The 53,170-nt window shown below is 59.0% G+C and carries 55 protein-coding genes, 1 tRNA gene and 1 pseudogene (1 of these 57 running past the window's edge); 46 read left to right on the top strand and 11 right to left on the bottom strand.

The window, feature by feature from the left end; genetic code table 11:
- The first annotated feature begins 979 nt into the window (after positions 1–979).
- The 7 genes and pseudogenes from Q0936_RS07940 to Q0936_RS07910 all read left to right on the top strand — a co-directional run bounded on the left by Q0936_RS07940 (position 980) and on the right by Q0936_RS07910 (position 8,611).
- Positions 980–2,701 (top strand): ATP-binding protein, encoded by a 1,722-nt coding sequence (locus Q0936_RS07940; protein ID WP_299145257.1) that lies wholly within the window; start codon positions 980–982, stop codon positions 2,699–2,701.
- A 389-nt stretch (positions 2,702–3,090) separates the two neighbouring features.
- Positions 3,091–4,424: pseudogene (locus Q0936_RS07935) on the top strand (IS1182 family transposase).
- Positions 4,425–4,700: 276 nt separating this feature from the next.
- Positions 4,701–5,921, top strand: coding sequence for a hypothetical protein (locus tag Q0936_RS07930; RefSeq protein ID WP_299145259.1), 1,221 nt, complete (start codon positions 4,701–4,703; stop codon positions 5,919–5,921).
- Positions 5,922–6,737, top strand: a complete 816-nt coding sequence (locus Q0936_RS07925) for a hypothetical protein (RefSeq protein WP_299145261.1) — start codon at positions 5,922–5,924, stop codon at positions 6,735–6,737.
- Positions 6,738–6,821: 84 nt separating this feature from the next.
- The gene (locus tag Q0936_RS07920) at positions 6,822–7,022 is read left to right on the top strand and encodes a helix-turn-helix domain-containing protein (protein ID WP_299145263.1); all 201 of its coding nucleotides are present in this window, start codon (positions 6,822–6,824) and stop codon (positions 7,020–7,022) included.
- 6 nt (positions 7,023–7,028) lie between these two features.
- Positions 7,029–7,493: a helix-turn-helix domain-containing protein gene (locus tag Q0936_RS07915; protein ID WP_299145265.1), complete on the top strand. Its 465-nt coding sequence runs from the start codon at positions 7,029–7,031 to the stop codon at positions 7,491–7,493.
- Between the two features lie 95 nt (positions 7,494–7,588).
- Positions 7,589–8,611 carry a tyrosine-type recombinase/integrase gene (locus tag Q0936_RS07910; protein ID WP_299297832.1) on the top strand — a complete coding sequence of 341 codons (1,023 nt, stop codon included), beginning with the start codon at positions 7,589–7,591 and terminating at the stop codon, positions 8,609–8,611.
- Positions 8,612–8,716: 105 nt separating this feature from the next.
- On the opposite strand, the gene Q0936_RS07905 is transcribed toward Q0936_RS07910, so the two are convergent.
- A tRNA-Ser gene (locus Q0936_RS07905) sits at positions 8,717–8,806 on the bottom strand.
- A gap of 91 nt (positions 8,807–8,897) precedes the next feature.
- Between Q0936_RS07905 and Q0936_RS07900 the strand changes: the two genes are divergently transcribed.
- The 10 genes from Q0936_RS07900 (at position 8,898) to Q0936_RS07855 (ending at position 17,042) form a co-directional block, all read left to right on the top strand.
- Entirely contained in the window at positions 8,898–9,803 is a 906-nt protein-coding gene (locus Q0936_RS07900) for a DUF2059 domain-containing protein (protein WP_299297830.1), read from the top strand.
- The gene (locus Q0936_RS07895; RefSeq protein WP_299297828.1) at positions 9,803–10,576 is read left to right on the top strand and encodes a DUF2059 domain-containing protein; all 774 of its coding nucleotides are present in this window, start codon (positions 9,803–9,805) and stop codon (positions 10,574–10,576) included. Before Q0936_RS07900 ends, Q0936_RS07895 begins: the two co-directional genes overlap by 1 nt.
- A gap of 191 nt (positions 10,577–10,767) precedes the next feature.
- Positions 10,768–11,466: a 50S ribosomal protein L21 gene (locus Q0936_RS07890; RefSeq protein ID WP_299297826.1), complete on the top strand. Its 699-nt coding sequence runs from the start codon at positions 10,768–10,770 to the stop codon at positions 11,464–11,466.
- A gap of 12 nt (positions 11,467–11,478) precedes the next feature.
- Positions 11,479–11,748, top strand: a complete 270-nt coding sequence (rpmA, locus tag Q0936_RS07885) for a 50S ribosomal protein L27 (RefSeq protein WP_299145275.1) — start codon at positions 11,479–11,481, stop codon at positions 11,746–11,748.
- A 79-nt stretch (positions 11,749–11,827) separates the two neighbouring features.
- Positions 11,828–12,379 carry a GNAT family protein gene (locus Q0936_RS07880; protein ID WP_299145277.1) on the top strand — a complete coding sequence of 184 codons (552 nt, stop codon included), beginning with the start codon at positions 11,828–11,830 and terminating at the stop codon, positions 12,377–12,379.
- Positions 12,376–12,978 (top strand): LysE family translocator, encoded by a 603-nt coding sequence (locus Q0936_RS07875; RefSeq protein ID WP_299297824.1) that lies wholly within the window; start codon positions 12,376–12,378, stop codon positions 12,976–12,978. The genes Q0936_RS07880 and Q0936_RS07875 overlap by 4 nt, the downstream gene beginning before the upstream one ends.
- Positions 12,979–12,980: 2 nt before the next feature.
- Positions 12,981–13,517, top strand: a complete 537-nt coding sequence (locus tag Q0936_RS07870; RefSeq protein WP_299297823.1) for a GNAT family N-acetyltransferase — start codon at positions 12,981–12,983, stop codon at positions 13,515–13,517.
- Positions 13,518–13,593: 76 nt separating this feature from the next.
- On the top strand, positions 13,594–14,628 hold the full coding sequence (gene obgE, locus Q0936_RS07865) for a GTPase ObgE (protein WP_299145282.1): 1,035 nt from the start codon (positions 13,594–13,596) through the stop codon (positions 14,626–14,628).
- Complete coding sequence (proB, locus tag Q0936_RS07860; RefSeq protein ID WP_299297821.1) at positions 14,616–15,722, top strand: glutamate 5-kinase; 1,107 nt, start codon at positions 14,616–14,618, stop codon at positions 15,720–15,722. The genes obgE and proB overlap by 13 nt, the downstream gene beginning before the upstream one ends.
- 54 nt (positions 15,723–15,776) lie before the next feature.
- Positions 15,777–17,042 carry a glutamate-5-semialdehyde dehydrogenase gene (locus Q0936_RS07855; RefSeq protein WP_299297819.1) on the top strand — a complete coding sequence of 422 codons (1,266 nt, stop codon included), beginning with the start codon at positions 15,777–15,779 and terminating at the stop codon, positions 17,040–17,042.
- On the opposite strand, the gene Q0936_RS07850 is transcribed toward Q0936_RS07855, so the two are convergent.
- Positions 17,039–17,632 carry a histidine phosphotransferase family protein gene (locus Q0936_RS07850; protein WP_299145289.1) on the bottom strand — a complete coding sequence of 198 codons (594 nt, stop codon included), beginning with the start codon at positions 17,630–17,632 and terminating at the stop codon, positions 17,039–17,041. The two genes, Q0936_RS07855 and Q0936_RS07850, sit on opposite strands and share 4 nt — an antisense overlap.
- A 38-nt stretch (positions 17,633–17,670) precedes the next feature.
- Between Q0936_RS07850 and Q0936_RS07845 the strand changes: the two genes are divergently transcribed.
- The 6 genes from Q0936_RS07845 to pip all read left to right on the top strand — a co-directional run bounded on the left by Q0936_RS07845 (position 17,671) and on the right by pip (position 22,568).
- Positions 17,671–17,853 (top strand): DUF3553 domain-containing protein, encoded by a 183-nt coding sequence (locus Q0936_RS07845; protein WP_299145292.1) that lies wholly within the window; start codon positions 17,671–17,673, stop codon positions 17,851–17,853.
- A 102-nt stretch (positions 17,854–17,955) separates the two neighbouring features.
- Complete coding sequence (locus Q0936_RS07840; RefSeq protein ID WP_299297817.1) at positions 17,956–18,711, top strand: GNAT family N-acyltransferase; 756 nt, start codon at positions 17,956–17,958, stop codon at positions 18,709–18,711.
- Positions 18,708–19,541 (top strand): lysophospholipid acyltransferase family protein, encoded by an 834-nt coding sequence (locus tag Q0936_RS07835; RefSeq protein WP_299297815.1) that lies wholly within the window; start codon positions 18,708–18,710, stop codon positions 19,539–19,541. Before Q0936_RS07840 ends, Q0936_RS07835 begins: the two co-directional genes overlap by 4 nt.
- A 289-nt stretch (positions 19,542–19,830) precedes the next feature.
- Entirely contained in the window at positions 19,831–20,631 is an 801-nt protein-coding gene (gene rpsB / locus Q0936_RS07830) for a 30S ribosomal protein S2 (RefSeq protein WP_299145300.1), read from the top strand.
- Between the two features lie 72 nt (positions 20,632–20,703).
- Positions 20,704–21,579, top strand: a complete 876-nt coding sequence (tsf, locus tag Q0936_RS07825) for a translation elongation factor Ts (RefSeq protein ID WP_299297813.1) — start codon at positions 20,704–20,706, stop codon at positions 21,577–21,579.
- Between the two features lie 74 nt (positions 21,580–21,653).
- On the top strand, positions 21,654–22,568 hold the full coding sequence (gene pip / locus Q0936_RS07820; RefSeq protein WP_299297811.1) for a prolyl aminopeptidase: 915 nt from the start codon (positions 21,654–21,656) through the stop codon (positions 22,566–22,568).
- Between the two features lie 881 nt (positions 22,569–23,449).
- On the opposite strand, the gene Q0936_RS07815 is transcribed toward pip, so the two are convergent.
- The 4 genes from Q0936_RS07815 to Q0936_RS07800 form a co-directional block, all read right to left on the bottom strand.
- Complete coding sequence (locus Q0936_RS07815) at positions 23,450–24,199, bottom strand: LuxR family transcriptional regulator (RefSeq protein WP_299145309.1); 750 nt, start codon at positions 24,197–24,199, stop codon at positions 23,450–23,452.
- Positions 24,196–24,639, bottom strand: coding sequence for a type II 3-dehydroquinate dehydratase (gene aroQ / locus Q0936_RS07810; protein WP_299297809.1), 444 nt, complete (start codon positions 24,637–24,639; stop codon positions 24,196–24,198). Before aroQ ends, Q0936_RS07815 begins: the two co-directional genes overlap by 4 nt.
- Positions 24,640–24,710: 71 nt before the next feature.
- Positions 24,711–25,172 carry a MaoC family dehydratase gene (locus tag Q0936_RS07805; protein WP_299297807.1) on the bottom strand — a complete coding sequence of 154 codons (462 nt, stop codon included), beginning with the start codon at positions 25,170–25,172 and terminating at the stop codon, positions 24,711–24,713.
- On the bottom strand, positions 25,169–26,173 hold the full coding sequence (locus Q0936_RS07800; RefSeq protein ID WP_299297805.1) for an NADP-dependent oxidoreductase: 1,005 nt from the start codon (positions 26,171–26,173) through the stop codon (positions 25,169–25,171). The genes Q0936_RS07805 and Q0936_RS07800 overlap by 4 nt, the downstream gene beginning before the upstream one ends.
- Positions 26,174–26,200: 27 nt before the next feature.
- On the opposite strand from Q0936_RS07800, the gene Q0936_RS07795 reads away from it, so the two are divergent.
- Positions 26,201–26,863, top strand: coding sequence for a histidine phosphatase family protein (locus Q0936_RS07795; RefSeq protein WP_299297803.1), 663 nt, complete (start codon positions 26,201–26,203; stop codon positions 26,861–26,863).
- Here Q0936_RS07795 and Q0936_RS07790 read toward each other — a convergent pair.
- Positions 26,860–27,855, bottom strand: a complete 996-nt coding sequence (locus Q0936_RS07790; protein WP_299297801.1) for an NADPH:quinone oxidoreductase family protein — start codon at positions 27,853–27,855, stop codon at positions 26,860–26,862. The genes Q0936_RS07795 and Q0936_RS07790 overlap by 4 nt on opposite strands.
- A gap of 138 nt (positions 27,856–27,993) precedes the next feature.
- Here Q0936_RS07790 and Q0936_RS07785 point away from each other — a divergent pair, with 138 nt between their 5' ends.
- The 10 genes from Q0936_RS07785 to Q0936_RS07740 all read left to right on the top strand — a co-directional run bounded on the left by Q0936_RS07785 (position 27,994) and on the right by Q0936_RS07740 (position 38,304).
- A complete protein-coding gene (locus Q0936_RS07785; RefSeq protein ID WP_299297799.1) occupies positions 27,994–28,818 on the top strand; it encodes an SDR family NAD(P)-dependent oxidoreductase in 825 nt (274 codons plus the stop codon).
- Positions 28,815–29,699: an SDR family NAD(P)-dependent oxidoreductase gene (locus Q0936_RS07780; protein WP_299297797.1), complete on the top strand. Its 885-nt coding sequence runs from the start codon at positions 28,815–28,817 to the stop codon at positions 29,697–29,699. The genes Q0936_RS07785 and Q0936_RS07780 overlap by 4 nt, the downstream gene beginning before the upstream one ends.
- Positions 29,700–29,743: 44 nt before the next feature.
- Positions 29,744–30,940, top strand: coding sequence for an acetyl-CoA C-acyltransferase (locus Q0936_RS07775; RefSeq protein ID WP_299297795.1), 1,197 nt, complete (start codon positions 29,744–29,746; stop codon positions 30,938–30,940).
- A gap of 48 nt (positions 30,941–30,988) precedes the next feature.
- The gene (locus Q0936_RS07770; protein WP_299297793.1) at positions 30,989–31,990 is read left to right on the top strand and encodes a nitronate monooxygenase family protein; all 1,002 of its coding nucleotides are present in this window, start codon (positions 30,989–30,991) and stop codon (positions 31,988–31,990) included.
- Position 31,991: 1 nt separating this feature from the next.
- Positions 31,992–33,020 carry a phosphotransferase family protein gene (locus Q0936_RS07765; protein ID WP_299297791.1) on the top strand — a complete coding sequence of 343 codons (1,029 nt, stop codon included), beginning with the start codon at positions 31,992–31,994 and terminating at the stop codon, positions 33,018–33,020.
- Positions 33,021–33,202: 182 nt separating this feature from the next.
- Positions 33,203–34,447 carry a branched-chain amino acid ABC transporter substrate-binding protein gene (locus Q0936_RS07760; protein ID WP_299297789.1) on the top strand — a complete coding sequence of 415 codons (1,245 nt, stop codon included), beginning with the start codon at positions 33,203–33,205 and terminating at the stop codon, positions 34,445–34,447.
- Between the two features lie 150 nt (positions 34,448–34,597).
- On the top strand, positions 34,598–35,554 hold the full coding sequence (locus Q0936_RS07755) for a branched-chain amino acid ABC transporter permease (protein WP_299297787.1): 957 nt from the start codon (positions 34,598–34,600) through the stop codon (positions 35,552–35,554).
- Complete coding sequence (locus Q0936_RS07750) at positions 35,551–36,849, top strand: branched-chain amino acid ABC transporter permease (protein WP_299297785.1); 1,299 nt, start codon at positions 35,551–35,553, stop codon at positions 36,847–36,849. The genes Q0936_RS07755 and Q0936_RS07750 overlap by 4 nt, the downstream gene beginning before the upstream one ends.
- Positions 36,846–37,601: an ABC transporter ATP-binding protein gene (locus Q0936_RS07745; protein WP_299145343.1), complete on the top strand. Its 756-nt coding sequence runs from the start codon at positions 36,846–36,848 to the stop codon at positions 37,599–37,601. The genes Q0936_RS07750 and Q0936_RS07745 overlap by 4 nt, the downstream gene beginning before the upstream one ends.
- 1 nt (position 37,602) lies before the next feature.
- Positions 37,603–38,304: an ABC transporter ATP-binding protein gene (locus Q0936_RS07740; protein WP_299297783.1), complete on the top strand. Its 702-nt coding sequence runs from the start codon at positions 37,603–37,605 to the stop codon at positions 38,302–38,304.
- A gap of 6 nt (positions 38,305–38,310) precedes the next feature.
- Here Q0936_RS07740 and Q0936_RS07735 read toward each other — a convergent pair whose 3' ends face one another.
- A complete protein-coding gene (locus Q0936_RS07735) occupies positions 38,311–38,919 on the bottom strand; it encodes a glutathione S-transferase family protein (protein WP_299297781.1) in 609 nt (202 codons plus the stop codon).
- A gap of 103 nt (positions 38,920–39,022) precedes the next feature.
- Here Q0936_RS07735 and Q0936_RS07730 point away from each other — a divergent pair, with 103 nt between their 5' ends.
- Entirely contained in the window at positions 39,023–40,231 is a 1,209-nt protein-coding gene (locus Q0936_RS07730) for a serine hydrolase domain-containing protein (protein WP_299297779.1), read from the top strand.
- 35 nt (positions 40,232–40,266) lie between these two features.
- The gene (locus Q0936_RS07725; RefSeq protein WP_299145350.1) at positions 40,267–41,136 is read left to right on the top strand and encodes an acyl-CoA thioesterase II; all 870 of its coding nucleotides are present in this window, start codon (positions 40,267–40,269) and stop codon (positions 41,134–41,136) included.
- Positions 41,137–41,140: 4 nt separating this feature from the next.
- Here Q0936_RS07725 and Q0936_RS07720 read toward each other — a convergent pair whose 3' ends face one another.
- Positions 41,141–41,908 (bottom strand): SDR family oxidoreductase, encoded by a 768-nt coding sequence (locus Q0936_RS07720; RefSeq protein WP_299297778.1) that lies wholly within the window; start codon positions 41,906–41,908, stop codon positions 41,141–41,143.
- A 146-nt stretch (positions 41,909–42,054) separates the two neighbouring features.
- Here Q0936_RS07720 and Q0936_RS07715 point away from each other — a divergent pair, with 146 nt between their 5' ends.
- A complete protein-coding gene (locus Q0936_RS07715; RefSeq protein ID WP_299297777.1) occupies positions 42,055–42,894 on the top strand; it encodes a tryptophan 2,3-dioxygenase family protein in 840 nt (279 codons plus the stop codon).
- A 1-nt stretch (position 42,895) separates the two neighbouring features.
- Complete coding sequence (kynU, locus tag Q0936_RS07710) at positions 42,896–44,089, top strand: kynureninase (RefSeq protein WP_299297776.1); 1,194 nt, start codon at positions 42,896–42,898, stop codon at positions 44,087–44,089.
- Positions 44,090–44,100: 11 nt separating this feature from the next.
- Here the strand turns inward: kynU and Q0936_RS07705 are convergent, their stop codons facing one another.
- Complete coding sequence (locus Q0936_RS07705; RefSeq protein ID WP_299297775.1) at positions 44,101–45,129, bottom strand: L-idonate 5-dehydrogenase; 1,029 nt, start codon at positions 45,127–45,129, stop codon at positions 44,101–44,103.
- 194 nt (positions 45,130–45,323) lie between these two features.
- Between Q0936_RS07705 and Q0936_RS07700 the strand changes: the two genes are divergently transcribed.
- Genes Q0936_RS07700 through Q0936_RS07680 form a run of 5 tightly spaced genes read left to right on the top strand, consistent with a single transcriptional unit; the run spans position 45,324 to position 48,812 of the window.
- Positions 45,324–46,088: an SDR family oxidoreductase gene (locus Q0936_RS07700; protein WP_299297774.1), complete on the top strand. Its 765-nt coding sequence runs from the start codon at positions 45,324–45,326 to the stop codon at positions 46,086–46,088.
- A complete protein-coding gene (locus tag Q0936_RS07695) occupies positions 46,088–46,588 on the top strand; it encodes a gluconokinase (RefSeq protein ID WP_299297773.1) in 501 nt (166 codons plus the stop codon). Before Q0936_RS07700 ends, Q0936_RS07695 begins: the two co-directional genes overlap by 1 nt.
- Complete coding sequence (locus Q0936_RS07690; RefSeq protein WP_299297772.1) at positions 46,585–47,472, top strand: NAD(P)-dependent oxidoreductase; 888 nt, start codon at positions 46,585–46,587, stop codon at positions 47,470–47,472. The genes Q0936_RS07695 and Q0936_RS07690 overlap by 4 nt, the downstream gene beginning before the upstream one ends.
- A complete protein-coding gene (locus Q0936_RS07685) occupies positions 47,469–47,801 on the top strand; it encodes a hypothetical protein (protein WP_299145366.1) in 333 nt (110 codons plus the stop codon). The genes Q0936_RS07690 and Q0936_RS07685 overlap by 4 nt, the downstream gene beginning before the upstream one ends.
- Positions 47,802–47,807: 6 nt before the next feature.
- Entirely contained in the window at positions 47,808–48,812 is a 1,005-nt protein-coding gene (locus tag Q0936_RS07680; protein WP_299297771.1) for a substrate-binding domain-containing protein, read from the top strand.
- A 266-nt stretch (positions 48,813–49,078) separates the two neighbouring features.
- On the opposite strand, the gene Q0936_RS07675 is transcribed toward Q0936_RS07680, so the two are convergent.
- Positions 49,079–50,068 carry a LacI family DNA-binding transcriptional regulator gene (locus tag Q0936_RS07675; RefSeq protein ID WP_299297834.1) on the bottom strand — a complete coding sequence of 330 codons (990 nt, stop codon included), beginning with the start codon at positions 50,066–50,068 and terminating at the stop codon, positions 49,079–49,081.
- A 168-nt stretch (positions 50,069–50,236) separates the two neighbouring features.
- Between Q0936_RS07675 and Q0936_RS07670 the strand changes: the two genes are divergently transcribed.
- The 3 genes in view from Q0936_RS07670 to Q0936_RS07660 are tightly spaced (at most 28 nt apart) and all read left to right on the top strand, a layout consistent with a single transcriptional unit that may run on beyond the window.
- Positions 50,237–51,763, top strand: coding sequence for a sugar ABC transporter ATP-binding protein (locus Q0936_RS07670; protein WP_299377982.1), 1,527 nt, complete (start codon positions 50,237–50,239; stop codon positions 51,761–51,763).
- Entirely contained in the window at positions 51,750–52,772 is a 1,023-nt protein-coding gene (locus tag Q0936_RS07665; protein ID WP_299145376.1) for an ABC transporter permease, read from the top strand. Before Q0936_RS07670 ends, Q0936_RS07665 begins: the two co-directional genes overlap by 14 nt.
- A gap of 28 nt (positions 52,773–52,800) precedes the next feature.
- Positions 52,801–53,170, top strand: the start of a protein-coding gene (locus Q0936_RS07660; protein WP_299294425.1) for a substrate-binding domain-containing protein. It continues 671 nt past the right edge of the window; 370 of the gene's 1,041 nt are visible here — the first part of the coding sequence; its start codon is at positions 52,801–52,803; its stop codon lies off the right edge, out of view.

Here is a 53,170-nt window from a genome sequence, read left to right as displayed (position 1 = left end):
GACCAACTGCTCATGCACCGTTGCTACCCCACTGAATCCAAACAGGGAATCCCTCACGCGATTTGTGCAACAAAGCCTAAAGCACTTGGATGTGATCAGTCGAAAGCGACACCCATGTCCGCTCCGTGCTGGCAGCATTGAAAATCCCTTCGCCGCGCTACGTACTGCTGCGGCTTGGCGAGAAGGCACAGCGCCTGTGAGGTCGCGCGATTTTACGTCGGTGCGCGGCCTCACTACTTCGCATCCTCCCTTCCTGCCGACCTGACCAAAATTCGTTTCGGGCTGGGCTCCGCCAAATTAGCGTAGTGGGCAGCCTCGGATTGTGAATGCGCAGTGGAACAACTATATTGAACACATAGGCAAAGGGCCCGCATCCGTTGAAACACTCGCTTCCAAAGCGTCGAGATCCATACCAGATGGCAGAGGAGGCTTTGGCTTCGGGTTGGCAGAGCGTGGATACCATCCCATTGAAGGGCGAGGGTGAGTTCTTGGTGCTTACCCTGTCCGGCCTGGTCAGGCTTGCCAGAAACCGAAGAAACTACCGGAAGTTCCGAAAAGCCGATGGTTACGGTCCAAAGCGTCTTACTGTCTACGCGGTCGAAAGCGGAAACTATCTTGGCGCTATTGCGTGGAAATGGTTGGAAGGATAGCTGTCTGTGTTGCGGCGGAACGACGAGTTAGACGGAACTTCATTGCCGCGGTAATCCCCCCATTTTTTTGGGGGGGCATCAGTAGAATCTAAGCTGCTTTCAATTTCTGTATCGGTGTTAAGCCACCCAGCCCCATGTTTGGTGGTTCATTGTTGTATGTCCAGAGCCAACCTAAGGTCTGCTTTTTCGCCTAATACTGGAGTTGCTCAGGATGAAGCTATCGCAAAAGTTGAATTTCGTGGTCTAAAACAGATTTTTCTGGACGGCAGAAACAACTACCTGATTTACTTGCGGAAAGTTTGAGCATCGCAAGGTTCGTGTAGCTTGGATTGGAAAAGAAAGCTTCTAGATACGCCCAAATTTCGTCGATTGCCAATGCTGAGCCAATCGGAAGCCTGCTGTTTTACACTCACCTTGGGTTGCTTTTGTTCGCTGCACTCGGCGCCTATTTTTTGTTCGGTCACCTAGAGTTCGTAGCAGCATATTCTGTGTACGCGATCTTGCTCACAGCCGAAAAAAAATGTGCGCGCGCCGCGGCGAACACGGGCAAAACATCCTTGTATCCGACAGTCTTGTCGCTCCTTTTTTTGAGAGCTGTCGCGTTTAACGTTATAGTTCTTCTGGTTTGGCGCTTAGATGGCGACGTTTTTAAAATGGCGGCGCTTGCCCTATTGGTTACTGCGACAATAAACATAATGGTGTTTCACGCGACCTACCGCCCAGTCATGGCTTGTGTTGTTGCACCGATTGCTTCGTCCTTTGCGGCTATCGCTACTTTAATCATCATGGAAGAAAGCTGGACAACAGCATCCGTAGGCGCCGTTGCTGTCGTGGTATGCGTAGTTCCATATTTTGGGTTGGCACTGTCTGCTGCACAAAACCAGTGGCAGGAATTGAGTTCAACGAAAGACGCATTGGATCAAGCCAATCGATTGGACGCTATCGGACAGGTCGCAAGTGGTGTGTCTCACGACTTCAACAATATCCTCGGTGTCATCGCAGGTAACTTGCATCTTCTGGAACTTGAGCATGACCCAAATGAAAGAGCGGCCCTGATTCAGTCAGCAAATGAGGCAGTGGAGGGCGGAGCATCACTCAGTCGACAGCTGCTTACAATGGGCAAGCAACAGGCACTAAGACCGGAGGCTGTGTCACTTAGCGCCCTAATCGACACATTCATCGTATTTTGCAGGAATGTGTTTCCCGCATCAATTGCAGTGGATGCGCGGTACACAGAGGAAGATCCGACAGTTTATGCTGATCCAAACCTCCTGCAATCGGCGTTGTTGAATGTGGCGCTTAACGCCAAAACAGCCATGAAAGACGGCGGCACGCTCACCCTTGAGTACGGTTTTGAAAAAACCCGTTCAAAGTGGAAGGGAAAGTTGCAACCGAAGAGTGCCTTCATCTCAGTGTCTGACACAGGCGTTGGCATGAGCGAAGAAACAATCAAAAAGTCATTTGAACCGTTCTTTTCTACGAAACCCATCGGAGATGGTTCAGGTCTTGGTCTACCCATGGTGAAGGGTTTCATAGAACAATCGAACGGTCACATTTTTCTGAGCAGTATCGAAGGCAAAGGTACAACGGTCAGGTTGTGCTTGCCTGTCGCGACTGAACGATCTCAACCCACCGAACCAACGACCGCTCCAATTTCGACGGCTGTCCAAAAAGGCAGTTTCGTCCGCATCCTACTGGTCGAAGACAACCGTGAATTGCGCCGAATTTTGCGTCTCATGTTAGAAAGACTTGCCTACGATGTCGTGGCATTTGAGAGCGGAGACGAGGCTGCCGGTTACCTATCAAGCGATCCGACTGTTCACCTTGTGCTGTGCGACTTCGACCTCCCAGGGAAACTGCAAGGCGATGATTTACTGGCATTGGTCAAAGCCGAGTACAGAGGGATGCGATTCATCCTCATGTCCGGATTTGCGCCCACCGAGAAATTCGCCGATACGGCTGCGCTCTCAAAAGCGGATCTTTTTTTGCCCAAGCCCATCAAGCTTGCCGACCTCCAGGTCCATGTCGAAGGGCTGCTTGATGCGCCTTGACTAGGAACGCTGTGTACGGCAGCTGAAGTTCAGTCCATGCTGGATACGCCATGGTTGAAATCGAATTTGGTTAAGTGCGGGTTGCGTCACTCAATCAGTCCAAACAGGAGAGACATTTTGATGGCCAAGTGACCGTGTAGTGCAGGCTTTCCAATAGTTGTTTCGGTTCAAACTGGCATTCAAATTCGTCAGACTTTGCAAAGTCCGCTTTCTCTGCTCCGAAGTTTTGGTTTTGCGTCCGCAGCGAACTTCCGCTTTCCGCCCATTTTGTTGAAAAACTCTTCCTTGATTGCCGGTTAAGTCGATGATTCAATTCGTTCTGTAGGGAGGGATTGGCAATGTTGGGACAGAGGCAAGAAGCGCAGGCGGCGTTGATTTGTGTGTTCTAGCTGGAAGACCATGTACCGCAAGATCATCTGCTTCGGTCGAATGACAGGTTTGTCGATCTGCGCAGCATCCGCGGCCATCTTGCCGACTTCTACAGCCACACGGGCCGCCCTTCTGTCGATCCAGAACTCCTAATCCAGATGCTCTTGGTGGGGTATTGCTTTGGTATCCACTCCGAACGGCGGTTGTGCGAAGAGGTCCAATTGAACCTAGCGTATCGCTGGTTCTGCAGTCTCGATCTCAATGATCGGATCCCGGACCACTTAACGTTTTCGAAGAACAGGCACGGTCGTTTCCGGGACAGCGAACTCCTGCGCCATCTGTTCGAGACGACAGTGGCGCGCTGCATCGTAGAGGGTCTCTTGAGCGGTCAACGCATGGCGGTTGATGCCAGTATGATCGAGGCGGATGCGAACAGGCAGTTCTCAGCCTCCAAAGAAGGATGGGATATCAATCGCATTGATGTTGCGGCCGCTCCACGCGCTGTGCGCGAGTATCTCGATACATTAGATAAAGAGGCGTTTGGTGCCGCGAGCGAGGTGCAGCCGAAGTTTACGTCCTTCTCTGATCCGGCCAGCCAGTGGACCGCAGCACGCAAAGGGCCGGCTTTCTTTGCCTATTCGGACAATTACCTGATCGACACAGATCACGGTGTTGTAGTGACGTAGAGGCGACGCGGTCAATCCGGCAGGCTGCAATGGGATCAACCAAGACCATGTTGAACCGGGTAAAAGATAAGTTCGATCTAGATCCTGAACGTCTGATCGCGGATACCGCCTACGGCTCCGGCCCGATGCTGGACTGGCTGGCGAAGCGCAACATCGCGCCGCACATTCCGGTGATCGACAAAGCAGGTCGCACCGATGGCACATGGTCCCGTGCCGACTTCGAATGGGACGCCGATAACAACCAGTACATCTGCCCTGACGGCGAGGCGCCCAAGCAATTCCGCCGGAATTATTCTGATCCGAACCGTGGCCCCACGGGCAAAGGTGTCGCCAAGTATCGGGCTCTCAAACACAAATGTCCGGCATGCCCGTCAAAGATGAAGTGCTCCCCAAACGCCGATACCTGCAAGACCACCCGCGAAGAACATGAAGGCGCCAGTGATGTTGCGCGCGCCATCCGAAAAATTAAACAGTACAAAGTATCAACCAAACGCAGAAAGAAGGTTGAAATGTTCTTCGCCCATCTCAAACGTATCTTGGGGTTGGGACGATTGCGATTGCGTGGCCCATGCGGCGAAAAAAACGAATTCCTCCTCGCCGCAACCGACCGGAACCTGCGCGAACTAGCCAAGATCTTTCCTGCACCGCAGCAAACGCAAAAAGCCTGATCAGAAAGGCGCTTGTGCTCCGTTCAGCACGTCACTTTCTGCGCCCGCAATTTTTTTTGTTTTTCAGCAGAATCCGCCCGAAACGATTGCGCCCGCGCGGTCGACGCTCTCTTTTGGCTTCTGTACTGTCAATCGACTTCCTTGCCGATTAGGCGTTTTTGTATCAGCCGCAGTGGTCACATAAGACTAGTAATAAGAGTGCGAACTGATTCAGCTTGCAGGAACCGACCGTGGACACCATATCTAGACGGAAGTGATCGTAGGGGTCATAAATACATGGCATCATACAGTGGATTTTTACGCAAGGCTCCCAGCGGGCGTTTAAAGGCGTATTTTGCAGCAAAAATTATTGGAATGCCTGAAGAGTTCAATTGGATCAGTGCTGGCCGCGGTACAGCATTTGTATCAGACCTCAACGCGGTCATTAACGATCTGCCTGCAGCCCAACAAGACCGCCTCAAGGCGGAACTGGATCATCTTGCTAGTCTGGCCAATGATGCCACGATGGTGAGCGCTGAACAGGTCTGTCCGATGATGGGCATTGATCTGGAGGGCTTTGAAGGTGTCCAAGACGTGCTTTTGATGCTGGCGTTGGATTACCCAAAAGCATTTGAACGAGTGGCCGTTCAAACCTCTTTGAACAGACGCACAGGCGGCAAGAATTGGTCTGCTTTCCAGTTTGACGATGACGGACAGGCATGGGCGTTGGAAGACGATATAGTGCGCACTGCATTCGTTACTGACGCAATAGGCATTTTGAATCTGCCCGCACATCGCAAACGCGAGGCCGATTGGTATCGCGCAGTGCGCATTCATCCTATCACGGGCCAGGAAACTGAGATTGTCCAAGCGACAATCTATGTTGAAGACCGCGCCGCCAGTGAATTGACCTTTGGACCGTCGGAAGGTTTGGAGCGAAAAGTATTTCAGCGAGTGTTAGAACTGGGCATAGCCTGTAAACCAACTGAGCGAATTGTCGAGATTTGCGCCGCTGGTGGAAAGAAGGTCCGCGATGAATATGCGCAAGCCTTTTCAAAGCACTTTGCGCCAGGCTCCGAACCACCCATAGAAGCACCGCGCCGCGACCTATTGCTGAACACGTTGCGATCTAACCCCGCGTTTCCAGTAGAACCGGCAGATGGCGTGGAGGGCGTAGAGGTTTCGTCGCTCGATTTTTTCTCAACTGGCGGCGGTATTGCTCGCTTTGAGAAACGTGGTGATGGCGAAACGATCTATCAATTTCTCGACGGACGGTTCGGGCAGGTATCTCCGCTCAAGGCCGGTGGATGGCAGATCGTGGCTGCTACCCTGCGGATTGTCATGGCGGCGCAAGATGGGAAGCGCCGCCGCACGCTGACCGTAACCTTGCGCAGCCCGAACACCACCACAATCCCCAACAAGACCGAAGCAGACTACCAACTGGCCATCAACTTGTTGGAGCGATGGAACCTGATTGCGCCGCCGTCGCCCGAACTTGACGTGATCGAGGACTACTAATTGGACGCGGTTTCCTTGCTCTGTGAGATCATCGGGCAAGCCGGGAAGGTCGCGGCGCATGCCTATCGGGGCGATGCGCGATATGGCGTGTTGCTAGATGCCGGTCTGATCCAACGCGACGGTTTGGTGCAATCGGTGCTCTGTGAGAATTGCGACATACCGCACGATGCCGAGATCGCCTTCGAGGGCGGGACTTACGGCCATTATTGCCCCGAACTAGGATTTGTCCATGTTGAGTATGCGGACCTTGTTGCCGTCCGCGCCAACCTTGCCTCGCTGGTGGAACAACTACACGCTACCTTTGAGTGTTCGCAGGGGGGCATATCGCAACTCGGGCCGCAGACATGGCGTGTGGGGCTGGTGGACACACCCGGCGGGCGAGCGGTTGTTTACTTTCACACCTGCCTTCAAAATGAAGATAATCTGGTAAGCCTTGAGAACGCCCTGCGCGGTCAAATACGGCGCGAATACGCCCTTGTCGTCACCGCCGCTGGGCATTTGCCGTATCGTGACGCCGGAACCTTCACTCTCGACCAGATGGTCCAGTTGGACTTGGGGGCGACGCGCCTACGGAAGTCTGTGAGTGTAGCCGAATCCGTAGGCGCGCCGCCAAGATCGACCGGCGGGCGACCGAGCATTTACCGCGACCGCTTTAAGGCCATGCTTGCAGATCGTGCCGCGCGAGGAGTGGCAGAGAAGGGGCGAAACGAGGAAGCAAAGGCCGTTTTGCTGGATTATCGCAGGCAACGCCCAGACGACCCGGCTCCCAAACTGTCTACGGTGAAGGCATATGTCTCCGAATTTCGGGGTGGATGAAAACTGGATGGAAACCCAAGCCCTGTTTTGATCCAGCATAAGTCCGCGACGGTTCACCCATCTTCAAATGATGGAGTTTGAACCATGACGGACCTGAACGAACCAACCCCGAAACATGCCCCAATCGCCGTGTCCCCGGACGAGGCGGCACGGCTTGCAGGCATCGGACGCACAACGCTTTTTGCGGCGTTGGCCAAAGGCGATTTGCCCAGCATCAAGATCGGCACGCGGCGACTTGTCCGGGTGGACGCGATCCGAGACTGGCTGGCACGGCATGAGGCGTGAAACCATATGCCCAAGTCAGCCAAACTTAGCGGAATAAAATCGCTCCGCTGCTACACGATCCCAGAGGCGGCGGATGTCACCGGCGTCTCTGACCGCACCATTCGGGCGTGGATCAAGCAAGGCCTGATGGCCATGACGGATGAGCGGCCAACGCTGGTTCGTGGCGATGCACTCATCAGCTACATCCAAGGCCAGAGACAGGGGCGAAAATCGCGCCTGTCGCCTGACGAGTTCTATTGCTTGAAATGCCGCGCAGCCCGCAAACCGGCGGGCGGTCTAGTCGATTGCGAAACGGATGGCACCCGCGCGAAACTCACCGCGTTGTGCGAGACCTGCGACACGATCATGCACAAACCCATCGCGCATGAACGCGTCGTGATCCTCGCCAATGTTTTCGATGTGACGTTGCGGGGCGAGGCACCCGAAACGCCAGACACCCGTTCCGAAACAACCGCCAGGAATCGACATTAAAGAGGCGGACAGATGCCCCCCTGATCTTCCACTTGCAGCCTGCCGCGATTGGCAGGGTTCTTGACAGGCGAAACATGAGCAAATTGGAGGCTCTGATGACTACCCAACTCAACGAAAAAAACGAGCGGACCAAGCGCGAGTTCCTGACCTATCGAAAGCACGCCAAGCAGGTCTCGGACAAGACCCTGGACCGCGAGATTGCCCATCTTGAGCGCTTCGACCTGTGGAACAAACGCAGGGATTTTGCGAAGTTCCACATTGATTGGGCCGTGGGCTTTCGTGAACATCTGGACCAAGCCAAAGGCGCGACCGGCAGGCCGCTGGCCAAATCTACCACCCGTACGATTATGGCCACACTCCGCGAGTTCACACTGTGGCTATCCCAGCAAGAGGGGTTCCGGCGCAGGATCAAGACGGCTGACTCCAGCTATTTCCAACTGTCCCGACGCGATGAAGCCGAAGCCCGCGCCGCCCCCGAGCGACCTGCGCCCAGCCTTCGCCAAGCAAAGCGCGCCATGTCCATGATGCCCAGCGAGACGCCGCGCCAAATGCGCGACAAAGCGATCTTCGCGCTGCTATGCCTCACCGGCATCCGCGTCGAGGCGCTGACGTCGCTCAAGATCAAGCACGTGGATTTGGATGAAAAGTCCGTCACACAAAACCCGCGCGAGGTGGCCACCAAGTTCGGCAAGCGAATTGACACGTTCTTCGCCAAGGAGTTTGCAGAGGCCGAAGCCCCGCTGCGCGACTGGATAACCTATCTCGACGAGGCGGCACTCTACAGCCCCGACGATCCCTTGTTTCCCGCCACGGCCCTGTCGGCGCAGTCAAATAAAGGGTTCACAGCCTGCGGGTTCACCCGCGCGCATTGGAAGACGACCGAACCTGTCCGCAAGATCGTCAACACCGCTTTCGAGGTGGCCGGTTTGCCCCCTTATGGTCCGCACGCTTTCCGGCACATGCTGGCCCGCCACGCGGCGAAGACCAGCAAGACCGTGGCCGAGTTCATCGCCAACGCGCAAAACCTTGGCCACTCGGACCCGCTGACCACTCTTCGTAGCTATGGACAAATCAGCCGAGACGATCAACGTCGCCTGATCACCGGGGAAAGAGAGTGACGGAATGGACAGCTCAAGCGGACGCCAAGTGTGGGAATGAGTGTGGGAACGCAAACCCAAAAGGTAAATGCCATCGTTTAAAAACAAGGGGAAAGTAAGAGTGAATGGCGGAGAGACAGGGATTCGAACCCTGGGTGGGCTTGCACCCACAACGGTTTTCGAGACCGCCCCGTTCGACCACTCCGGCACCTCTCCGCGGGGGTCTGGTGCGCCCAATTAGAACCTACGCCGTCCGAGGGCAAGGCAGTTTTTGCGCAAACTGACGCACACGGGAAATTTGGTGGACGTGCCAGCCAAATTGCATACGTTGAAACGCACCTGTTTCGCCGACATCGCGCGCGACGGGCAGACCGAAGGGATCATTATGCGCGTTTTACGTCTGTGTTTGTTGTCTGTGTGGTGCGTTGCCGCGTTGCCGGGCTTGGTTCTGGCGGCAGACCGCGCCAAGTTGCAGGACTTTCTCGAAGTCACCGGCTTTGACGTGGCACTAGAAAGCATCCGATTGACCGCCAGTTCCGCACCTCAAATCCTTGGGATGCAAGCGGAAACATTCGGAACGGAGTGGATCAGGCTGACCGAAGAGGTGTTTGCCACCGAGACCATGCATGACATGGCGCTCGATATCCTAGAGCAAACGCTGGACGACGAAATGTTGACCCATGCGGCGGATTTCTATGCCACAGATCTCGGACAACGGCTGGTCGTGGCGGAAAATGCGTCTCATCTGACCGAAGATGACAGCGTGAAATTGGAAAGCGGCGCAGACATCGTTGCCGCCTTGGAAGGCATCGACAGCCCGCGCCTCGACTACATACGCCGTATGAACGCGGCCTCCGACAGTGCTGGCACGGCTGTGCGGGCCATACTTGAGGTGCAGGTACGGTTTATTATGGCCGCCGCCGGCGCAGGCGTGATCGAACTGCAGCGCGACGAAGAAGGGCTGCGCGAGCTTTTCAAAGCGGACGAAGAGGCGATGACAGCCGAAATTGCGGCGGGCGCGCTGACGGGTGCGGCCTATACCTATCAGTCCTTTTCGGATGCCGAAGTGCTCACCTACGCCGAGGCGCTTGAGCATCCGCGCATGCGCCACGTTTATGACCTGATGAATGCGGTGCAATACGAGATCATGGCCAATCGGTTCGAAGCACTGGCCGTTGCAATGCAGCGCTTGCAGCCCAGTCAGGAGTTGTGATGACACGCTTTCTAACAAGTGTTGTTTCGTTGTGGATGCTGTGCGCGTCTGCGGTTGCGGCGGACGTTGATGCGGTAGTCGACGCGCTTGGCGTACCTGAACTGATCCGGATTTTCGCAAGTGAAGGTGCGGAGAGCGGCGCGTTTGTCGATGAGGCGTATCTGGGCGGGCAGGGCGGCGATGTCTGGGCTGAAACCGTGCGACGCCTCTATGACCCTACTCGGATGGAACAGGAAATGCGGGCGGTCATGCAGGCGCAGCTGGACCCGGACATGGCCGAACAGGCGTTGTTGTTTCTGCAAAGCGACCTGGGCGCCAAAGCCATCGCACTGGAAGTTCAGGCGCGCCAAGCCTTCACCGACGACACAGTTGAGGCTGCGGCGCGGTCTGCGCCCTCTGCTCAGAGTGAACAAGTGACCAAATACCTCGGTGCGCGCGCGCTGGTGGCACGAAACACGGATGTGGGCGTCGCGGCTCGTATCGCCTTTTTCGAAGGGCTTATTGACGGCGCGGGCACAGGTGACTTGCCCGACACAGACGCATTGCGTGCGGCCATCGCAGAAGACAGCGAAGGCTGGCTGCGCGGGTACTATGCACTGATCCAATCTGCGATGACCGCAGACGAAGTGGCAGTCCTGACGGCGTTCTGGAAAACCGACGTTGGGGACGCCGTGGACGATGCCCTGTTCGAGGCGTTTGGTCAGAGCTATGTCACGCTGTCCTATGCCATCGGACAGGCCGCCGGACGATTGGCGCCACAAAACGAGCTCTAGCGGCTTTGGTGCTTGACTCATTCCCATGATCTGCGGATAAGCCCGCATCTCTGGCCAGCACGACGCTGGCCGGTTTTGATTCAATGACGTCCCCAAATGGGACGCGCTGTTCGAGGCGGGCGTGCGCAAGGCACGGTCACAAACACCGGGGTACCGGGGCCACAGGACGCGGTAGACAAAGGAACGACCATATGTTCGCGGTTCTGAAAACCGGCGGCAAACAGTACAAAGTTCAATCGGGCGACACGCTCCGCGTTGAAAAACTGGCCGCAAATGCAGGTGACAAAGTCCAATTCAACGAAGTTCTGATGATCGGTGGCGACAGCCCCGTCGTTGGTTCGCCCGTTGTGGCCGATGCAGGCGTCCAAGCCGAAGTCATCGAACAGATCAAGGGTCCCAAGACGATCAACTTCGTCAAGCGCCGCCGGAAGCACAGCTCCAAGCGGACCAAGGGCCACCGCCAGCAACTGACGCTGGTGCGTGTGACCGACATCCTCGCCTCTGGCGCAGGCAAGTCGGGCGTGATGGCTGCTGAAAACGGCGCAGGCTTTGGCGTGGCCGCCGTGGTTGCCGCCGCCGCTGCACCGAAGAAAGCCAAGAAAGCCGAAGCCCCCAAGGCTGAAGCACCCGCCGAGGCCCCCAAGAAAGAGGCCAAAAAGGCAGCCCCCAAGAAGGCCGCAGCCGCCGCAGGCGCTGACGATCTTAAGGAGTTGTCCGGTGTGGGCCCCGCGCTTGAGAAAAAGCTGCACGAAAACGGTGTCACCACGTTCGCGCAAATCGCGGCATGGACGCCCGAAGATGTTGCTGATATGGACGAGAAACTGTCTTTCAAAGGCCGGATCGAGCGTGAAGGCTGGATCGCTCAGGCCCAGGAAAAGACCAAAGGTTAAGGAGAGAGACGCATGGCACATAAAAAAGCAGGCGGTTCATCCCGTAACGGTCGCGACTCCGCTGGCCGCCGTCTTGGCGTGAAGAAATATGGCGGCGAAGCTGTCATTCCCGGAAACATCATCGTGCGTCAGCGCGGCACCAAGTTTTGGCCGGCCGAAGGCGTTGGCATGGGCAAAGACCACACGATCTTTGCAACTGTCGACGGCGCTGTGACCTTCCACAAGGGTCTCAAGAACCGTACGTTCATTTCCGTGCTCCCAGTCGCGGAGGCCGCTGAATAAGCCGGACCCACAAGGTTTTGAAAATCAGGGATCGGCGGACACCGCCGGTCCCTTTTTCTTTTTCAAGCGAGGGCACATCATGGCCCAACACGACAAACCCATTCTGACCGGCCCGCGCGTGACACTGCGCGACACGGGACCTGGCGATGTGGATGCGCGCTTTGCCCTCGGCAACACGCCGCAAATCCATGCGATGTTCGGGGCGGACCCCGCGCAAGTGCGGGACATCACCCAAGAGGCTGCTGAGTTCTGGGTGCAATCCCAGACAAACGAGGCCTATGCGTGGATCATCGAGGCCCATGGCAAGCTGATTGGCGCGCTGCGGCTGCACACGGTCAATCACGCGGACAAACGCGCCCAGATTGCGATTGGTATTCTGGATCCGGATGCGCTGGGGCAGGGGTTTGGCACCGAAGCGATGCAGCTGTTGGCCGCCCATGCGTTTGATACGATGGGCCTGCACCGCCTTGGATGCCGTGTGCTGGACTTTAACGCCCGTGCGATTGGGTCCTATGAAAAGGTTGGTTTTGTCGTCGAAGGGCGGGAACGTGAGGCTGCTCTGATCGGTGATGCCTGGCATGACGACCTGATGATGGGTCTTCTGGATCGCGACCTGGTGCGGTTGCCATGAGCGTCGCGGCCGCCACATTCGCCGTCTTTGCGGCCAGCCAGATTGGAACGCCGGGGCCTGCGAACATGGCCCTGTTGGCCACTGGCGCACGCTTTGGGTTCCGGGCGGCGCTGCCGTTTGTGGCAGGTGTCGCCTTGGGCAAACAGTTTGTTATCTGGCCGGTGGGCTTTGGCTTGATGGAGCTGGCGGCACGGGCGCCTTGGGTGTTCGAAGCGCTCAAATGGGTGTCAGCGGCCTATATCCTGTGGCTGGCATGGAAGGTTGCGCACCTGCGCCTCGGCCCGTCCGATGCGGCAGCAACCCCGCCAGGATTTGCCGCGGGTCTTATTGTGCACCCGCTCAATCCCAAGGCATGGGCGATGATCGTGGCCGGGTTCACCGGCTTTGTCAGCCCCGGCACTGATCCCGTTATCGCAACGGCAACCATCGCCGCGATATTGCTGGCAACGCAGGTTGTTCTGCATCCTTTGTGGACACTTGCCGGTGATCATATCGCGCGGACCCTCGCAGGAACCCGTGCGGAACCCTATCTGATGTACACCCTCGCAGGGCTGACCGTCGCGTCAGTGCTGTTTGTTTTGTTCGGAGGAGGAACATAACAATGGAGATGGAGAAGATCGTGACCCAACCCGTGATCGAGACCGACCGCTTTGTGCTGCGTCCATTGCGCAAGTCCGACATGGGCTTGATCGAAATGTATGCCAGCGATGCCCGTGTCGCGCGTATGACGACGTCCCTCCCGCACCCGGTGCCGCCCGCAATGACCGAAGCCTTTGTCACCCGTGCCATGTCAGATGACCGGGACGAAGACGTCTGGGCCATGGACGGGCTCAAGACCGGTGGTGCCGAAGTGATGGGCGTGATTTCTCTGCAACGTATGGATCGCAACCAGTCCGAGGTTGCCTATTGGGTTGGACCGCCTTTCTGGAACACCGGTCTTGCGTCGGATGCTGTGCAGGCCTTGGTCGACGCCAACCCGATGCAGAACGACACGATGTTTGCCGCGGTCTTTCAGGACAATCCGGCCTCGGCCCGTGTGCTGACGCATTGTGGTTTCGAATATCTGGGTGATGCAGAATCTTTCTGTGTTGCCCGCGATGCCGCTGTGCCCACTTGGACCTACAGCCGCAAACTCTGACCCCCGCACTCCGGCCTGAGGGGACGCGCGCGAAACGCCGTTCCCTTTGGCCGCGATCTGCACTAGGACCCCAGCCATGAAGTTTCTTGATCTGGCCAAAGTCTACATCCGCTCCGGTTCGGGCGGGAACGGGTGCATCTCGTTCCGGCGCGAAAAGTATATCGAATACGGTGGCCCCGATGGCGGCGATGGCGGCAGCGGCGGATCGGTCTGGGCCGAGGCAGTCGACGGGCTGAACACGCTGATCGATTTCCGCTATCAGCAGCACTTCTTTGCCAAGAACGGCGTGCCCGGCATGGGACGCCAGCGCACGGGCAAGGACGGCGACGATATCGTGCTGCGTGTCCCCGTGGGGACAGAGATCCTCGATGAGGATCAGGAAACGCTGATTGCCGACATGACCGAGCTGGGCCAACGCGTCGAACTGGCGCGCGGGGGCAATGGCGGTTGGGGCAACCTGCACTTCAAATCCGCCACAAACCAGGCACCGCGCCGGTCCAATCCCGGACAGGACGGTGTGGAACGGACGCTTTGGTTGCGGCTCAAGCTGATTGCGGATGTGGGCCTGTTGGGTCTGCCCAATGCGGGCAAGTCGACCTTTCTGGCGACCACGTCCAATGCGCGCCCCAAAATCGCGGATTACCCGTTCACCACATTGCACCCGAACCTGGGCGTCGTGGGTGTGGACAACGCTGAGTTCGTCGTCGCCGATATCCCCGGCCTGATCGAAGGCGCGTCCGATGGGCGGGGCTTGGGCGACTTGTTCCTTGGTCACGTGGAACGCTGCGCGGTGTTGTTGCATTTGATCGACGGCACGTCCGAAGACGTGGCTCAGGACTACGCCACGATCATTGGTGAGCTGGAAGCTTACGGCGGTGATCTTGCGGAAAAACCGCGCATCACGGTCCTGAACAAGATTGACGCGCTCGACGACGAAGAGCGTGCGGAGGCGCGCAAAGCGCTGGAGGATGCCTCGGGCGGTCCGGTCATGATGATGTCCAGCGTGGCCCGCGAAGGTGTAACCGAGGTGCTGCGCGCGTTGCGCGGTCAGATTGATGACGACCGCCTGCGCATGGCTCCGCAGGAAGAGGTCGAGCCATGGCGTCCCTGACAACAGCACGTCGATTGGTGGTCAAAATCGGCTCGGCCCTGTTGGTCCACCGCGACACCGGCGACTTGCGCGCGGATTGGCTGCGCGGACTGGCCGAAGATGTGGCATGGCTCAACGCGGCTGGTGTCCAGGTTGTTCTGGTGTCGTCCGGGTCAATTGCGCTGGGGCGCGGCGTTCTTGGCCTGCCAGGCACGGACCTCGCATTGGAACAGTCTCAGGCCGCAGCAGCCGTGGGTCAAATCCGACTGGCGCGCGCCTACGAAGAGGTAATGACCCCCCACGGCATCACCACCGCGCAAGTGTTGATGACCCTCGAAGACAGCCGGGACCGCCGCCGCTACCTCAACTCCCGCGCCACATTGGAGCAACTCCTGTCATTGGGTGCGCTTCCGATTGTGAACGAGAACGACACCGTTGCGACGGATGAAATCCGCTTTGGTGACAATGACCGGCTGGCGGCACAGATTGCGGCAACCATCGGGGCCGACACCCTTGTCCTGTTGTCCGATGTCGATGGCTTTTACTCCGCAAACCCGTCCGACGATCCCAATGCTACGCGCTATGACGTTATCGACCAGATCACGCCCGAGATTGAAAAGATGGCAGGCGACGCGGGTTCGGGGCTGTCCAAGGGGGGTATGAAAACCAAGCTGATGGCGGCCAAAACGGCAACAGCCGCAGGCTGCGCGATGGCGATTTGCCATGGTGCCGCGTTGCGCCCGCTGCAGGCCTTGGACACAGGCGCAAACGCGACGTGGTTCACCGCGACACTTGACCCGCAAGCCGCGCGTAAACGTTGGATCGCCGCGATGAAACCGTTGGGCACTGTAACACTCGACGCAGGGGCTGCGCGTGCTTTGTCGCGTGGAAACAGCTTGTTACCCGCCGGAGTTCATGCAGTGCATGGTGCATTTGGGCGCGGCGACCCTGTCGCGATCTCTGATCAAAACGGGCATCAAATGGGCATTGGGCTCAGCCGCTATACAGCAGACGAAACCAAGAAGATCAAAGGCCACCAAAGCGCTGAGATCGAGGGCTTGTTGGGGTATCCGGGCCGCGCCGCGTTGATCCATCGGGATGATATGGCGCTGTAACGCAGGCAAACCTATATTCGTGGCGGACCTTCCGCCGTTCAAAGGACGCGACACATGAAAGATCTTGCAGATATCCCCGCCTTGATGGCTGACATTGGTGCGCGTGCCAAAGCGGCGTCGGCCAAACTGGCGTTTGCGAGTGCAGAGCGCAAACATGCGGCGCTGATTTCTGCGGCGGAACATGTCTGGGCCAACCGCGATGCGATTATCGCGGCCAATGCGCTGGACATGGAATTCGGTCAGAACAAAGGTCTGTCAGCGGCCATGATGGACCGCCTGCGGCTGGACGAAGAGCGTGTTCAATCCATTGTCGATGGTCTGCGCGCTGTGGCGGAACAGGCCGATCCCGTTGGTGAGGTGCTGGCCGAATGGACCCAGCCCAGCGGCTTGAACATTCAGCGTGTGCGCACGCCACTGGGCGTGATCGGCGTCATCTACGAAAGCCGCCCGAATGTGACTGCGGATGCGGGTGCGCTGTGCCTTAAGGCGGGGAATGCGGTAATCCTGCGTGGCGGTTCCGAGAGTTTTCATTCCTCCACGGCGATCCACGCCGCTTTGATCAAAGGGTTGACAGATGCCAATTTGCCCGAAGATGCGATCCAGCTTGTGCCCACCCGTGACCGCGCCGCCGTCAGCGAAATGCTCACGATGACAGGCATCATCGACGTCATTGTGCCGCGCGGGGGCAAGGGGCTGGTCGGGTTGGTGCAGCGCGAGGCGCGTGTGCCGGTCTTTGCCCATCTCGAGGGGATTGTGCATGTCTACATCGACAAGGAAGCGGACCCAGAGACGGTCTTGAAGGTCGTGTTGAACGCCAAAACCCGGCGCACGGGCATTTGTGGCGCGGCGGAGTGTCTATTGATCCACAAAGACGTGGCTGACACGGTAGGGCGCGGGGTTGTCGGCGCGCTGATGGATGCGGGTGTCACGGTGCACGCGGACGCAGGGTTGCAAAGCCTGGACGGCGTTCTGGCGGCGACCGATCAGGACTGGGGAAAAGAATACCTCGACATGGAGATTGCGGCGCGCATTGTTCCGGACCTCGACAGTGCGATGGACCACATCCGGACCTATGGATCAAACCACACCGACTGTATCCTCACCGAGGATGATGTTGCAGCGAACCGTTTTCTGACGGAGCTCGACAGCGCAATCTTGATGCACAATGCGTCGACGCAGTTTGCTGATGGTGGCGAATTTGGCATGGGTGCCGAGATTGGGATCGCAACGGGCAAGATGCACGCGCGCGGTCCCGTCGGTGCGGCTCAGCTGACCAGTTTCAAATACCTGGTGCGTGGTCAGGGGACTGTGCGCGCCTAGAAATGGATGCGCAGGCGCTCTGGTTCGATGTCATGTGTAATTGACCGGCTGGCGTCGCGGGCGACGGCAGGCAATAGCGCGTATTGCACATGTGCCGGCGCTAGATTTTGCGGATCAGCGCCGCCCAGCAAAGCCCACAACGCGGGGTCGGGGTTCGACTTGGGCGAGAAACCTGTGATCGTCCACACTCCGTTGTCGCAATTCACCTCGACGCGGCCGCCGTAGGGCATGCTGGTTTCCAGACATTGGATCGCGAGGAACGCCATGCGCACGGCCCACCGTGGTTTTTCGTCCAGCGGCCCATAGGCCACCTTGAGGCGGCTGCCTTTCATGGTGTCGGACAGGATCGACACCACTTCGGCACGGCCCATGGGTTGTTCGCTGGCCGCACCGTAGGCGATGCGGAAAAAACGGATACGCGCGCTAGCGTTTTCCACGCTTTCGGAAATGAGGTCTATTTCCGGACCGTCCCGTGCATCCGACATGCCCAGCAATTCCAGACCGTTGTTGATCGCGCCGATTGGCGATATCAGGTCATGGCAGATGCGGCTTCCGATCAGAGCGGCGAGATTGACGTTACTCTGGCCCATGGGCGGCCCCCACAAACTGAGTTCCGGAAAGGTCGGATATGGAAGATCTCAACGCCATTTTGGCCCCCGGCATGTTTGTGCGGCATCCCGACCATACGGAGTGGGGTATCGGTCAGGTCCAAAGCAACATTGGTGCGCGTGTCACAGTCAATTTCCCGGAAACCGGAAAGGTCGTGATCGACGGCACCCGTGTGGCCTTGGTCGCCGTGTTTGATGCCTGATTATCCTTTCTGAATCATTAACGCGATGCAACCATTGGTCGTGATGATACATCAGAGACTTTACCTTGGCCGTCTTGCCGCGATAGATGCGCGGCGATGCAAATGACCACCACTCCGAAATTCCGCGTAACCTTGGCGCAGACCGATGACGACATGCGTGCGGCTCAGGCGCTGCGCTATGACGTGTTCGTGGTCGAGTTGGGTGGCACCGGGGATATGGTTGACCATGACGCGGGACTGGAACGGGATCGGTTCGATCCGTATTTTGATCATCTGCTGCTTTATGATGATGCGGCGGGGCGATTGGTCGGGGTTTACCGCATGTTGCTGGCCGAACGCGCGCGCGAGGCCGGGCAGTTCTATTCAGAGGACGAATACGATCTGACACCGCTGAAGGCCACAAATCGGCGCGTGTTGGAGTTGGGACGCTCTTGTGTGCATCCCGCCTATCGCGGCGGCCCGGCGATGTATCATCTGTGGAATGGTCTGGCGGACTATGTGGCGCAGCACGGGGTCGAGATCCTGTTCGGGGTTGCGTCGTTTCGCGGTACGGATGTCGACAGTTTGGCGCAGCCACTGTCGCTGTTGCATCACCGGCATTTGGCGGACCCAGAACTGCGCGTTACGGCCAAACCGCCGCATGGTACACGGATGGATCTGTTGCGTGAGGATGAGATTGATCGTCCCGCAGCCATGGTCCAGATCCCGTCGCTGATCAAAGCCTATCTGCGTCTGGGCGGTGTTGTTGGCGACGGGGCTTATGTGGACCACGCCTTTAACACGACCGATGTGTGTTTGATCATGGACACTGCGGCGATGTCGGAACGTCAGAAGAAAATCTACGGAGGTGGGGCGTGACCACCACGTGGGAAGGCGATCAACCGCCCGAAAGCCACAACATTTCGGCTATGGGATGGGTGCGCGTTGCGGTGCGCGGCAGCATCATCCTGTTGACCGTGCTGACCGGATTGTTGGTCTTGTTGCCGCTGCGTGTGATCGAGCGTCCGTTTTGCGGTGCAAAGAGACCCTTAAGCCCGTGGGTCACGCAGGCGGTCTGCCGTGTGTCGTTGTTCTGGATGGGCTTGCGCTTTGGCCGGTCGGGGCAGCCCATGCAAGGCGAGGGCGCAATTGTCGCGAACCATACAAGCTGGCTGGATATCTTTGTGTTGAATGCGTCGGACCGCGTGTACTTTGTGTCCAAGTCCGAAGTGGCGCGTTGGCCGGGGATCGGTTTTCTGGCCCGGATCACCGGTACGGTTTTCATCGCCCGCGACCGGCGTCAAGCCAAAGAGCAAACCGCGTTGTTTGAGGCGCGGATCAGGGCAGGGCACCGCTTGTTGTTTTTCCCGGAAGGCACCAGCACGGACGGCCAGCAAGTTCTGCCGTTCAAGACCACGCTCTTTGCCGCGTTTTTCGCACCTGAACTGGCCAATCGCATGAGCGTACAGGCGGTGTCCGTGAACTATCATCCACCGGAGGGGGCGGACCCCCGGCTTTATGGCTGGTGGGGTGATATGGACTTTGCCTCGCACTTGCTGACAACACTGGCGCAAGGGCGTCAGGGGCGTGTTGAGGTTGTGTATCACCCAGCGATCAAAGTGAGCGATGTCGCGGATCGCAAGATGCTGGCCGCGCGAACCGAAGAAAAGGTGCGCGCGGGGCATGCCGTGACCCAAAGGACGCGCTGACGCGCGACGCTATTCTTGGCCTGTTTTGCTGACCTGAGCCAAGGAATGTGGCCGCTTGGTATACGTCCAAGTCCAGAGAAACGTCATGGCCATTTGGCGTCTAGGTCTGCCCGGCGCACGTGATGTGTCGATTGTGTCTTGCCAATCCGGCCGGGGTGGCCTAAGGCCCGCGCATTCAATCCGCAGCTCGGGGCGGGCGTATGGGGGAGACATCCCCGGACCGTCCACCGGTTGGTGCATCCGCACTGATACCCTGAGCAAGGCGAAAACCGGAAAAAGGATATAGCACATGGCTCTTCCCGAGTTCTCCATGCGTCAGCTGCTCGAAGCGGGCGTACACTTTGGTCACCAGACACAGCGTTGGAATCCCCGTATGGGCCCGTTCATCTACGGCGCGCGTAACGGCATCCACATCATGGACCTGACACAGACGGTTCCGATGCTGGACCAGGCCCTGCAAGCTGTGCGCGACACAGTTGCCAAGGGTGGCCGCGTTCTGTTCGTCGGCACCAAGCGTCAGGCGGCACAGCCGATCGCCGATGCCGCTGAGAAATGCGCGCAATACTACATGAACCACCGCTGGCTGGGCGGCACGTTGACCAACTGGCAGACCGTGTCTCAGTCGATCAACCGTCTGAAGTCGATCGACGAGCAATCCGAGCGCGGCTTCGAAGGCCTGACGAAGAAAGAGCGTCTGGGCATGGAACGTGACCAGGGCAAACTGCAAGCGTCGCTGGGCGGTATCCGCGAAATGGGCGGTCGTCCCGACCTGCTTTTCGTCATCGACGTCAAGAAAGAAGCGCTGGCCGTGGCCGAAGCCAACAAGCTGGGTATCCCGGTTGTGGCCGTGGTCGATACAAACTGCTCGCCCGACGGTGTGGACTACATCATCCCCGGCAATGACGACGCGGCCCGTGCCATCGCTCTGTATTGCGATCTGGCATCGCGCGCGGCTCTCGACGGCATGAGCGCTCAACTGGGTGCGGCTGGTGTTGACCTTGGCGCGATGGAAGAAGCCCCCGTCGAAGAAGCCGTGGCCGAAGAGGCACCCGCTGCAGAGGCTGCAGCCGAAGCGCCTGCTGAAAGCTGAAGCGTCACACGACTGACATGTGCGGCGGGCAAGGCCCGTCGCGACACATATCTATTTGAGGAGAGCCAAGAGATGGCAATCACAGCAGCATTGGTGAAAGAACTGCGCGACAGCACCGGCGCAGGCATGATGGACGCGAAAAAAGCGCTGACCGAAACCGGCGGTGACATGGAGGCAGCGGTTGACTGGCTGCGCACCAAGGGTCTGGCCAAAGCGGCCAAGAAATCCGGTCGTACAGCCGCCGAAGGCCTCGTGGCCGTGGTTGTTGACGGTGGCACGGGCGTCGCAGTCGAAGTGAACTCGGAAACCGATTTCGTCGGCAAGAACGCCGAGTTCCAGGAAATGGTTGCCGGTATCGCCAAGGCCGCGCTGAACGTCGACGACGTTGACGCGCTTGTGGCTGCGGACATGGGTGGCAAATCTGTCGCAGACGTGGTGACAGACAAGATCGCGACCATCGGTGAGAACATGAGCGTGCGCCGTATGGCCAAGCTGTCGGGCGATACCGTTGTGTCCTATGTGCACAACGCCGCAACCGCAGGCATGGGCAAGATCGGCGTGCTGGTTGCCATGGACGGCGGCGACGAAGCGTTTGGCAAACAGGTCGCGATGCACATCGCCGCTGTGAACCCTGCCGCCCTGGGCGAAGCTGATCTGGACCCGGCCGTGGTCGAGAAGGAAAAGCAGGTCCAGATGGACATTGCGCGCGAAAGCGGCAAGCCCGAGCAGGTGATCGAAAAGATGATCATCGGCCGCATGAAGAAATTCATGTCCGAGATCACTTTGCTGAACCAGCAATTCGTTGTGAACCCTGACCTGACTGTCGAAGCGGCAGCCAAGGAAGCCGGTGCCACGATCACTGGTTTTGCGCGTCTCGAAGTGGGCGAAGGCATCGAAGTCGAAAAAGAAGACTTTGCCGCGGAAGTGGCCAAGGCGGTTCAGGGCTAAGCCCAATATCGACTTGAAATCTGATGGGAACGGCGTGTCACTTGTGGCGCGCCGTTTTTCATTTGGAGAGGTCGATGTTGTTGGACACAGGGCAGGGGCATCAGATCTACGTAGAGCAGCGTGGCGAGGGCATACCGGCCCTTGTGCTGCATGGTGGCCCTGGCTCCGGCTGTACCCCAGCGCACTATGATCTCTTTGATCTGAACCGCTTCCGTGTGACGTTGATGGATCAGCGTGGATGCGGGCGCAGCCAACCAAATGCCGCCGATCAGCTGAGCGCACTGGATGGAAACACAACGCACGATCTGATCCAAGATATCGAGCAGGTGCGCCAGTCCCTTGGCGTTGATCAATGGGTTGTGTTTGGCGGCTCATGGGGATCGACGCTGGCGATGGTCTATGCCGCGGCGCATCCGCACCGAGTCAGCGCGATGGTTCTGGCGGGTGTGGCAACGACAACCGCACGTGATCTGCAATGGCTCTACGGCGATATCGGCAACCTGTTTCCCCAAGCCTATAATGCGTTCACCGGCCATGTGCCAGAGGCGGGAGTAGCACCAGAGGACACTCCGGCGCGCATTGCCGCTTATGCCGCGCGGCTACGCGACCCATCAGTATGTCAGGCGGCTGCGGATGCGTGGTGCCAATGGGAAACCGGGATCTTTGGCGGCGACATACGGCAGGAGGGTTCGCGGTACGCCGACCCTCGGTTCAGGTTGGGGTTTGCCCGGCTGGTTACGCATTATTTCACGAACGGTGCGTGGCTGGACGATGGTCAGATACAGCGGGACGTGGGCCTGATCGCGCACATTCCTTGCACCCTGATCCACAGCCGCTTTGACACGTCGTGCCCATTTCGCGCTGCGTGGGACCTGTCGTGCGTTTGGCACGCCAGCACGCTGCAGGTCTTAGAGGGTATGACGCATTCGGCGCTAGACACTGACATGAAAGACGCGGTTAGGCACGCGACGGACGCTCTGGTGCTTTGAATGAAAAAGCGGGACCGCGTTTGGGGTCGCGGTCCCGCAAATTTGTCGGCGTCCTTGGCCACGGGGATGAGACACGTGGACGCTTTCAAAGGGTCCGACTCACCTGCGGATCAATACGCAGATGAGCCGGGTCCGGTTAGACCGGTCGGGACGGAGGGCCCCCGAAATCGCGGAGGGTCCGCCCCGGTGTTCCCTGGCTAAAGCCACCACTCACGGAACAAGGACACAATGCACAATTTACCCCATATTAAGAAAGTGGGGGATTCCTTACCCGTCGGTCAAAAATTTCAAATGACGTCTGGTCATTACTACTTTTCTGTCGTTTGGAGCAGGCAATATGTGTTCAAATACGCGCCAAGTGTGGTGGGTGGATGGATCACGAACGCATTACATCTAATTGTTTTTTATATATAATACGCTGGCGTTACGGCTGGTTTTGTTGGCGGGCCGTGATGCCGACGCCAAGATCAGCATTGCCCAGGCAAAATGATATTCGGACCAGCAATTACGCCACGCAAAAATTGCGACCAATTGGTTAAATTTTGTGCATTTCCCCTATGGATAGAAGAAATTAGCCGGGAGAAGCGTTTTGTCTTTGCGCGTTTACGCACAGATTCTCTTTGGTCTTTCATTGAGATGCGAACGACCCGCAGCGTGCGCATATACCAGCTATTCTTCGTCTACTGATCAGCGGGTTACAGTTGTTGGCCACATCGCAGGTGACGGTCTGAAGCACTCAAAGACGGGTGACACAGGCGCAGAAACGATGTCTTACGTGATGCAATTTGCGAAGATGTCGAAAGCCCGGCCTGAGCTGAATACCAAAAACCGAAACGCACAAATGACGGGTCAAAACCGAAACCGGCAGAACACCACAAATGCTAGGCTTCGAGGATGAACATCTGATTTGCAAAGGCGGCCTTAAGAACAGCTTGTGCTGTCGTTTCAACTGCCAATGCCTCGCGGGCGAGCCTCAAGTGTTTCTCGACAGTCGCAGAGGTCAGCCCCATCAAAACTGCAATATCCTGCATGGTCTTGCCATCCCCAACCCATTCCAACGCTTCGCGCTGGCGTTTGGTGAGGGCGCGATTGGGCGCGTTATAGGGCAGGGTGAGGATCTTGAGGTGCGCGACGTTGTTCATCAAATGTATGTCGCGACCATGTTCGGCCCAAACTTCGTCAATCTGTTCCTGGGTCATACCCTTGCGCGCGGTCAGTGCAATCGCACCCTTCGAACGTGCTGAAACGGACCGAAAGCTGATCGTGTAGCCGGCGGTGACACCCATGGAATAGTTGAACTCCAACACCCGCTGTTCCGCAGGCGTCAGGGTCTTGGTGGACTGCATCTGGGCCAGGATACCCCAACTGCACGCGCCCTCGTTGTTGAGCGCCCAATTTACCATAGGCGCATGCGCATAGTGCTGCTCGCCCATGAACACGTCCGTATAGGCCCGGTCGTGGTTGGTCAGGATAATAAAGTCCTCGGGGTCGCCCAGAGAGTTTCCGGACCGGTAGCGCGTGAACCCGTAGATCAGCCGGTCAAAGCCGAACTCGGCCATTTTGCGACTGTGCGCTTTCCACAGCTCTTCAATGGTCTGGCAGTTGGACAAACGATGCAGATAGCTTTTCACTTTGCCCTCCCCAAATGGCCCAGCAGTGCATCGAGCGCCAAAACATAGCCCGGTGCGCCGAAGCCGCAGATCATGCCCACGGCCACCGGTGCGATGAAACTAGTGTGCCGAAACGATTCGCGCGCGTGAATATTTGACAAATGCAGTTCAACGACCGGCAATTCCACGCCGACGATGGCGTCATGCAGCGCAATCGACGTGTGCGTATAGGCGCCTGCGTTCAACACGATGCCGTCGTGGACACCCTTTGCGCCGTGAATGGCGTCGACCAGGCCACCTTCGTGGTTGGATTGCAGACAAGTGACGTCAAAACCCTGCGCTGCCCCGTGGTCAGCGCAGATCGCCTCGACATCAGCGAGTGTCGTGGTGCCATAGATTTCGGGCTGGCGTGTGCCAAGCAAGTTCAGGTTTGGCCCATTGAGAACAAGGACGGAAGTCATGGAATTACCTTTGAGTTGCAATGGTGTTAGCGACAGAATGGGGGTTCTGTCCAGTACTGGGTGAGGCAAGATCAGGCAAAGACCGCCAACCCAAGCCATTCTGCAACAAGCGCGGGGGTGTCCTGACCTTCGATCTCCACCGACAATTTTGTCTCGCGCAAAAGCTCGGTTGCGGTGCGTTTGCGCACCGCGGTCAGGGTAAATCGACCGCGCAGCCGTGCACCGGGTCTGACAGGTGACAGAAAACGTATGCGGTTAAAGCCATAGTTGATCCCCATGGACTGTCCCGGCATGAGCGGAAAACAGTCATAGGCAAAGCGGGACGCGAGGCTGAGCGTGAGGAACCCATGGGCGATGGTGCTGCCCAATTCGGACGCGGCTGCGCGCTCAGGGTCTGTGTGGATCCATTGCGTATCGTGGGTCACGTCAGCGAACCGGTCGATCATGGGCTGATCCACGGTGATCCAGCGCGATGTACCAACCTCTTGGCCGATGTCTGCCTCAAGGGTTTTCAGAGCGGCTTCGATGCTCATGCAGGGTCGGGCCCCACACGGACCATACGTTTGCCGGTGTTGTTCCCGTTCAGCAATCCGATCAAAGCGGATGGCGCGTTTTCCAGCCCCTCAACGATGTCTTCGGTGACTGTGATCTGACCTGATGAGACCCATGTGTGCAGGGCGCGTGTCGCCTTGGCGTCGTTATGGGCAAAATCCATGACAATGAACCCTTCCATGCGTAGGCGTTTGACCACAACCATGCCCGGCAGATTGCGCGGGCCGGATGGCGTTGTTGTATCGTATTGGCTGATCGCACCACAGCACACAACGCGCCCACGCTCATTCATCAACGCCAACGTTGTCTCAAGGACCGCGCCGCCAACATTGTCGAAATAGACGTCGACGCCATCAGGGCACGCCGCGCGCAACGCCTTGAACACACCCCCCGCCTGATAGTCGACACATGCGTCAAAACCCAAGGTGTCGACCACGTGGCTGCATTTTGCCGCCCCGCCTGCGATCCCGACAACGCGGCAGCCAAGGGCCTTGCCGATTTGCCCGACATAGCTGCCGACGGACCCGGCGGCCGCGCTGACCACGATGGTTTCGCCTGCCAGCGGTTGTCCGACACTCAGCAAGCCGTGAAAGGCGGTCTTGCCCGCGATGCCATAGACGCTCAGCAGGTGGCTCAATGGGGCCACTCTAGGCAATTTCTGGGTCTTGTGCGCTGGACGTGTGACGTAGTCGGCCCAGACGCTTTCCACGGCAACGATATCGCCCACCGTGCAACGGGATGACCGACTTTCGACCACTTCGCAGATGGCATAGGTTGGCATCGGATCACCGGCCTGCACAGCATCGCGGTAGGTTGCGCCCTGCATCCATGACCGGTTGGCGGCATCGATGCTCATCAAGATGGTGCGCAACAGAACCTCACCGTCCTGCGGCGTGGGCATCTCTGCGTCCTGCAATTGAAAGTGCGAAGGCTCAAGCGCGCCTTGCGGTAGGCTGGCAACAACAATCTGGCGGTTGGTCATGGTTCAGGTCCTCGTGTATGTGGAGGCATGACAAAAGAGTATCGCCAGCCCGTCTATGCGCCGCCCAAAGGTGCGGCTGATCTGTTTCTGATCCGTCACGGAGAAAGCGCGCCAGCCCGGCCCGGCATCGCCTTTCCGATGAAAGACGGCAGCGGTGATCCGCCGTTGCATCCGCAAGGTGAAAGACAAGCGATTGCCGTTGGCGAGAGGCTTAAAACAGAAGCGTTTAAAGCGCTTTACGTGACAAAGTTGACGCGAACTCACCAAACGGCGGCACCGCTCGCGGCGCATCTGGGTATGGTTCCGATTGTGAACCCGGATTTGCACGAGGTGCACTTGGGCGACTGGGACGGCGGGTTGTACCGGATCAAGGCCGCGGAGGGGGACCCGATCTACCGGCAGGTGGTCGAGATCCAGGATTGGTCGGCAATCCCAGGCGCTGAAACGCGCAAGGCGTTTTTTACGCGTGTTCGCAGAGGGTTGCGTACCATAGCGGATGCGCATCCCGATCAACGTGTCGCGGTGTTTGTGCATGGTGGTGTGATCGGTGCGGCGCTGTCCATGGCGAGCGGTTCCGAACCATTTGCATTTCTCGGGGCCGCCAATGGCTCGATCAGCCGCCTTGTGGTGCAAGGCGACCGGATGATCGTGCGGGGGTTCAATGAAACGCAGCACCTTGATCACCTCTAGTCCATGGTCAGCACAACCTTGCCCGTCGCCTTGCGCTCTGCGATCAGGTTCAAGGCCTGCTCGGCATCCTTGAGCGGGAAGCGGGCTGTGATCTGTGGTTTGATCTGCCCTTTTCCATACATCTCAAACAGTTCCCGGACGTTCTGTGCATGATCATCCGGTGCCCGGTAGATGGACGCACCCCAGAAAACCCCAACGATCTGGCATGATTTCAACAGGGTGAGGTTCAGCGGTATGCTGGGAATGCCTGCAGGGAAACCAACCACCAGATAGCGACCACCCCAAGCCATCGAACGGATCACCGGTTCGGCATAGGCACCACCAACTGCGTCATAGGCCACGTCGACGCCGTCAGGGCCGGCCACACGCTTGATCTCAGCCGACAGCGCCTTTTGCGCGGCCTTGTCCATGTCGCGCGGATAGATGATCGTGTCATCCGCGCCCAACTCCTTGCAGAATGCCGCCTTTTCATCTGAGCTGACAGCGGCGATGACGCGCGCGCCCGCAGCCTTACCCAACTCGATCGCCGCAGCACCCACGCCACCTGCCGCACCCAGGATCAAAAGTGTTTCACCGGATTGCAATTCTCCACGGTTTTTCAACGCATAATGTGACGTTCCGTATGTGAAAAGGAAACAAGCCGCTTCGTCGAATGGCATCGTATCTGGCAATTTGACACAGGCATTGGAAGCGGCGCACAGGTGCGTGGTGAACCCGCCAAAGCCGGTCATGGCAAGGACGCGGTCGCCCGGTTGCAAGTGCGAGACGTTTTCGCCCACGGCCTCAATGACACCGGCCACTTCGCCACCGGGGGCAAAGGGTCTGGGCGGACGCATCTGGTACAGGTCCTGAATGATCAACGTGTCGGGAAAATTCACACCCGCCGCCTTGACCGCGATCAACACTTCGCTTTTTTTCGGGGTGGGTGTTGGTCCTTCGGTCCACTCGAGTGTGTCGGGGCCACCGGGTTTGGTGCTGAGCATCGCGTGCATTTCGGGTCCTCCCACCCATGACGTTACGACAGGGGTGCAATGCGCCTGCCTTTGCCACATCCTGCAGTTGAGGAGACGCTGCTGTAAAGCGGCGTGCTGGGCGACGTGACGGTAACGTGGCCATAAGAGGAGATTGAAATGGATCCCAACACATTGTTTTCATTGACCGGCAAGGTCGCGCTGGTCACAGGTGGCGCAACCGGGATCGGGCGGATGGCCGCCACTGGTTTGATGATGGCCGGCGCGCGCGTGCTGATTTCGAGCCGCAAGGGCGATGCCTGCGAAGCTGTGGCGCAGGAATTGAATGCCATGGATGCGCCCGGCAGTGTCGAGGGTTTCGCCGGTGATGTCAGCACCGAGGAAGGCATTGCCGCCTTGGTCAAGGCCGTTCAGGACCGGACAGATGGCCTGAACATCCTGATGAACAATGCCGGTGTCACCTGGGGTGCACCGATGGGTCAGTTCCCGCATGCGGCTTGGGAAAAGGTGATGAATGTCAACGTGGCCGGGCTGTTTCACCTGACACAGGCGCTGTTGCCGCAACTGATCCAGACCGCGACGCCGGATGATCCGGCGCGTGTCGTCAATGTGGGGTCCGTCATGGGCGAGGCGCCCATGGGGGATGGTGCGTATTCCTATGCCGCCTCCAAAGCGGCTGTGCTTCACATGACCAAGATCATGGCCAAGGAGCTTGCCCCGCATCAGGTCACAGTCAATGCGCTGGCGCCCGGACCGTTCGTCAGCAAGATGACAGCTTTCGCCACTGCCGATGAAGGGATGCGCGACAAGGTCGGGGCGGACGTTCCGCTAGGCCGCGTAGGCCGCGACGAGGACATCGCCGGGTGCATGCAATTTCTTTGCGGACGGGGTGGCGCGTATCTGACCGGCGCGATTCTGCCGGTATCGGGTGGCATTCAGGTGATGACCGGCCCCAACCTGTTCCGCGCGGCGCTAGAGGGATGATACGCTTTGACGATCAGGTGGTGATTGTCACCGGTGCCGGTGCGGGCCTCGGACGGTCGCATGCGCTTGGGTTTGCAGCACGGGGCGCGAAAGTGGTCGTCAGCGATTTGGCGCCTGCGGGCGCTGTAGTGGCCGAGATCAACGCACTTGGCGGCATTGCGATTTCTGTGCCCGCAGATGTCTCGGATGACGCGGCTGTCTTGGATATGACAGCTGAGGTGATGGACCGGTGGGGCCGGATCGACGTGTTGATCAACAACGCGGGCATTTTGCGCGACAAGACCTTTGCCAAAATGGACATGACGGACTTCGCCAAGGTTGTAGACGTGCATTTGATGGGAACGGCCCGATGCTGCCACGCCGTTTGGCCGGTCATGCGGGATCAGGGGTATGGGCGCATCGTTCTGACTGCGTCCGGTTCCGGTCTGTATGGAAACTTTGGTCAGGCCAACTACGGTGCGGCCAAAGCGGCAATGGTCGGTCTGATGAACGTGCTGCACCTGGAAGGCGCGCGCGACGACATACGGGTCAACACGCTGGCCCCCACAGCCGCGACCGCAATGACCGAAGGGCTGTTGCCCCAAGCTGCGTCCGAGGTTCTGACGCCCGAGACGATCACGCCCGGTGTGCTCTATCTGGCAAGCAGGGATGCACCCAGCCGGACCATTCTGGCGGCCGGTGCCGGGACGTTCGCCGTGACACAGATCCGGGAAACCCAGGGCGCGTTTCTGGGCGATGACATCACCCCCGAAGCAGTTGCAGCGCATTGGTCAGAGATCGTGGATGAGCAGGGGGCAGAGGACCTCGAAAACGCCTTTGCTCAGACCCGCAAATACGCGCGCCGTGCAACCCAGGCCAAGGGGACGACACTTGACTGGTAGCCTGCGCTCCTTCTTCATTCGTTTAACCCACAAGGATTATGACCATGCGTGACGCCGTCATCGTTTCCACCGCCCGCACGCCGATCGGCAAAGCCTATCGTGGCGCATTCAATGCAACACCGCCGCAGACTTTGGCCGCACATGCGATTGAACACGCCGTGGCCCGCGCCGGGCTGGACGGCGGCGAAGTGCAGGACGTCATCCTGGGCGCTGCACTGCAACAGGGGCACACAGCCAGCAATGTTGCCCGTCAGGCCGCCATCCGCGCGGGCCTGCCGGTGACGGTGGCAGGCATGAGCCTCGACCGCCAATGCGCGTCGGGCATGATGGCCATTGCTGCGGCGTCAAAGCAGGTCGTTCAGGACGGAATGGACGTGGTCGTCGGCGGCGGAGTTGAGAGTGTGTCCATGGTGCAGACGCCCGAGATGCGCACGCATGCGGACCCATGGCTCAAGGCACATAAGCCGGAGATCTATATGTCCATGCTCGAGACTGCGGAAACCGTCGCCGCCCGCTATGGCATCACCCGCGAGGCGCAGGATCACTATGCGGTGCAAAGTCAGGCACGGACCGCCGACGCACAGGCTGCGGGCCGGTTCGACGACGAAATCGTTCCGCTGACCACAGTGATGAAAGTGCAGGACAAGCAAACCAAGGACATCACAGAACACGAAGTCACACTCGACAAGGACGAGGGCAACCGCCCCGGCACCGCATATGAAAACGTCGCCAGTCTCAAGCCGGTCTTTGCCAATGGTATCCACGTCCAAGAGGGTGCGTTCATCACCGCAGGCAACGCGTCGCAACTTTCAGACGGAGCATCCGCAGCCGTCGTGATGGAGGCGTCTCTGGCGGAAAAACGCGGTCTGGCCCCGCTCGGGCGTTGCGTCGGCGTTATGGCAACAGGGTGCGAACCCGACGAGATGGGCATCGGCCCCGTGTTTGCCGTCCCGAAATTGCTGGCCGCCCACGGGGTCAGTATGGATGACATCGGCCTTTGGGAGCTGAACGAGGCCTTTGCCGTTCAGGTGCTCTATTGTCGGGACACGTTGGGCATTCCCGATGATCTGTTGAATGTGAACGGCGGCGCGATCTCCATTGGTCACCCATATGGCATGTCCGGTGCGCGTATGGTTGGGCATGCCCTCATCGAAGGCAAACGGCGGGGCGCGCGATATGTTGTCTGCACGATGTGCGTCGGCGGCGGCATGGGCGCTGCAGGCTTGTTCGAGGTCTTGTGAGGGCTGCCATTCCGGTCGGGCTCAAAACGTACAGTTTCAAGGGAATTTATGACAGAATCACAGGCCGAACGTCATTTGCCGCCTGCGCTGCGGGGCTTGCGTATCCCGATGATCGCCGCGCCGTTGTTCATCATTTCGGTGCCCGAATTGGTGATCGCACAGTGCAAGGCAGGCATTGTCGGTTCCTTACCGGCACTCAACGCGCGTGAAGCCGAGGGCGAGCCACCTTTGCTAGAGGCTTGGCTGTCGCAGATCAGCGAAGCGTTGGACCGGCACAATCAGGACAACCCCGATCACCCTGCTGCGCCCTTTGCAGTCAACCAGATTGTGCATCGCTCAAACACACGGTTGGAACGTGACCTGGAAATCTGCACAAAGCACAAAGTGCCGATCTGGATCACCAGCCTCGGTGCGCGCGTCGAAGTGAACGAAGCGGCCCATTCTTGCGGCGGCGTTGTGCTGCATGACGTCATCAACAACACCTTTGCGCGCAAGGCGATAGACAAGGGTGCGGATGGACTGGTTGCCGTGGCGGCCGGTGCAGGCGGGCACGCAGGGCAGCAATCGCCCCTCGCCTTGATCCGCGAAATTCGGGAGTGGTTTGACGGCCCACTTGCCCTGTCCGGCGCAATCGCAACGGGTGAGGCATTGCTGGCCGCGCGTGCGATGGGGGCGGATTTCGGCTATGTCGGTTCGCCGTTCATCGCGACGGACGAAGCAAACGCCGATGTAGGCTACAAGGACATGATCGTGGACAGCGGCGCCGAGGACATCGTTTATTCCTCACTGTTTACAGGCGTTTGGGGCAACTACTTGCGCGGGTCTGTCGAAGCGGCGGGCATGGACCCCGACAACCTGCCACAGGCCGACGCCAGTTCGATGAACTTTTCATCCGGGTCATCCAAGCCGAAAGCGTGGAAAACCATCTGGGGCTCGGGTCAGGGGATTGGTGCCATAAAATCGGTGGGTCCTGCGGCCTCAATCGTGGATCGCATCGCCGGGGAATACACCCGCGCAGGCAAGCGGCTGGCCGCAGAGTTCGGAGGCTGACATGGACACACAAACACTGGATACCGAGGCAGTCTCTGCATTTCTCAAGGACAAGTTGCCGGGGTTTGATGCCCCCATCACGGCCACCAAGTTTGCGGGTGGTCAATCCAACCCGACGTTCAAACTGGAAACGCAGGCGGGGACATATGTGTTGCGGCGCAAACCTCCGGGCCAACTGTTGAAATCCGCGCACGCAGTGGACCGCGAGTTTCGCGTCCAGCGGGCGTTGGCTGGAACGGACGTGCCTGTCGCGAAAATGCACGTCTTGTGCGAGGATCAGAACGTCATTGGATCGGATTTCTACGTGATGGATCACGTGGTAGGCCGAAATTTCAACGAACCAACGATGGATGGCCTCACGGCGCCTGACCGGCACGCCGTGATCGATGACATGAACCGCGTTCTTGCCGCCCTGCACGAGGTGGACATTGATGCGGTTGGCCTCTCGGACTACGGCCCGCCGGGGCACTATCTGGAGCGCCAGGTTGCGCGCTGGTCGAAACAGTACCGCGCGTCTGCAACGCAGGACATCCCGTCGATGAATCGTCTCATGGACCGACTCATGTCGGACATGCCTGCCGATGATGGACAACGCACGCTGGTGCACGGTGACTACCGTATCGATAACATGATTTTTGAACCTGAGGGTACGCGGTGCCTGGCGGTACTGGATTGGGAACTCAGCACAATTGGCCACCCCTATGCTGACTTGGCCTCGGTCATCATGCAGTGGCAATTGCCCGCTGGCGCACAGGGCCGCGGGTTGATGGGCGTGGACAGGGTCGCATTGGGACTGCCAACGGACGCAGACTTTGTCGCGGCCTATTGTGACCGACGGGGATTGGCGCGCATCGACCGGTTTGGTTTTTACGTGGCGTTCTGTTTTTTCCGTATGGGTGCAATCATTCAGGGCGTCCTGAAACGTGCGATAGACGGCAACGCATCAAACCCTGAACGCGCCATGCAGTTGGGGGCCTTCGTCCCCATGTTTGCGGACAACGGCTTAAAGGCTTTGAAAAGTGATAAATAACAAATATTTACGCGGCATACTTTATGTCGATTGAGGCGTTGTGCGGTTGGATGCGCTGAAAGACACCGATTCAACCTAGGCGCTTGACTTATTACGTGCGTGTGCAACGCTGGACTTATCCCGCCTCTCAATCTGGCCCGAAAAGAGGTCACCGGGGCGGTCCGCGTTCTAGGGAGGAACACATGCGCACATCCATCACGCTTGGCTTGGCCACGGCCCTGACTCTGTCTGTCAGTGCCTTCGCTGCCGCCGCTGACACGATCAAGATCGCTTTCATCGACCCGCTGTCCGGGCCGTTTGCCGGGACCGGCACCAATGGTCTCCACCAGTACGAATTTGCCGCCGACGAGTTGGTCAACAAAAAGGGCGGTGTTCTGGGCGGCGACACATTCGAAATCGTCGCTTTCGACAACAAGATCAGCCCCAAGGAGTCGTTGATCCAACTGCAAGTCGCGATTGACCAGGGCATCCGCTACATCGCCCAGGGCAACAGTTCTGGCGTGGCCAACGCGCTGACCGAAGCCATTCAAAAGCACAACCGGAGGAACCCGGAAGACCGGATTTTGTTCCTGAACTACTCAGCCGTCGACCCGGCACTGACCAACGACAAATGCAATTTCTGGCACTTCCGGTTTGACGCCAATGCGGACATCAAGATGGATGCGTTGACGGACGTGATCGCTCAGGATGACGGGATCAAAAAGGTCTACATCATCGGCCAGGACTATTCGTTCGGTAAAGCGGTGGCTGCCGCCGCCGTACGTTTCATCGGTGAAAAACGGCCCGACATCGAGATCGTCGGCAACGAACTTCACCCCATCGGCAAGGTCAAGGATTTCACCCCCTACAGCCGCAAGATCGTCGCCTCCGAGGCGGATGCTATCATTACCGGCAATTGGGGCGCAGACATGCTGGGCCTTGGCAAATCAGTGCTTGAGAACGGCTATCAGGGGCCAATCTTCACCTATTATGCCGCTGCGGACGGTATCACCGCCGCCTTTGGCGAAACCGGTGAAGGCGCGCTGCGCCTCGTGGCCGAAGGGCAGATCAATCCACCTGCCAACGACCGCGCCGCCGCCTATTACGAGGCCTTCAAGGCCAAGTATCCCGATGGTAACATCAGTCAGGCGCGCATCACCAATGTCATCGAAATGCTCGCCCGTGCCATCGACGAGGCAGGCAGCGCAACGGATGTCGTCAAGGTCGCCTACGCGCTCGAAGGGATGGAGCACGAGAACCTCTGGGGTGGCACAATCAAAATGCGCGAAGTCGATCACCAGTTGATTCAGGATGTGCACATCCACGCCCATACCGACGACGGTATCACCTTCGACTACGACAATTCCGGCTACGGGATCAAAGTCGAAAACACAGTGTCGCTCGCGGCCATGGACTCAGAGACAAGCTGCAAAATGCGGCGTCCCTGAACCGAGTGCACGGCTCTCCCACTGCAAGAGAGGGCCGTGCCTTTCCTTTCGCCCCAAATACCTTGGGGGAGCCCGCAGGGCGGGGGCAACGCCCCCTGAACGACCGCGTCGCCGTCAGGCGTCCTTTGGATCACGCTAGGGAATGCGTCCATGGATCTCATCCTCGTCAACCTGATTGACGGCCTGGTAACAGGCCTGTTGCTCTTCATGCTGTCGGCCGGGCTGACCCTGATCTTTTCCATGATGGGCGTCCTCAACTTTGCCCATGCCAGCTTCTATATGCTGGGTGCCTATTTCGCCTTCCAGATCAGCCTCGCACTGGGCTTCTGGATGGGCCTTTTGATTGCACCGCTTGTGGTTGGCGTGATGGGTGCAGGGGTTGAACGATACGGCCTGCGCCGGGTACACCAATACGGCCATGTGCCGGAATTGATCTTCACCTTCGGGCTTGCGCTTTTGATCGAGGAGCTGGTGCAATTCATCTGGGGCAAGAACCAGATGCCCTATGAGGGGCCCGACATCCTGCAATTCACCGCCTTCGCCATCGCGGGCAACTCGATCCCGGCCTACAAGATCTTCATGATCTTCATCTCCGTGGCGATCTTTATCGGTCTGCTTTGGGTTCTGACGCGGACGCGGGTGGGGATGATCATTCAGGCCGCGCTGACCTATCCCAAAACCGTTGAAGCGCTCGGGCACAATGTCCCGCTGATCTTCATGGGTGTGTTTGGCGTTGGCACCGCATTGGCCGGTGTGGCTGGCGTGATAGCGGGACCTGTCCTCGGGACCTTCCCCGGCATGGCCTTTGTGCTGGGGTCCATCGTGTTCGTGACGATCGTCATCGGTGGGTTGGGAAGCCTCTGGGGCGCGTTGGTCGCCTCACTGCTCATCGGCTGGATCACCACCTTTTCCAAGGCCTACAACCTGCGGATGGAGGACCTGCTGACCACCTTCGGCTTTACCAAGCCCGAGCCAATTTGGGACAGCCCGTGGCGCGACCTCTGGAGCATCACCAGCCCGCAGATTGCCGATATCCTTCCATACGTCCTAATGGTTCTTATCCTGATCTTTCGTCCCTACGGCCTGTTCGGGAAACGTGACGCATGACGGATCAATCGACGACAAACGCGTCTAAATCCGCTCAGGGCGTGCGCGCGGGGTCCATGATGCTGGCTCTCACGCCGTGGTGCATCGCGGCGGTGGCGCTCCTGGTGTTGCCGTTCATCTTTACGGCCAATTCCGCCATCACCATCATGAACCAGATGGCCATCACCATCATTTTCGCGCTCGCGTACAACATGTTGCTGGGGCAGGGCGGCATGCTGTCCTTTGGCCATGCGGTCTACGCCGGTGTTGGCGGGTTTGCCTGCATGCACATCATCAACAACGACGCGTTCTTTTCCCAACTGCCGCTGCCTTTGTTGCCCATCTTTGGTGGCCTGTTCGGCATGGGGCTGGCCATGATCGTGGGGTCATTTTCGACACGCAAGGCAGGCACCGTCTTTGCAATGATTAGCCTCGGCGTGGGCGAATTGATCGCGGCCTGTTCTGTCATCATCGTGGCCTTCTTCGGTGGCGAAGAAGGCATTTCAGGTGATCGCACATACGGTCTGCCGTTCCTTGGCGTTGAGTTTCTGCAGCAGATCGAGGTCTACTATCTGATCGCGGTCTGGCTGATGCTATCGGCGGCGCTCATGTATCTGTATTCCCGCACGCCCCTTGGTCGTATGGCCAACGCTGTGCGTGACAATCCGGAGCGCGCGGAGTTCCTCGGTTATTCCGCGCGGTGGGTGCGGTTTTATTCCTTTGTGGCATCGGGTTTCTTTGCGGGCATCGCGGGCGCCTTGTTTGCGATCAACTACGAGATCCTGACCGAAGAGAACCTGAACACGACACAGTCCGGCATCATTCTACTGGTCACCTTCCTCGGCGGTGTGGGGTTCTTCTTTGGCCCCATTTTGGGTGCAATCGTGTTCACCCTTGTGCAGACGGTGCTCAGCTTGCAGACCGAATTGTGGGGGTTTTATCTGGGCATCGTCTTTGTCGTCACGGTGATGTTCTTCCCTGGCGGGCTGGCCGGTTTGATCATGATGCATGTCCCTGCCATGCGGCTGGGCAAACTGTCGGTTTTGGCGCTTCCCTATCTTCGCACTCTGGGTGCCGGTTTTGTGGGATGCCTTGGTGCTGCCGCGCTGATCGAAATGGTCTTTCATGTGCGCCATGCGTCGGTCGGGGATCACGAGATGACGGTCTATTGGACCACCTTTGACAGTCACACGGTCCTGCCCTGGGTGCTGGCGATTGCGGCAACCGTGGTTGGGTTTTGGATTGCGCGTGCCACCGCGCCATCGCTTGCTGCTGCTTGGTCCGAAGCGAACACAGCCGACGGGGGGCAGCCATGACACCTGCTCTTGAACTGGCGGATTTGCGCAAGTCCTTTGGCAAAACCGAGATCATCCGTGGCGTGGATCTGTCAATTGGAAAAGGCGAGCGTCATGCCGTGATAGGTCCAAATGGGGCCGGGAAGTCGACGCTGTTCAACCTGATCACGGGCCGTTTTCCCCAGTCGGGTGGTTCAATCACGCTGCATGGCACGGACCTGGCTGGCAAAGCCCCGTTCGAGATCAACCGGATGGGCCTGTCGCGTAGTTTCCAGATCACCAACATTTTTCCAAAGATGACCGTGTTCGAAAACGTCCGCTGTTCGCTGCTGTGGTCGCTCGGGTATCGCTACAACTTCTGGTCCATGGTCGGACGCAGCCGCGCGCTGACAGAGGGTGCTGAGGAAATCCTCGAACAGATCAACCTGACGGCGCGGCGCGATTTGCCTGCGGGCGTGCTCAGTTATGCCGAACAGCGCGCTCTGGAGATTGGGATCACCATCGCGGGTGGCGCGGATGTGATCATGTTGGACGAACCAACCGCAGGCATGAGTCATTCGGAAACGGATTACATCGTCGATTTGATACGCACCGTCACCACGGGCAAGACCTTGGTGATGGTCGAACATGACATGGGCGTCGTGTTTGGCTTGGCCGATCAGATATCCGTGCTGGTCTATGGAGAGATCATCGCCACGGGCACCCCCGAGGCCGTGCGCGCAAATCCGAAGGTGCAAGAGGCCTATCTCGGCGCCGCGCTGGAGGATCACTGAGATGTTGGATGTCACGGACCTGCACGCCTATTACGGCAAATCGCACATCCTGCAAGGGGTCAACATCCGCATCGCCGAAGGCGAGATCGTCGCACTTCTTGGGCGCAATGGCGTCGGGCGCTCCACCACGTGCAAGGCCGTGATGGGCGAAGTGCACCCGCACGGCTCTGTGCGGTTCAAAGGGGCGGAAATTGCGGGCAAGAAGGCCTTTGAAGTTGCAAACCTTGGCATCGGATACGTGCCTGAGAACCGGGACATTTTTCCCGGCCTGACCACGCGGCAAAACCTAATCCTTGGTTTGAAGCCCGGCCAAAAGGACGGTGCGGGCCGCTGGTCGATGCAGGACATGTTCGACATGTTCGAAAACCTGAGCGCGCGAGCGGATGTCGAGGCGTCCGTTTTGTCCGGCGGCGAACAGCAGATGTTGACCATGTGCCGGACGCTGATGGGCGACCCCGATCTGGTGATGATCGACGAACCCACCGAAGGACTGTCACCCCAGATGGTGCAGCGGGTCGCGCAACTGTTGCAGGAAATCGCGCGTCGCGGCATCGCCACGCTGCTGGTGGAACAGAAGTTGTCCATCGCCCTCGATATCGCCCACCGGGTCTATGTCATGGGCCATGGGCGGGTCGTGTTCGAAGGGACGCCCGCCGATCTCAAGGCGCGCGAGGATGTTCGTAAGGAATGGCTGGAGGTGTGACCGCCTTCAAAGACTGGACGCTTTGACATAGGCCGGACGCTGCGCGAGGCGGTCGATGTAGTCGCGCAGATGCGGCATCTCGGACATATCCACGCCAATGGTTTGTGCTGCCATCGCCGTTGACCCCATCATGATATCCGCCGCCGAAAACGAACCAGCCAGAAACGAACGGTCCGCCAACGCTTGATCGACGGCAACCAGCATCTGTCCCAACAGCTTCTTGGCGCGCTTTGCATGCACAACCGACTGCCTGTCCGGGGGCAGGAATACCGTCTCGACCATGTATGAGTTGACGGGTGGCATCAACATCCCCTCGGCATAGTGCAACCAGGTGAGGTAATCGGGGAAAAACGGGCTGTCTGCGGCCGGTTTGAATGCTTCGCCTCCGTGGCGCGCGATCAGGTATTCCAGTATCGCACCGCTTTCCATGATGCGCACAGGGCCATCCTCAAGCACCGGCACGCGGCCCATCGGGTGAATGGCGCGGTAGTCTGCACCGCGCATTGCCGGATCGCCCAGTTCATAGGACACAAGCTCGTATGCGGCCCCCATTTCTTCGAGCATCCAGGCGACACGGACCGCACGGCTGCGCGGCGCGAAGTAGAGTTTCAACATGCGGTTCCTCCTGATGCTTAGAGCGTAGCGGCGCGTGAATTGACTTGGCAAGGCGTCTGGTCCGGCTATCGTTGCGGCGCAACCATGTACAAGGGAAACCACGATGACGCTGGAACTGGACCCCGACCGCCTGAAACGTATCGGTGCGTGGGCCGACCGCTATGTGGCGCAGCGCAAGTTTGCCGGGCTCTCCGTTCTCATCCAGCAACGAGGGAAAGAGGCGTATTTCCACGGCGCAGGGGTGCGTGACGTGACAAAGGATGCGCTATTTGACCGGGGAACCGTGGCGCGCATTTATTCCATGACCAAGCCGATCACATCGCTCGTTTTGATGATGCTCGTTGAAGAAGGCGAGTTGCATCTGGATGCGCCGCTGTCGCGTTTTCTGCACGAATTTGACAGCCCCTGCGCCTTGGTGCCGGGGGCCAAGCATCTCGATCAGGTCGAGCTTGTTGCGGTGCCGACTTTGCACCAGTTGCTGACACATCAGTCCGGCTTCAGCTATCCGTTCAATCCCGGTCTGCTGCCTCAGGCCATGGCGGCGCAGGACCTGTTGTTCAAACCCAACGCCTCGACCTTGGCGGATCAATGTGCGGCACTGGCACAGTTGCCATTGGCCTTTGCGCCGGGGAAGCGCTGGGAATACTCCGTCGGCATCGACGTGATCGGGCGGGTGATCGAAGTCGTGACGGGCAAGCCGCTCGACCAGGCTCTTCAAGAGCGCGTGTTTGATCCGTTGGGCATGACCGAGACGGGATTTTCGGTGCCAGTGCACGCACGGGACCGTTTTGCGGCCCTGTATACCCCGCTGGCGGGGAATGCGATGGCCTTGGGGGGCGGTGCAGCTGGGATTGACACATTACGACAGGTCGACAGTGCCGACGCGTCCCCGTTTCTGGGCGCCACATGCCTCAGTGGCGGCGGTGGTCTGGTTGGCACGCTGGACGACTACATGCGCTTTGCGGAGTGCTTGCGCATGGGTGGTGGTGGCCTTGTATCGCCCGCCACAGCAGACTTTATGATGTCGAACCATCTGTCCGGCGACATCGCCAGTCTGGGTCCGGCAAGTTTTGCCGAGCAACCGATGGATGGCATGGGCTTTGGCATCGGCGGGGCGGTTGTGATCAACCCCGCGCGCAGCCGCGTGCCGTCATCCTTGGGCGATTTCAGTTGGGGCGGCATGGCCTCTACGTTCTTTTGGGTGGACCGCGCCCACGACCTGAGCGTCGTTTTCTTTACCCAACTCAGCCCTTCCTCAAGCTATCCTGCGCGGGCAGAGTTGAAGGCACTAGTGCACGGCGCATTGATGTGACAGGCACAGCGCAGGACCAATTCGGAGCCCATTCCATGACCGACGCCCATGAGACACTGCTGAACCTGCTGGCTGTTGAACCGCTCGAGGTCGATCTGTTTCGCGGCACGGGGCAGGGTGGCGAGACTCCGACGCGCATCTTTGGCGGTCAGGTGATTGGACAGGCGCTGGCCTCGGCCTACCAAACCGTCGAGGATCGGTTGTGCCATAGCCTGCACGCCTATTTCATTCGTCCGGGTGATCCGGAGATACCTGTCGTTTATCAGGTCGACCGCGCCCGCGACGGCGGCAGCTTTACCACGCGGCGGGTTGTTGCCATTCAACACGGACGGCAGATTTTGAACATGTCTGCGTCCTTTCATGTCGCAGAGGACGGGTGGCATCACCAGCACCCAATGCCAGAGGTTGAGGCACCGGATCATCTGGCCGATCGCAACACGCTGCGGCGTCAGGTTCTGGACAAGATACCGGAAAAATACCATGACGAATTCCTGCGGCCCCGGCCCATCGATATTCGTGAGGTCGCACCGCGCGACTTCTTTACGCCTGAACCTGTCGCGGACCAAAGCCATCTGTGGTTTCGCATGGCCGCAGCCCGCGGGATCAGCCCGCAATTGCAGCATTGCCTGCTTGCTTATGCGTCGGATCTGAACCTGCTTGGCACGGCGCTGCGTCCGCATGGGCAAACCTGGTTCACCGGGCGGGTCATGGCCGCAAGCCTCGATCACGCGATGTGGTTCCATGCGCCAGCAGAGTTCTGCGACTGGCATCTCTATGCAATGGACAGCCCGTGGTCCGGCGGGGGGCGTGGGTTTAACCGAGGTATGATTTACGACCGCAACGGGACGCTGGTCGCGTCAGTTGCCCAAGAGGGTTTGATCCGGCCCGTTACACCCAAGACCTGACGGGTCAGCCGTTGCCGTAAATCCGATTGAGTTTGCGCATCCCTGCGATCCAGCGATCATAGTCAGCCGTTTTGTGACGCATGTAATCTAGTACGTTGGCATGCGGCAGCACGAGGAATTGCTCGGCCTTGATGGCGTCGACACAGGCGCGTGCCGCATCCTCCGGCTCCAACATGCCGTCGATGGCGGCCACGTGTTCCTCGAACCCATCCGTCATGGCCGTGCGCACTGCCTGAGGGCAAAGCACGGACACTTTGATGCCCGCGTCCCCGTGTGTCATGGCCAACCACTCCGCCAACCCGACCGCCGCGTGTTTTGTCACACCGTAAGGGGCCGACCCGATCTGGTTCAAAAGCCCGGCGGCTGATGCCGTATTCAACAAATAGCCACCGCCTCTGGCTGTCATTCGAGGCACGACATGCCGGGCCGCCCAGACATGCGCCATAACGTTGATATCCCACAGCCGCTGCCAGTCTGCATCGGGTGTTTCGACACCGCCTTCGACAAGAACCCCGGCGTTTGAGCAGAAGAGGTCAATCGGGCCGTGTTCGTTTTCAACGGTATCGACAAGGCTTGCGATTTCATCTTCGTTTGAAACATCAACTGCGTATGACAAGCCATTGATCTTTTGAGATACAGAACTTGAACCCTCAGCATCAAGATCAGCACAAACGATGAGTTTTGCACCTTCGGCTGCGAAGGCCCCGCACAGTGCGCGCCCGATCCCGCTGGCGGCTCCGGTAACGACGATAGTTTTGTCTTTCAGATCCATGGCGCACTCTGGTTTCAATGCGATTACATTGGACCGGCCAGCCAAGTGGTGCAAGCCGGGCTGCGATTTGTCAGTGATCCCGGCCACTCACCCTTGCAGTTGCGCGGTCGAGCGTGAAAATGGCGCGACAGGTGAAGGGGGAAGACATGAGCGGCAATGCCTATGATCCGAGTGAGGAAGGCGCCAAGATGCAGTTCAAGGACGCCATGTCCTATGGCGACTACCTGCATCTGGATGCTTTGCTGACGCAACAGCATCCGCTCAGCCCGGCGCATGACGAATTGCTTTTCATCATCCAGCACCAGACCAGTGAGCTGTGGATGAAACTGGCAATCCACGAAATGAATGCGGCGCGCGACGCGCTGATCGCGGGCAATATGAGCCATATGTTCAAGATGCTGGCACGGGTCAGCCGCATCTTTGAACAGCTCAACAGCGCGTGGGACGTTTTGCGCACCATGACGCCTGCTGACTACACGACATTCCGGGAAAGCCTGGGCCCATCGTCAGGGTTTCAGTCGCATCAATACCGGTTGATTGAGTTCATCCTCGGCAACCGCAATCCAAACATGATGGCCCCTCACGCTCATGTGCCAGAGGCCCACGCGACCTTGATGGCCGAACTGGCGCGTCCCAGCCTATATGACGCAGTGATTGACCATTTGTATCACAGCCTCGATGGCCCAGATGCACAGCCACCAACGCCCACACTTGATGCACCCCACGCACACGATCCGGCGATCCAGGCGCGGTGGAAAGTGGTTTACGAAGATGTCGCAACCTATTGGTCCTTATACGAATTGGCGGAAAAGCTTGTCGATCTCGAAGACTACTTTCGCCGCTGGCGGTTCAATCACGTGACAACGGTCGAACGCATTATCGGCTTCAAGCGCGGCACTGGCGGCACATCCGGCGTGCAATACCTGCGCCGCATGCTAGAGGTCGAACTGTTCCCTGAACTTTGGCATCTGCGCGGAGAGCTTTGACATGGCAACACATCTTCCAAGACCCGACCTCTTCGAGCTGCCCGAGGATCTGATCTATCTCGATGGCAACTCGCTAGGGCCACTGCCGAAACACGCGGGTGCGCGCGCATCCGAAGTCATTGCACGTGAGTGGGGTGACCAGTTGATCCGAGCGTGGAACTCCGCCGGGTGGATGGCGTTGCCAGCCAAGGTCGGGTCGCGGATTGCCGGGCTGATTGGTGCGGCGGACGGCTCTGTGGCAACGGGCGATACCTTGTCGATCAAGGTTTATCAGGCGCTGGCTGCGGCCCTCAACATGCGGCCCGATCGGCGGGTGATCCTGTCGGACGACGGTAACTTTCCTACGGACCTGTACATGGCCGAGGGCCTGATCCGCACTCTGGACAAAGGCTACGTTCTCAAAACTCCCGCGCCTGAGGACGTTCTGTCAGAGCTGACAGACGACGTGGCTGTGGTCATGTTGACCCATGTGGATTACCGCACTGGCCGACTGCACGACATGCAGGCGGTGACGCAAGCCGTGCATGACGCGGGCGCCGTAATGATCTGGGACCTCGCGCACAGCGCAGGCGCACTGCCTGTTGACCTGACGGCCAGCAACGCGGAATTTGCGGTGGGGTGTACGTACAAGTACCTCAATGGCGGACCCGGTGCGCCGGCCTTCATCTATGTGCGACCTGACATTGTGCTGGACCTGCAACCGGTTTTGTCGGGTTGGCTGGGCCACGACGCGCCATTTGCGATGGAGCGGCACTACCGCCCCGCCATGTCGACCGAACGGCTGCGTGTGGGGACGCCGTCCGTGGTTCAATTATCGATACTCGACGCCGCGTTGGACGTTTGGGACGGCGTTGACCTGCGCGATATCAGGGCCGCGTCCATTCAGTTGTCAGAGCGGTTCATCAGCGAGGTCGAGGCCCGTTGCCCGATGCTGACGCTTGCATCGCCGCGTGATCCAAATATGCGCGGGTCACAGGTGTCATTTGCATTTCAACACGGCTATCCCGCCATGCAGGCCTTGATTGATCGCGGCGTCATCGGCGATTTCAGGCAGCCCAACATCATGCGCTTTGGGTTCACACCGCTCTATATCAGCGAGGCGGATGTGGTCCGCGCCGCTGAGATTCTTGAGAACGTGATGACAACCGAAGCTTGGCGTGAGCCAAAGTACCAAACGGTGTCGCGTGTCACCTGATGCGTGTCCCGTCAGAACGTCACGTTCACCTTGATGGCCTGACTGCGGTCCGAGGCAAGCTCAAACGCCGCCTGTGCGTCATCCATCTCGATCTGATGGGTGATCAGCGGTTTCACGTTCAGCCGTCCGGTGCGCATCATTTCAACGGCGGTAAAGAACTCCGCGTGGAACCGGAATGATCCTTTGAGCTGAAGTTCCTTGGCGGTCATGGCCTGCATCGGCAGGGTCATGTCGCCACCCAGTCCCAGTTGCACAATCGTCGCTCCCGGCCGCAGGGCAGGGACCGCAGAGGCCAAGGCAGATGCGACCCCCGAACACTCAAACAGAACGTCAAAGTGTCCTTTGTTCGCGGTGTATTTTTCAAGCGGGTCAGCCGTTGTGGCGACGTTTGCCGTGGCATCCGCGCCAACGTCGCGCGCTTTGCCAAGTGTGAAATCCGAGATGTCTGTCGCGGCAATGTCCACAGCACCCGCCGCGCGCGCGACCAGCACGGCCAAAAGGCCGATGGGGCCACACCCGGTGACAAGAACCCGTTTGCCCATCAAGTCGCCTGCCTGGCGGGCGGCGTGCAGCACCACGGCCAAAGGTTCGGCCATCGCGGCCTCGCCAGGGGTCAGATCGCCCGCATCCGCGCATTGCGCGACATCGGCGACGATGTACTCGCGGAACGCGCCCTGAATGTGCGGAAACGGCATGGCCGAGCCGTAAAACCGCATGTTGAGGCAATGGTTTTGCGCGCCCTTGGTGCAATATTCGCATGTGCCACAGGGACGCGATGGCGAAATGGCGACCAGTGTTCCGGGCGTGGGCGCGTCCACGCCGTCGCCTACCGCGTCCACATGCCCCGCGACCTCATGGCCGAGAATCATCGGCTCTCGCAGCCGGATCGCACCGAACCCGCCGTGGTTGTAGTAATGCAGGTCAGAGCCACAGATGCCGCCCGCCGCCATCTTGATCCGCACTTGGCCCACACCGGGCGAGGGCAGGTCGCGTGTTTCGACCCTGAGATCCTTGGCGGCATGCGCAACGATGACTTTCATGAGTGTCCCTTTCAAAGGTATGCACAGTGATGGTGACGCACGTCCCCCGTTACGTCCAGACCGTACCTTGGGGCGCGGGAAGTGTTCAACAGAAGTTGCGATTCACCGATTGACAGGCGATGTTATCGGTATCATGTTATCGGTATCAGAAGGCCAACGTCAATCCCGCCGGCCGCACAGACCCGGAGAATTCCATGTCCACGCTCTTTTCGCTTTCGGGCCGCCGCGCCCTGATCACCGGGTCCTCGCAAGGGATCGGCTTTGCCTTGGCCCAAGGGTTGGCGCAGGCGGGTGCACAGATCGTTTTGAACGGTCGCGACACAGCCAAGTTGTCAGCGGCAGCGGACACCATGCGTGCCGCCGGTCACACTGTCGACGCGGTGGCGTTCGACGCAACCGACCACAACGGCGTGCGTGCCGCCATCGACGCCTTCGAGGCGGACAGCGGACCAATCGACATCCTGATCAACAACGCAGGCATGCAGCACCGGACCGAGTTGGAGAACTTTCCCGCTGATGCGTTCGAGCGTCTGTTGCAAACCAATATCGCCAGCGTTTTCCACGTGGGTCAGGCCGTCGCCCGCCACATGATCGCGCGCGGCGCTGGCAAGATCATCAATATCGCTTCGGTTCAAACGGCCTTGGCCCGGCCCGGCATCGCGCCTTACACGGCGACCAAGGGCGCAGTGGCAAACCTGACCAAAGGGATGGCCACCGACTGGGCCAAGCACGGTCTGCAGTGCAACGCAATCGCGCCAGGGTATTTCGACACTCCGCTCAATGCGGCGCTCGTTGCTGACCCGGAATTCTCGGCCTGGTTGGAAAAACGGACGCCCGCAGGGCGCTGGGGCCAAGTGGATGAACTGGTGGGGGCAGCCGTGTTCCTGTCGTCTCAGGCCTCAAGCTTTGTCAACGGTCACACGCTGTACGTCGACGGCGGCATCACGGCGTCGCTCTGATGCGGTGCTATGTCCTCATGGGGGTGTCCGGCTGTGGCAAGTCGTCGGTCGGGACCGCGCTTTCGGCAACGTGCAATGTGACTTTTGTCGATGGAGATGACCTGCATCCGAAATGCAATATCGACAAGATGACACGCGGCACACCGCTGGACGACGCGGACCGCGCGCCCTGGTTGGCGGATGTCGGTCGGTTGATGGCGAAATATGATGGCGCGGTTGTCGTCGGATGTTCTGCGCTCAAGCGGAGATACCGCGACTGGATCCGCGAAGAAGTCGATGAGCCGGTGCATTTCCTGCACCTCGACGCACCCAAGGATGTGTTGAGCCAGCGCGTTGCTTCGCGCCCCGGTCATTTCATGCCGCCCTCGTTGCTCGACAGTCAGTTCGCGACGCTGGAACGGCTGGAGGCCGGTGAATGGGGCAGCGAGATCGACATCGCCCGCCCGTATGACGAGGTCGTCGCGCAATCCGAAGAATACGTCCGGGGGACAATGATATGAGTGAAAAGATTGCACTGATCGGTGCCGGTGCCATGGGTGGTGCCATCGGAACGCGCCTGCTGGAAACCGGCAATACGCTCAAGGTGTTTGACCTCGATGCGGACCGTGTTGCCGCGTTGGTCGAAAAGGGTGCGGTTGCGGCGACCACTGCCGCCGAGGCAGCCCGCGACGTGGATTTTGTCATCACCAGTCTGAACGCGTCTCGCATCGTTGGCCTTGCCGCGTTTGGCAAGGACGGCATCGTGGAGGGCGCCGCCGAAGGCACGGTGATCATCGACATGTCATCCATCGAACCTGATGCGACGCGCAAATTCGCAAAAATGGCTGCTGAACGCGGGTTGGCATGGGTCGACAGCCCGCTGTCCGGTGGTGCGCCAAAGGCGTTGATCGGTGAGCTGACATTGATGGCAGGTGGTGCGCCTGACGATGTGGCGCGTGCGCACCAGGCGCTGAAACACGTGGCGTCGAATTATACGCACATGGGGCCGTCAGGAGCCGGGCAAACCACAAAGCTGATCAATCAGGTCCTGTGTGGGTTGGGTTTTCTTGCCGTGGCAGAGGCCACGCAATTGGCACTGGACGCAGGCGTGGACGCAGAAAAAATCCCGCAAGCTCTCAAGGGTGGGCGCGCGGATTCGGCGCTGCTGCAAGAATACCTGCCGCGTTTTGCCGCCAAGGATTACCGCAGGACGGGCCGGATCGACAACATGGTCAAGGACCTGAATGCGGTCAATGACTTGGCCCGCCAAACCGGGACGTCGATGCCCATGACCGGCCTGTGCGCCGAAATTCACCGCATGCTGACGGCCGCCGGTTTGGGCGGCGAGGATCAGGCTGCGGTGATGGAATTTTTCAACGGTGCGAAAGAGGAATTTGCAACATGATCACACGATTTGCCCTGTTCGAAGGCGCTGTAAAGCCCGGACAAACCCCCGCCTTTCGCGATGCGGTGCTGTCGCGATTGGTGCCGCTCTGGCGTCAGTTTCCCGGCAACTCCGATGTGCGCGTGATGTTCAGCGATGACCGAGACGAGGGCGCGCCCGAATTTCCTCTGATCCTTGCGATCAGCTATCCTGACGATGCCGCGATGGCTGCCGCACTGGACAGCCCGTTTCGCGCCCAGTCGCGGGACGTGACCGGCGAGATTGTGGCCGAGTTCTTTGACGGACGGATCCACCACCACGTGACCGAACGGCATGAATACGTCGGGTAATCGCGCATGACGGGCCGTGTGACCATGCGCGATGTGGCCCAGGCGGTTGGCATGTCTCCTATGACTGTCAGCCGCGCGCTGCGCGACGACCGGACGGTGAACGCGCAGACGCGCGCCCGTGTACGCGATGTGGCGCAACAGTTGGGCTATGTCTACGACAGTACGGCCCAGGCCTTTCGCACACAGAAAAGCGGGTTTGTCGCAGTCACATTGCCATCGGTGAACAACGCGAATTTCGCCGAAACGTTTCGGGCGCTGACCAGTGGTTTGGGCGCGGCGGGTGTGCAGTTGCTTTTGGGCAGTACCAACTACCGCGTTGAACGCGAAGAAGAGTTGGTGCGCCAGCTTTTGACCCGCAACCCTGAGGCGCTGGTTTTGACCGGCGGGCATCACACCGATGCCACGCGCAGCTTGATCAAGGGCAGGGGCCTTCCGGTGATCGAAATGTGGGACTTGCCGCGTGATCCGCTGGGACATGTGGTTGGGTTTTCCAACAGCGATGCCATGGCCCACGTGGTTGGACATCTGGCGGCAACCGGTCGGCGCAAATTGGCCTTTGTCGGGGCATCCGAAGGCGCGGACATGCGAGGAGCCGTGCGCCGCGCAGGCGTCGTCCGCGCGGCTGACATGCACCGATTGCCAGAGGTTACGATGATTGACGCAGGCCCGGCTCCTGTCTCAATGCGCCATGGTGCGGCCGTCATCGAGGCGCTGGGGCGCGATGTTGCGCAATATGACGCGTTGGTCTGCGTCTCTGATCCGGTGGCTTTCGGTTGCCTGAGCGCGGTTCAGCGGATGGGCCTGAGCGTGCCGGACGACCTTGCCATCACCGGCTTTGGTCATTTCGAGGTCGCCAAAGTCTCCAACCCGCGCATCACCACGGTGAATGTGCAGGCCGAAGATATCGGGCGGCAAGTTGTTGATTTGTTGCAGGGGATTTTTGACGGCGATGTCGACGCACCGGTCCGTGTGGATGTTGGGTCGGAATTGGTGGTGGGCGAGACGAGCTAACTGCTCACCATTTCCTGCGAAAGCACCCGACCCGTTCACATCCGAACGCTCACCATGCCTGCACCAGATCGACGTCGTCTACACTCAGGTCTTCCAACGCAATGGTCCGGCCAGATGCATTGCAAAACTAAACGATGAACGCTTTGCCGGGTATGTTTTCGTGAACAATCGTTCCGATCGATCCGGCCTTTAGGCGCTCTCTGCCCTTTCTTAACGATACCACATCAAGCTCTTTCACGCAGTACACTTGTGAATTGACCGCCCTTTCAAGCGCCGCTGTTTTTTACGGTCGAGCCTGGGATCAGACGAAAGCCGATATCGGTGCAGGTCGGCACTGGTTCATCCGTCAGCCGCCCCATCATCATCTCTGCTGCTTTCTGCCCCAGTTTCAGGTGTGGCACGTGGCATGACGTCAGCCTGCGGTTCATGACTGACGCAATCGGCAAATCACCCCAACCCGCGATGCCAATATCACCAGGCACCGTCAGACCTTTGGCCCCGCAATATTGCAGGCCGCCAAAGGCCATTGCGTCATTTTGGTAGTAGATGCACTCGATGTCGCGTGCTGCGGCCAGCAACTGTTCGGTGCCGTAGAAACCGGGATAATACGTCGCCGTATCGTGCAGGCAAAGCTGCTTGACCACGGCGCCGCCTGCACCCTCGACGGCCTTGCAAAACCCATGCAATCGCTCTGTTGCTGCGTTTGCGGTGTCGTGTGACGTCCCAACGTATCCGATGTTTTGATACCCCAAAGAGGTCAGGTATCGGCCCATGTCAAAGCCGCTGTCAAAGTGGTTGATGCCCACGCTCATGTCGAGCGGTGCGGCGTTCAGATCCCAGATCTCGACCACCGGAACACCGGCATTGCGCAGCATGTCCGTGGCCCGCGCAGAGTGGTAGCGGCCGGTTAAAATCAGCCCTGCGGGTTGCCACGACAGCACCGTCTTGATCCAGTTTTCTTCCTCTTCCAGCGTGTGCTGTGTGAGGCCCAGAACCGACTGGTATCCGAACGTCCCAAGCTTGCGGTCGATGCCCTCCAGGACCTGTGCAAAGACCTCGTTTCCGAGGTCCGGGATCGACACCCCGATGAAGGTGGAGCTTTGGTCGCCCGCAAAAACCGTCGCCAAACGATTCGGCAGATAGCCAAGGGCGTCGACCTGCGCCATGACCTTGACCCGCGTTTGTTCCGAGTACCCGCCTTCGCCGCGCAAAACACGGCTTGCAGTCATTTTGGACACCCCGGCGGCATTGGCCACCTGAGATAGGCTTACTTTGTTGTTTTTGTTCTGCTTTTCCACGTTTCACGCCATCTTACGTTACGGGTAACTTAAGCCTTGACAGAGCGCGCGCTCTGACGTGATGCTAGCGTAACGTTACGGGTAACTCAACGGATACGTTGGGGCCTGTGTCTGGGAGGACGCGCCATGCCAAACCTGCAAACGGGTTTGTTTTTTGACAGCATCGACAAGCATTTTGGCGGGACTTACGCGCTCAAGGATGTGTCGTTGACCGTGGGGCGGGGCGAGATCGTTGCCTTGCTCGGGGAGAATGGCGCGGGCAAGTCGACCTTGATCAAAGTGCTGGGCGGGATTCACACGCCCGACGGTGGCCGGGTCCTGATCGATGGCGAACCTTATCAGCACAAACCGGCCGGGTTTGGTGAGCGTCAAAAGGTTGCGTTTATCCACCAGGACCTTGGCCTGATCGAATGGATGACGGTCGCCGAAAACATCAGTCTGGCCTTGGGCTTTTCCCGCAAAAACGGATTGATCCAATGGCGGGACGTCGAACATTTTGCCGTTGAGGCGCTCAAGAAAGTGGATTGCGATTTCGATCCAACCACCCGCGTCGAAGACCTGAGCCGCACTGAAAAGTCTTTGGTGGCGATTGCCCGTGCCTTGGCGGTGGACAGCGAGTTTCTGGTGCTTGATGAGCCCACGGCGTCCTTGCCCGCGGATGAGGTGGAACGGCTGTTTACAGCGCTGCGCCCACTGCGCGAACGCGGTGTTGGCATGATCTATGTGTCGCACCGGCTGGACGAGATCTTTCAGATTGCGGACCGGGTTGCTGTGTTGCGGGACGGCTCGATGGTTGGCGTGCGCAACATCGACCACACCACGCCAGAGGAATTGGTTCAGAAGATTGTTGGGCGTAAAACCCGCGAGACGGTCAAGGCGACAGACGCCATTGGCGCGCCTGTGCTGAGTGTACGAAATTTTGAAGTGCCGGGTATGCAGACGCTGGAGTTTGACCTGCAGAAGAACGAAGTGCTGGGTCTGGTCGGCTTGCGCGGGGCAGGGCACGAGGCGATCTCTCGCGCGTTGTTTGGCCTTGTGCCTTACACCGGGACGGTCGAGTTGGCGGGCGAAGAACCGGACCTGTCGTCGCCGCAACGCGCGTTGCGGTCAGGGGTCGGACTGGTCGCAAAGGAGCGGACCGAAGAGTCGGTCGCCATGAGCCTGTCGATCCGCGAGAACACGTTCCTTAACCCCGACGGCATTGGCCGCAAGTTGCTGAACCTCTTGTCGCCGCGCGTCGAAGCAGAACAGGCCGCAATCATCGGCGCAGAGCTGGGCCTCTCGCCCAACGATCCGACACTGGCCATCGAAGCGCTGTCCGGCGGCAACCAGCAAAAGGTCGTCATTGGCCGTTGGCTCGCCACCAAGCGCAAGCTGCTGATTTGCGAAGACCCGACCGCCGGTGTGGATGTTGGCGCCAAATCTGAAATCTATGCGTTGTTGAACCGTGCCCTTGGCGACGGTGTCGCGATCCTGATTATGTCCACGGACTTTGAGGAAATCGCCACCATCTGCCACCGCGCAATCGTCTTTAGCCAAGGGGCGATCGTGGACGAGTTGAGCGGGACGCGTCTCACGACAGAAAATCTGATCCAGTCGGCCTCGGCTGGAAACATCAAGACAGAAGGGAACGCGGTCGATGCAATCGCTTGAATCCGGCGCACTGGAGCCGACCTCCGCCGAACTGAAGGGCCTGAGCACGGGCAAGCGCATCATGCGTTTCCTGCCGGTCTATGGTCTGGTCATTCTGACGGTGTTCCTGATCGGTCTGTTCTCGGTGCTGTTGCCAAACACGTTCCCGACCATGCTGAACCTGCGGTCCATCATCTCGGACAAAGCGATTATCGCGCTCTTGTCCCTGGGGGCCATGATCCCAATGGCCGCTGGTCGCATCGACCTGACTGTCGGGTATGGCATCGTGCTGTGGCATATTCTGGCCATCAGCCTGCAAACCATGCTGGGCTTGCCCTGGCCCATCGCGGTGGCCGTGGTTCTGGTGCTGGGTGCTGCAGCCGGTTTCCTGAACGGTCTGCTGGTCGAAGTGGCCAAGATTGACAGTTTTATCGCGACGCTTGGCACCGGCACGGTCCTCTACGCGCTGGCGCTGTGGCACACGGGCGGGCGTCAGATGGTGGGGCTGTTGCCTGACGGGTTTTACGCGCTCAACACCACATTTGTGTTCGGCTTGCCCATCACCGCCTATTACCTCGTGGTGATCACGGTCGTGATGTGGATCATCCTCGAATACACGCCCATCGGTCGGTATCTCTATGCCATTGGCGCCAATCAAAAAGCGGCCCAACTGAACGGTATTCCAACCCGCAAATACGTGATCGGCGCCTTTGTGGCGAGCGGCACAATGACGGCGCTGGCCGGGGTCTTGCTGGCGTCGAAATTGCGGATCGGACAAGCCTCTGTCGGTCTGGAATTCCTGCTGCCGGCTCTTGTGGGTGCGTTCCTTGGATCAACCACCATCAAACCGGGGCGCGTCAACGTCTGGGGCACCATCGTGGGTGTGGCCATTCTGGCGGTCGGCATTTCCGGCATTCAACAATTCGGCGGCTCCTTCTGGGTCGAGCCGCTGTTCAACGGAGTAACCCTGCTGATTGCCATCGGCATCGCGGGATACGCTCAGCGCAAAAAAGGTGCAGACAAGCGCTGAGACTGAAATTGCAAAGGGAGGAAGACACATGAAAAAGAGAACATTTGTTGCGGGGCTTTTGGCCACAACGATGCTCACCAGCCTGCCGGTTCTGGCCGACGGTTGGGACGGACCCACCACAGGACCCGCCGGTGCAGACGGCAAATCCATTGTGGTTGTGGCCGGTGACCTGAAAAACGGCGGCATCCTGGGCGTCACGAACGGCGTCGAAGAGGCCGCGGCCAAAATCGGCTGGGACGTGCGGGTTCTGGACGGTGCGGGCTCCATTCAGGGTCGTACAGCCGCAATCGGTCAGGCGCTTGCGCTCAAGGCCGACGGGATCATCATCAACGGATTTGATGCCGTGGAACAGCAGGCCGCATTGGAAGGTGTTGTTGCCTCGGATATTCCGATGGTGG

Origin of the sequence: uncultured Tateyamaria sp., from assembly GCF_947488715.1 — a bacterium.
Lineage (GTDB): Bacteria > Pseudomonadota > Alphaproteobacteria > Rhodobacterales > Rhodobacteraceae > Tateyamaria.
This window is presented reverse-complemented; position numbering and strand designations above follow the sequence as displayed.

Excerpts from the sequence above, each read along its gene's own strand:
- Q0936_RS07880 (WP_299145277.1), top strand. The coding sequence starts at position 11,828 with ATGGCCCAACACGACAAACCCATTCTGACCGGCCCGCGCGTGACACTG.
- kynU (WP_299297776.1), top strand. The coding sequence starts at position 42,896 with ATGGCAACACATCTTCCAAGACCCGACCTCTTCGAGCTGCCCGAGGAT.
- Q0936_RS07715 (WP_299297777.1), top strand. The coding sequence starts at position 42,055 with ATGAGCGGCAATGCCTATGATCCGAGTGAGGAAGGCGCCAAGATGCAG.
- Q0936_RS07785 (WP_299297799.1), top strand. The coding sequence starts at position 27,994 with ATGGATCCCAACACATTGTTTTCATTGACCGGCAAGGTCGCGCTGGTC.
- Q0936_RS07930 (WP_299145259.1), top strand. The coding sequence starts at position 4,701 with ATGGCATCATACAGTGGATTTTTACGCAAGGCTCCCAGCGGGCGTTTA.
- Q0936_RS07725 (WP_299145350.1), top strand. The coding sequence starts at position 40,267 with ATGACCGACGCCCATGAGACACTGCTGAACCTGCTGGCTGTTGAACCG.
- Q0936_RS07705 (WP_299297775.1), bottom strand. The coding sequence starts at position 45,129 with ATGAAAGTCATCGTTGCGCATGCCGCCAAGGATCTCAGGGTCGAAACA.
- Q0936_RS07895 (WP_299297828.1), top strand. The coding sequence starts at position 9,803 with ATGACACGCTTTCTAACAAGTGTTGTTTCGTTGTGGATGCTGTGCGCG.
- Q0936_RS07765 (WP_299297791.1), top strand. The coding sequence starts at position 31,992 with ATGGACACACAAACACTGGATACCGAGGCAGTCTCTGCATTTCTCAAG.
- Q0936_RS07690 (WP_299297772.1), top strand. The coding sequence starts at position 46,585 with ATGAGTGAAAAGATTGCACTGATCGGTGCCGGTGCCATGGGTGGTGCC.
- Q0936_RS07680 (WP_299297771.1), top strand. The coding sequence starts at position 47,808 with ATGACGGGCCGTGTGACCATGCGCGATGTGGCCCAGGCGGTTGGCATG.
- Q0936_RS07775 (WP_299297795.1), top strand. The coding sequence starts at position 29,744 with ATGCGTGACGCCGTCATCGTTTCCACCGCCCGCACGCCGATCGGCAAA.
- Q0936_RS07745 (WP_299145343.1), top strand. The coding sequence starts at position 36,846 with ATGACACCTGCTCTTGAACTGGCGGATTTGCGCAAGTCCTTTGGCAAA.
- Q0936_RS07790 (WP_299297801.1), bottom strand. The coding sequence starts at position 27,855 with ATGCACGCGATGCTCAGCACCAAACCCGGTGGCCCCGACACACTCGAG.
- Q0936_RS07740 (WP_299297783.1), top strand. The coding sequence starts at position 37,603 with ATGTTGGATGTCACGGACCTGCACGCCTATTACGGCAAATCGCACATC.
- Q0936_RS07695 (WP_299297773.1), top strand. The coding sequence starts at position 46,088 with ATGCGGTGCTATGTCCTCATGGGGGTGTCCGGCTGTGGCAAGTCGTCG.
- Q0936_RS07845 (WP_299145292.1), top strand. The coding sequence starts at position 17,671 with ATGGAAGATCTCAACGCCATTTTGGCCCCCGGCATGTTTGTGCGGCAT.
- Q0936_RS07855 (WP_299297819.1), top strand. The coding sequence starts at position 15,777 with ATGAAAGATCTTGCAGATATCCCCGCCTTGATGGCTGACATTGGTGCG.
- Q0936_RS07730 (WP_299297779.1), top strand. The coding sequence starts at position 39,023 with ATGACGCTGGAACTGGACCCCGACCGCCTGAAACGTATCGGTGCGTGG.
- Q0936_RS07890 (WP_299297826.1), top strand. The coding sequence starts at position 10,768 with ATGTTCGCGGTTCTGAAAACCGGCGGCAAACAGTACAAAGTTCAATCG.
- Q0936_RS07665 (WP_299145376.1), top strand. The coding sequence starts at position 51,750 with ATGCAATCGCTTGAATCCGGCGCACTGGAGCCGACCTCCGCCGAACTG.
- Q0936_RS07870 (WP_299297823.1), top strand. The coding sequence starts at position 12,981 with ATGGAGATGGAGAAGATCGTGACCCAACCCGTGATCGAGACCGACCGC.
- pip (WP_299297811.1), top strand. The coding sequence starts at position 21,654 with ATGTTGTTGGACACAGGGCAGGGGCATCAGATCTACGTAGAGCAGCGT.
- Q0936_RS07780 (WP_299297797.1), top strand. The coding sequence starts at position 28,815 with ATGATACGCTTTGACGATCAGGTGGTGATTGTCACCGGTGCCGGTGCG.
- rpsB (WP_299145300.1), top strand. The coding sequence starts at position 19,831 with ATGGCTCTTCCCGAGTTCTCCATGCGTCAGCTGCTCGAAGCGGGCGTA.
- Q0936_RS07735 (WP_299297781.1), bottom strand. The coding sequence starts at position 38,919 with ATGTTGAAACTCTACTTCGCGCCGCGCAGCCGTGCGGTCCGTGTCGCC.
- tsf (WP_299297813.1), top strand. The coding sequence starts at position 20,704 with ATGGCAATCACAGCAGCATTGGTGAAAGAACTGCGCGACAGCACCGGC.
- Q0936_RS07840 (WP_299297817.1), top strand. The coding sequence starts at position 17,956 with ATGACCACCACTCCGAAATTCCGCGTAACCTTGGCGCAGACCGATGAC.
- Q0936_RS07670 (WP_299377982.1), top strand. The coding sequence starts at position 50,237 with ATGCCAAACCTGCAAACGGGTTTGTTTTTTGACAGCATCGACAAGCAT.
- Q0936_RS07770 (WP_299297793.1), top strand. The coding sequence starts at position 30,989 with ATGACAGAATCACAGGCCGAACGTCATTTGCCGCCTGCGCTGCGGGGC.
- obgE (WP_299145282.1), top strand. The coding sequence starts at position 13,594 with ATGAAGTTTCTTGATCTGGCCAAAGTCTACATCCGCTCCGGTTCGGGC.
- aroQ (WP_299297809.1), bottom strand. The coding sequence starts at position 24,639 with ATGACTTCCGTCCTTGTTCTCAATGGGCCAAACCTGAACTTGCTTGGC.
- Q0936_RS07915 (WP_299145265.1), top strand. The coding sequence starts at position 7,029 with ATGCCCAAGTCAGCCAAACTTAGCGGAATAAAATCGCTCCGCTGCTAC.
- Q0936_RS07795 (WP_299297803.1), top strand. The coding sequence starts at position 26,201 with ATGACAAAAGAGTATCGCCAGCCCGTCTATGCGCCGCCCAAAGGTGCG.
- Q0936_RS07685 (WP_299145366.1), top strand. The coding sequence starts at position 47,469 with ATGATCACACGATTTGCCCTGTTCGAAGGCGCTGTAAAGCCCGGACAA.
- Q0936_RS07760 (WP_299297789.1), top strand. The coding sequence starts at position 33,203 with ATGCGCACATCCATCACGCTTGGCTTGGCCACGGCCCTGACTCTGTCT.
- Q0936_RS07910 (WP_299297832.1), top strand. The coding sequence starts at position 7,589 with ATGACTACCCAACTCAACGAAAAAAACGAGCGGACCAAGCGCGAGTTC.
- Q0936_RS07755 (WP_299297787.1), top strand. The coding sequence starts at position 34,598 with ATGGATCTCATCCTCGTCAACCTGATTGACGGCCTGGTAACAGGCCTG.
- Q0936_RS07805 (WP_299297807.1), bottom strand. The coding sequence starts at position 25,172 with ATGAGCATCGAAGCCGCTCTGAAAACCCTTGAGGCAGACATCGGCCAA.
- Q0936_RS07920 (WP_299145263.1), top strand. The coding sequence starts at position 6,822 with ATGACGGACCTGAACGAACCAACCCCGAAACATGCCCCAATCGCCGTG.
- Q0936_RS07875 (WP_299297824.1), top strand. The coding sequence starts at position 12,376 with ATGAGCGTCGCGGCCGCCACATTCGCCGTCTTTGCGGCCAGCCAGATT.
- Q0936_RS07800 (WP_299297805.1), bottom strand. The coding sequence starts at position 26,173 with ATGACCAACCGCCAGATTGTTGTTGCCAGCCTACCGCAAGGCGCGCTT.
- Q0936_RS07750 (WP_299297785.1), top strand. The coding sequence starts at position 35,551 with ATGACGGATCAATCGACGACAAACGCGTCTAAATCCGCTCAGGGCGTG.
- Q0936_RS07850 (WP_299145289.1), bottom strand. The coding sequence starts at position 17,632 with ATGGGCCAGAGTAACGTCAATCTCGCCGCTCTGATCGGAAGCCGCATC.
- proB (WP_299297821.1), top strand. The coding sequence starts at position 14,616 with ATGGCGTCCCTGACAACAGCACGTCGATTGGTGGTCAAAATCGGCTCG.
- Q0936_RS07700 (WP_299297774.1), top strand. The coding sequence starts at position 45,324 with ATGTCCACGCTCTTTTCGCTTTCGGGCCGCCGCGCCCTGATCACCGGG.
- Q0936_RS07720 (WP_299297778.1), bottom strand. The coding sequence starts at position 41,908 with ATGGATCTGAAAGACAAAACTATCGTCGTTACCGGAGCCGCCAGCGGG.
- rpmA (WP_299145275.1), top strand. The coding sequence starts at position 11,479 with ATGGCACATAAAAAAGCAGGCGGTTCATCCCGTAACGGTCGCGACTCC.